General features: G+C 69.4%; 48 protein-coding genes, 1 rRNA gene and 1 pseudogene (1 of these 50 only partly in view). 38 read left to right on the top strand and 12 right to left on the bottom strand.

From position 1 onward, the window contains the following. The 8 genes and pseudogenes from rrf to recN form a co-directional block, all read left to right on the top strand. Positions 1–114, top strand: a 5S ribosomal RNA gene (rrf, locus tag U3653_RS22910); the annotation flags it as partial. Positions 115–1,013: 899 nt separating this feature from the next. Further along, positions 1,014–1,976, top strand: a pseudogene (locus U3653_RS22905) (tetratricopeptide repeat protein); the annotation flags it as partial. A 681-nt stretch (positions 1,977–2,657) separates the two neighbouring features. Then, complete coding sequence (locus tag U3653_RS22900; protein WP_195081446.1) at positions 2,658–2,828, top strand: hypothetical protein; 171 nt, start codon at positions 2,658–2,660, stop codon at positions 2,826–2,828. Between the two features lie 446 nt (positions 2,829–3,274). After that, on the top strand, positions 3,275–4,165 hold the full coding sequence (locus tag U3653_RS22895) for an HAD-IIA family hydrolase (protein ID WP_195081447.1): 891 nt from the start codon (positions 3,275–3,277) through the stop codon (positions 4,163–4,165). Between the two features lie 13 nt (positions 4,166–4,178). Then, the gene (locus U3653_RS22890; protein WP_195081448.1) at positions 4,179–4,481 is read left to right on the top strand and encodes a hypothetical protein; all 303 of its coding nucleotides are present in this window, start codon (positions 4,179–4,181) and stop codon (positions 4,479–4,481) included. Between the two features lies 1 nt (position 4,482). Next, positions 4,483–5,304, top strand: a complete 822-nt coding sequence (locus U3653_RS22885) for a TlyA family RNA methyltransferase (RefSeq protein WP_195081449.1) — start codon at positions 4,483–4,485, stop codon at positions 5,302–5,304. Further along, positions 5,301–6,260 (top strand): NAD kinase, encoded by a 960-nt coding sequence (locus tag U3653_RS22880; protein WP_195081450.1) that lies wholly within the window; start codon positions 5,301–5,303, stop codon positions 6,258–6,260. The genes U3653_RS22885 and U3653_RS22880 overlap by 4 nt, the downstream gene beginning before the upstream one ends. Further along, positions 6,238–8,022 (top strand): DNA repair protein RecN, encoded by a 1,785-nt coding sequence (recN, locus tag U3653_RS22875; protein ID WP_195081451.1) that lies wholly within the window; start codon positions 6,238–6,240, stop codon positions 8,020–8,022. Before U3653_RS22880 ends, recN begins: the two co-directional genes overlap by 23 nt. A gap of 9 nt (positions 8,023–8,031) precedes the next feature. On the opposite strand, the gene U3653_RS22870 is transcribed toward recN, so the two are convergent. Further along, a complete protein-coding gene (locus U3653_RS22870) occupies positions 8,032–8,451 on the bottom strand; it encodes an SRPBCC family protein (protein ID WP_195081452.1) in 420 nt (139 codons plus the stop codon). Positions 8,452–8,862: 411 nt separating this feature from the next. Between U3653_RS22870 and U3653_RS22865 the strand changes: the two genes are divergently transcribed. From U3653_RS22865 to U3653_RS22800, 14 genes are all read left to right on the top strand, one after another. Beyond that, positions 8,863–9,300 (top strand): hypothetical protein, encoded by a 438-nt coding sequence (locus tag U3653_RS22865; protein WP_195081453.1) that lies wholly within the window; start codon positions 8,863–8,865, stop codon positions 9,298–9,300. Between the two features lie 370 nt (positions 9,301–9,670). Next, the gene (gene steA, locus U3653_RS22860; protein WP_195081454.1) at positions 9,671–10,885 is read left to right on the top strand and encodes a putative cytokinetic ring protein SteA; all 1,215 of its coding nucleotides are present in this window, start codon (positions 9,671–9,673) and stop codon (positions 10,883–10,885) included. Positions 10,886–10,894: 9 nt separating this feature from the next. Beyond that, positions 10,895–11,839, top strand: coding sequence for a copper transporter (locus tag U3653_RS22855; RefSeq protein WP_195081455.1), 945 nt, complete (start codon positions 10,895–10,897; stop codon positions 11,837–11,839). 222 nt (positions 11,840–12,061) lie between these two features. After that, positions 12,062–13,783, top strand: coding sequence for a CTP synthase (pyrG, locus tag U3653_RS22850; RefSeq protein ID WP_195081456.1), 1,722 nt, complete (start codon positions 12,062–12,064; stop codon positions 13,781–13,783). A 4-nt stretch (positions 13,784–13,787) separates the two neighbouring features. After that, positions 13,788–14,447 (top strand): NUDIX domain-containing protein, encoded by a 660-nt coding sequence (locus tag U3653_RS22845; RefSeq protein WP_195081457.1) that lies wholly within the window; start codon positions 13,788–13,790, stop codon positions 14,445–14,447. Between the two features lie 6 nt (positions 14,448–14,453). Then, a complete protein-coding gene (gene xerD, locus U3653_RS22840) occupies positions 14,454–15,398 on the top strand; it encodes a site-specific tyrosine recombinase XerD (RefSeq protein ID WP_195081458.1) in 945 nt (314 codons plus the stop codon). Between the two features lie 135 nt (positions 15,399–15,533). Continuing rightward, complete coding sequence (locus tag U3653_RS22835; protein ID WP_195081459.1) at positions 15,534–15,998, top strand: cupin domain-containing protein; 465 nt, start codon at positions 15,534–15,536, stop codon at positions 15,996–15,998. Between the two features lie 191 nt (positions 15,999–16,189). Further along, a complete protein-coding gene (locus U3653_RS22830) occupies positions 16,190–17,134 on the top strand; it encodes a ParA family protein (RefSeq protein ID WP_195081774.1) in 945 nt (314 codons plus the stop codon). A 377-nt stretch (positions 17,135–17,511) separates the two neighbouring features. Then, the gene (locus U3653_RS22825; RefSeq protein WP_397071057.1) at positions 17,512–18,453 is read left to right on the top strand and encodes a segregation and condensation protein A; all 942 of its coding nucleotides are present in this window, start codon (positions 17,512–17,514) and stop codon (positions 18,451–18,453) included. A 33-nt stretch (positions 18,454–18,486) separates the two neighbouring features. Next, positions 18,487–19,143, top strand: a complete 657-nt coding sequence (gene scpB / locus U3653_RS22820; RefSeq protein ID WP_195081460.1) for an SMC-Scp complex subunit ScpB — start codon at positions 18,487–18,489, stop codon at positions 19,141–19,143. Positions 19,144–19,152: 9 nt separating this feature from the next. Next, entirely contained in the window at positions 19,153–20,229 is a 1,077-nt protein-coding gene (locus U3653_RS22815) for a pseudouridine synthase (protein ID WP_195081461.1), read from the top strand. A gap of 35 nt (positions 20,230–20,264) precedes the next feature. Then, positions 20,265–20,972: a (d)CMP kinase gene (cmk, locus tag U3653_RS22810; protein ID WP_195081776.1), complete on the top strand. Its 708-nt coding sequence runs from the start codon at positions 20,265–20,267 to the stop codon at positions 20,970–20,972. Further along, positions 20,969–22,387: a ribosome biogenesis GTPase Der gene (gene der, locus U3653_RS22805; RefSeq protein ID WP_195081462.1), complete on the top strand. Its 1,419-nt coding sequence runs from the start codon at positions 20,969–20,971 to the stop codon at positions 22,385–22,387. Before cmk ends, der begins: the two co-directional genes overlap by 4 nt. 187 nt (positions 22,388–22,574) lie before the next feature. Further along, positions 22,575–23,333: an acyl-[acyl-carrier-protein] thioesterase gene (locus tag U3653_RS22800; protein WP_195081463.1), complete on the top strand. Its 759-nt coding sequence runs from the start codon at positions 22,575–22,577 to the stop codon at positions 23,331–23,333. Here U3653_RS22800 and U3653_RS22795 read toward each other — a convergent pair. Beyond that, entirely contained in the window at positions 23,330–24,817 is a 1,488-nt protein-coding gene (locus tag U3653_RS22795) for a mannitol dehydrogenase family protein (RefSeq protein ID WP_435406582.1), read from the bottom strand. The two genes, U3653_RS22800 and U3653_RS22795, sit on opposite strands and share 4 nt — an antisense overlap. 200 nt (positions 24,818–25,017) lie before the next feature. Between U3653_RS22795 and U3653_RS22790 the strand changes: the two genes are divergently transcribed. From U3653_RS22790 to U3653_RS22780, 3 genes are read left to right on the top strand one after another with little or no spacing between them, the layout of a single operon-like run. Beyond that, entirely contained in the window at positions 25,018–25,497 is a 480-nt protein-coding gene (locus U3653_RS22790) for a Dps family protein (protein WP_195081464.1), read from the top strand. Continuing rightward, complete coding sequence (locus U3653_RS22785) at positions 25,470–25,934, top strand: anti-sigma factor (protein ID WP_195081465.1); 465 nt, start codon at positions 25,470–25,472, stop codon at positions 25,932–25,934. The genes U3653_RS22790 and U3653_RS22785 overlap by 28 nt, the downstream gene beginning before the upstream one ends. Then, positions 25,924–26,766 carry an RNA polymerase sigma factor SigF gene (locus U3653_RS22780; RefSeq protein WP_195081466.1) on the top strand — a complete coding sequence of 281 codons (843 nt, stop codon included), beginning with the start codon at positions 25,924–25,926 and terminating at the stop codon, positions 26,764–26,766. Before U3653_RS22785 ends, U3653_RS22780 begins: the two co-directional genes overlap by 11 nt. 4 nt (positions 26,767–26,770) lie before the next feature. Here the strand turns inward: U3653_RS22780 and U3653_RS22775 are convergent, their stop codons facing one another. Next, positions 26,771–27,004: a hypothetical protein gene (locus U3653_RS22775; protein ID WP_195081467.1), complete on the bottom strand. Its 234-nt coding sequence runs from the start codon at positions 27,002–27,004 to the stop codon at positions 26,771–26,773. Positions 27,005–27,297: 293 nt separating this feature from the next. Here U3653_RS22775 and U3653_RS22770 point away from each other — a divergent pair, with 293 nt between their 5' ends. Next, a complete protein-coding gene (locus U3653_RS22770) occupies positions 27,298–29,409 on the top strand; it encodes an AMP-binding protein (RefSeq protein ID WP_397071049.1) in 2,112 nt (703 codons plus the stop codon). 40 nt (positions 29,410–29,449) lie between these two features. Here the strand turns inward: U3653_RS22770 and U3653_RS22765 are convergent, their stop codons facing one another. Next, a complete protein-coding gene (locus tag U3653_RS22765; protein ID WP_195081468.1) occupies positions 29,450–30,817 on the bottom strand; it encodes a WS/DGAT/MGAT family O-acyltransferase in 1,368 nt (455 codons plus the stop codon). Positions 30,818–31,013: 196 nt separating this feature from the next. Then, positions 31,014–31,580, bottom strand: a complete 567-nt coding sequence (locus U3653_RS22760; protein ID WP_195081469.1) for a DUF6968 family protein — start codon at positions 31,578–31,580, stop codon at positions 31,014–31,016. 283 nt (positions 31,581–31,863) lie between these two features. Here U3653_RS22760 and U3653_RS22755 point away from each other — a divergent pair, with 283 nt between their 5' ends. Then, positions 31,864–32,358: a hypothetical protein gene (locus U3653_RS22755; RefSeq protein ID WP_195081470.1), complete on the top strand. Its 495-nt coding sequence runs from the start codon at positions 31,864–31,866 to the stop codon at positions 32,356–32,358. Positions 32,359–32,415: 57 nt separating this feature from the next. On the opposite strand, the gene U3653_RS22750 is transcribed toward U3653_RS22755, so the two are convergent. The 3 genes from U3653_RS22750 to U3653_RS22740 form a co-directional block, all read right to left on the bottom strand. Next, positions 32,416–33,183: a DUF8020 domain-containing protein gene (locus U3653_RS22750; protein WP_195081471.1), complete on the bottom strand. Its 768-nt coding sequence runs from the start codon at positions 33,181–33,183 to the stop codon at positions 32,416–32,418. 194 nt (positions 33,184–33,377) lie between these two features. Then, complete coding sequence (locus U3653_RS22745) at positions 33,378–33,746, bottom strand: helix-turn-helix domain-containing protein (RefSeq protein ID WP_195081472.1); 369 nt, start codon at positions 33,744–33,746, stop codon at positions 33,378–33,380. A 139-nt stretch (positions 33,747–33,885) separates the two neighbouring features. Further along, on the bottom strand, positions 33,886–34,371 hold the full coding sequence (locus U3653_RS22740; protein WP_195081473.1) for a nitroreductase family deazaflavin-dependent oxidoreductase: 486 nt from the start codon (positions 34,369–34,371) through the stop codon (positions 33,886–33,888). A gap of 176 nt (positions 34,372–34,547) precedes the next feature. Here U3653_RS22740 and U3653_RS22735 point away from each other — a divergent pair, with 176 nt between their 5' ends. Further along, complete coding sequence (locus tag U3653_RS22735) at positions 34,548–35,414, top strand: mycofactocin-coupled SDR family oxidoreductase (protein ID WP_195081474.1); 867 nt, start codon at positions 34,548–34,550, stop codon at positions 35,412–35,414. A gap of 14 nt (positions 35,415–35,428) precedes the next feature. Here the strand turns inward: U3653_RS22735 and U3653_RS22730 are convergent, their stop codons facing one another. Together U3653_RS22730 and U3653_RS22725 are read right to left on the bottom strand one after the other, a co-directional pair. Then, positions 35,429–36,007 (bottom strand): TetR/AcrR family transcriptional regulator, encoded by a 579-nt coding sequence (locus U3653_RS22730; protein WP_195081475.1) that lies wholly within the window; start codon positions 36,005–36,007, stop codon positions 35,429–35,431. Positions 36,008–36,087: 80 nt separating this feature from the next. Continuing rightward, positions 36,088–36,963, bottom strand: a complete 876-nt coding sequence (locus U3653_RS22725) for an LLM class F420-dependent oxidoreductase (protein WP_195081476.1) — start codon at positions 36,961–36,963, stop codon at positions 36,088–36,090. Positions 36,964–37,472: 509 nt separating this feature from the next. Here U3653_RS22725 and U3653_RS22720 point away from each other — a divergent pair. The 6 genes from U3653_RS22720 to U3653_RS22695 are packed head-to-tail and all read left to right on the top strand — an operon-like array spanning position 37,473 to position 43,525. Further along, the gene (locus U3653_RS22720) at positions 37,473–37,700 is read left to right on the top strand and encodes a ferredoxin (RefSeq protein WP_195081477.1); all 228 of its coding nucleotides are present in this window, start codon (positions 37,473–37,475) and stop codon (positions 37,698–37,700) included. Beyond that, positions 37,700–38,251, top strand: coding sequence for a Cif family virulence factor (locus U3653_RS22715; RefSeq protein WP_195081478.1), 552 nt, complete (start codon positions 37,700–37,702; stop codon positions 38,249–38,251). The genes U3653_RS22720 and U3653_RS22715 overlap by 1 nt, the downstream gene beginning before the upstream one ends. Before the next feature lie 5 nt (positions 38,252–38,256). Next, the gene (locus tag U3653_RS22710) at positions 38,257–39,507 is read left to right on the top strand and encodes a hypothetical protein (protein WP_195081479.1); all 1,251 of its coding nucleotides are present in this window, start codon (positions 38,257–38,259) and stop codon (positions 39,505–39,507) included. Positions 39,508–39,529: 22 nt separating this feature from the next. Beyond that, positions 39,530–41,140, top strand: coding sequence for an acyl-CoA synthetase (locus tag U3653_RS22705; protein ID WP_195081480.1), 1,611 nt, complete (start codon positions 39,530–39,532; stop codon positions 41,138–41,140). Between the two features lies 1 nt (position 41,141). Further along, the gene (locus tag U3653_RS22700) at positions 41,142–42,266 is read left to right on the top strand and encodes an NAD(P)H-dependent amine dehydrogenase family protein (protein WP_195081481.1); all 1,125 of its coding nucleotides are present in this window, start codon (positions 41,142–41,144) and stop codon (positions 42,264–42,266) included. Between the two features lie 32 nt (positions 42,267–42,298). Further along, the gene (locus U3653_RS22695; protein ID WP_195081482.1) at positions 42,299–43,525 is read left to right on the top strand and encodes a cytochrome P450; all 1,227 of its coding nucleotides are present in this window, start codon (positions 42,299–42,301) and stop codon (positions 43,523–43,525) included. A 55-nt stretch (positions 43,526–43,580) separates the two neighbouring features. Here U3653_RS22695 and U3653_RS22690 read toward each other — a convergent pair whose 3' ends face one another. Continuing rightward, a complete protein-coding gene (locus U3653_RS22690) occupies positions 43,581–44,945 on the bottom strand; it encodes a cytochrome P450 (RefSeq protein WP_195081483.1) in 1,365 nt (454 codons plus the stop codon). Positions 44,946–45,116: 171 nt separating this feature from the next. Between U3653_RS22690 and U3653_RS22685 the strand changes: the two genes are divergently transcribed. Continuing rightward, a complete protein-coding gene (locus U3653_RS22685) occupies positions 45,117–46,316 on the top strand; it encodes an MCE family protein (protein WP_323124293.1) in 1,200 nt (399 codons plus the stop codon). Here U3653_RS22685 and aztA read toward each other — a convergent pair. Continuing rightward, positions 46,313–47,008, bottom strand: coding sequence for a zinc ABC transporter ATP-binding protein AztA (gene aztA / locus U3653_RS22680; RefSeq protein WP_323124294.1), 696 nt, complete (start codon positions 47,006–47,008; stop codon positions 46,313–46,315). The two genes, U3653_RS22685 and aztA, sit on opposite strands and share 4 nt — an antisense overlap. A gap of 55 nt (positions 47,009–47,063) precedes the next feature. On the opposite strand from aztA, the gene aztB reads away from it, so the two are divergent. The 3 genes in view from aztB to aztD are tightly spaced (at most 35 nt apart) and all read left to right on the top strand, a layout consistent with a single transcriptional unit that may run on beyond the window. Further along, positions 47,064–49,070 carry a zinc ABC transporter permease AztB gene (gene aztB, locus U3653_RS22675; protein WP_195081485.1) on the top strand — a complete coding sequence of 669 codons (2,007 nt, stop codon included), beginning with the start codon at positions 47,064–47,066 and terminating at the stop codon, positions 49,068–49,070. After that, positions 49,067–49,981: a zinc ABC transporter substrate-binding protein AztC gene (gene aztC / locus U3653_RS22670; protein ID WP_195081486.1), complete on the top strand. Its 915-nt coding sequence runs from the start codon at positions 49,067–49,069 to the stop codon at positions 49,979–49,981. The genes aztB and aztC overlap by 4 nt, the downstream gene beginning before the upstream one ends. 35 nt (positions 49,982–50,016) lie before the next feature. Continuing rightward, positions 50,017–50,419, top strand: the start of a protein-coding gene (gene aztD / locus U3653_RS22665) for a zinc metallochaperone AztD (RefSeq protein WP_195081487.1). Its footprint extends 752 nt past the window's final position; the window shows 403 of its 1,155 coding nt (coding positions 1–403); its start codon is at positions 50,017–50,019; the stop codon falls past the right edge of the window.

Raw genomic sequence — 50,419 nt, 5'->3', positions numbered from 1 at the left:
GGCGGTCATAGCGGTGGGGAAACGCCCGGTCCCATTCCGAACCCGGAAGCTAAGCCTGCCAGCGCCGATGGTACTGCACTCGACAGGGTGTGGGAGAGTAGGACACCGCCGGAACATCCTTTCACGATAGGGGACCCAGAATCTGGGTCCCCTATCGTCGTTTGAGCACCTGGTGGAGCTCCGGCGAACCGCCGTGACCGCGCCCCACCGCAGGTGCGTGATTCAATTTGTGGCGAATACCGACTTTTCGCGGAACAAAGAAAGGGAGCACCGTGCCGGAACAAAACGACGATCGGAAGCCCTTCCGGCGCGGCGCTCCCGATCCCGGGTCCGGCCGGCGAGGCGACAACCAGGGCGCGGACCGCCGCGGTGGGGGATTCAACCGTCGCGGTGAGTCCGGGGAACGCGGCGGCTACAACCGCCGCGGCGAATCGGGCGGTTACGGCGCGCGGGAAGGCTCGTCCGACCGGGGGAATTTCCAGCGCCGCGACAATTCCGGTGGTTTCGATCGTCGCGGAGACAGCGGCGGCGCCGACAAGCGCGGTGGATTCGGACGCCGGGACTCCGGCGACCGGACCAGCGACACCGGTGGCTTCCGCCGGGGAGGCGACGCACCCAAGCGCGGTGGTTTCCAGCGTCGGGACGAGTCGGCAGGCCGTGGTGGGCCGGGCGAGCGCGGCGGCTTCAGACGGTACGACGATTCCGGCGACCGTGGTGGCTTCAACCGCCGCGGCGATTCCGAAGAGCGGCGCGATGAGTCACGCGGTGGTTTCCGTTCGGGCGGTGATTCCGGCGCTCGCGGTGGTTTCCGCTCGGGCGGTGACTCCGGCACACGCGGTGGTTTCCGCTCAGGCGGTGACTCGGGTTCTCGCAGCGGATTCCGCTCGGGCGGTGACTCCGGCACTCGTGGCGGTTCCCGCTCCGGCGATGCCTCCGGCACTCGTGGCGGGTTCCGTCGTGGTGACTCCCCCCGTGGTGAGTCCCCCCGGGGCGGGTTCGACCGCCGCCGTGACGATTCCGGTGACCGGGGTGAAGCACGCCGCGGTGAGGCGGGCGAGCGCGGTGGATTCAAGCGTCGTGGCGACTTCGATGATCGCGGTGACGCCGGGCGGCGCGGTGAGTCCGGCTTCCAGCGCCGCGATGACGATCGCCGTCGCCAGGGATCGGAGCGTGAGGGTCGGCGCGACGCGGACCGTGAGAGTTCGGCACCGCGTGGCGAGACGCCGCAGGATCGGCGCAGGGGCGGTGAAGGAGCCCGTGTGGGCGCCGGCCGTTCCCTCGACCGCCGCCCGCCGCGGCCGGAGGAACCCGATCTGCCGGACGAGGTGCAGGCGGCCGATCTCGACTCCGCCGTGCGGCGCGATCTGCTCAGCTTGGACAAAGGCAACGCGGAGACGGTCGCCAGGCACCTGGTGATGGCGGTGCGCCTGCTCGACGACGATCCCGGGCTCGCTCTCGCGCATGCCAGAGCCGCACGGCAGCGTGCCGGGCGGATCGCGGTCGTGCGTGAGACTGCCGGAGTCGTCGCCTACCACGCCGGTGAATGGGCGGAGGCCTTGTCGGAGCTGCGGACCGCGCGCCGGATGTCCGGTGGTTCCGGATTGCTGGCCGTCATGGCCGACTGCGAGCGCGGCCTCGGGCGTCCCGAACGCGCGATCGAGCTCGGCCGCAGTGACGAGGCGCGCGCCTTGCGCGGCGATGAAGCCGCCGAACTGCGCATCGTCGTGGCGGGCGCGCGCATGGACCTCGGTCAGTACGACCAAGCCGTCGTCACTCTGCAGACCTCGGATCTCGACCCGTCCCGCACCGGATCGGCCGCGGCTCGCCTCTTCTACGCCTACGCCGATGCCCTCGTGGCGGCGGGGCGCACCGACGAAGGCCTCACCTGGTTCCTCAACGCCGCCTCCGCCGACCTGGACGGAGAGACGGACGCCGAGGAACGCGCCGCCGAACTCACCGGCGACAGCGACATCTGATCGGTCCGTGACCCCCGACGCGGTCGCCGATGCCACTTATGGCGTCGGCGGCCTCGACCGAAAGGGTCTTCCATGGCTGGAAGGTCCGCACCATACGCCGATGCCCTCCTGGAGGCGGAACTGTGCCGACGAGGGCCTCACATGGTTCCTCAACACTGCCTCCGCCGACTTGGACGGAGACGGACGTTGAGGAACCGGGCGCCCATCTGACGGGGATATGGCGGCGTCTAATTTTCCGTCGACGGCCGAGGTCCGCCCGCCGCGGCGACGATGGTCATAGAGGCCAGGTGACGCACGTGGTGTGCGCGTGCTGTCGAAGGTGAGTGCCGACCCCCAGAGGGCGGAACAGCGAACGTCGGGGATGGCACTTGTCCAGGTGCTTCTGTTCGGAGCACGACGGCCGGACACGGGTTGGTCGACGGGCTAGGCCCTGATGGCATCTTTCGCTACGAGCGTCTTCGGTGGCGTTGAAGGTGCGGCACCATACGCCGATGCCTCGTGGCGGCGGAACGTGCCGACGAAGGTCTTACCTGGTTCCGCGACGCTGCCTCCGCCGACTTGGACGCAGAGGCGGACGCTGAGGAGCGGGCAGCGAACTCACGGGCGTACGGCGGCGTTTGATTCTTCCGCCGACGTGGCCGAGTTCCCGCCTGCGGCCGTGACGGCGGTTGCCGGAGCCAGGTGAGCGGTGCGCGTGCAGCGAGCGGCCGGAGGTCTGGATGTGGTACTCCAGCTTCTGCGCCGAAGGCCATCAACGCGCTCAACCACTCGATTGCGCTGACCATGACCGAGCGCGAGTTCGCCGAGGACGACCCGGTGCGCACCGTCGTGGTCACCGACGCCGGGCGGTGACAGCAGGGGTAGCTGGTTCAAGTCCTGTAGAACATGTTCGACATCCTGTGCAGGGGTTGCCGCCCCGGTGGCGCAACAGCGAATGCCGGGCGGACTATGTGGCCCTTGCCCCCAGGTGCTCCTGGTCCGAGCACGACGGCCGGACGCGGGTTCGTCGGCGCGCCATGCCTCGATGACAACCTGTGCGGCGAGCGTTCGGAGGCGGTCGATTTCCGCGCTGATGTGTGCGGAGGTACCCGAGGCCGGACCTCTCGGCAGAGCGGGCGCGACATGCCATCGGGTGATCTCAGGAACGCCGTGCGGCGCTTGTACTCCGCTGCCACAGGAGTGGCTGACGCCACGTCTTTTCGGTCCGCTCGCCGGCGTAGTGTCGATGTCCCGGACTCGGCGGGTCCGGTGGTGATGAGTCGGCACGGCGCCGATCGGTGACACGGAGTGAGAGTGGTGTGACGCGACTACGAGATCGCTACCGAGCCCTGCTGCTGGATCTGGACGGAACGCTGTATCGCGGTCACGAGGTGATCGAGGGGGCGCCGGAAGCGCTGGTCGCGGACGGGCAGGCGGGCCAGCGGCTGGTGTATGTCACCAACAACGCCAGCCGCGGGCCGCAGGTGGTGTCCGCCCATCTGTCCGAGCTCGGCTTTCCCGCGTCCGGCGACGACGTGGTGACCAGTGCGCAGGCGGCGGCGCGGCTGCTGGCCGAGCGGCTCGACCCGGGCGCGCCGGTGCTGGTGGTCGGCACCGACGACCTGGCCGCCGAGGTGGAAGGTGTCGGGCTGCGGCCGATCCGGCGCTTCGACGGTGCCGCGCCCGCCGCTGTGGTGCAAGGACATTCGCCGCACACCGCTTGGCCGGACCTCGCCGAAGCCGCCTACGCTCTGCGTGCGGACGCGCTGTGGGTCGCGGCGAACACCGACCGGACACTGCCGAACGAACGCGGCCTCGCGCCGGGCAACGGTGCGATGGTCGCCGCGCTGCGCGCCGCCTCCGATCGGGAGCCGATCGTGGCGGGCAAACCCTATGCCCCGCTGCTGGAGGACGCGCTCGTGCGGGCCGGTTCCCGCGCCGCGTTGGTGGTGGGCGACCGTCTCGACACCGATATCGAGGGCGCCAACCGCGTCGGTCTCGACTCGTTGCTCGTGCTCACCGGTGTCAGCACGCTGGACGAATTGCGCAAGGCCCCGGACGGGCAACTCCCGACGTTCGTCGCCGACTCCCTCGACGCTCTCAATCACGCCGCCGTAGCCGCCGAGCCGGAAGCCGATCTCGGCGAATCGCTGCAGCGCCATCCGGGACGAGCTGTGACGGTGCGCGCGTCCGATTCGGAAATCCGATAGCGTTGACGCCACGATGACTACTGCTACGCCTCGTCCGAACGGCCCCGGTACGGCCGCCGGTGCGCCGGGCCCCCGTCCTGGGGTCCCACTGCCCGGCCGGCACCTGCCGGGTGCGCAAGGACACCAGGAGCCTGCCGACCCGGATCGCGTCCGCGGTGAGGTCGACAGCCTGCTCGCCGAACTCGACTTTCCCGGCCGAACCGGGGTGGCGACCGACAGCGCCGAGGCCGGAGTCGACATCACCCGTCGCGCTCGCATCCTGGAGCAGGCACATGACGTGCTGGTACAGGCCTTGGCCACGGTGGACAAGATCTGAGGTGGCCAGACGCGCGCGGGTGGACGCGGAACTGGTTCGCCGCGGGTTGGCGAGATCGCGGGAACACGCGGTCGAGCTGATCGGCGCGGGCCGCGTCCTGATAGCTGGAACGGTAGCGGTGAAGCCGGCGACCGCGGTCGAGGCGGGCACGCCGCTGGTGGTCCGGGAGGAGCCGGACGAGGTGTCGTGGGCCTCGCGCGGTGCGCACAAACTGCTCGGAGCGCTGGAGCGGTTCGAGCCGGAAGGGCTGTCCGTAGCGGGTCAGCGCTGCCTGGACGCGGGGGCATCGACCGGAGGTTTCACCGACGTGCTGCTGGCACGCGAAGCGCGGGAGGTCGTCGCGGTCGACGTCGGCTACGGCCAGCTCGTCTGGCGTCTGCGCAACGACGAGCGGGTCCGGGTGTTCGACCGGACCAACGTGCGCAACCTGACGCCCGAGATCATCGGCGGCACGGTCGAGGTGGTGGTTGGTGATCTGTCGTTCATTTCGCTGAGCCTGGTGCTGCCCGCGCTGGCCGCGTGCGCCGCGCCGGGCGCCGACCTGCTGCCCATGGTGAAACCGCAGTTCGAGGTCGGTAAGGAGCGGGTCGGCTCGGGCGGTGTCGTGCGGGATCCGGCGTTGCGCGCCGAAGCGGTGCGCGCGGTGGCGGCGGCGGCCGCACAGCTGGGCCTGCGCACCGCCGGTGTCGTGGCGAGCCCGCTGCCGGGCCCGTCGGGCAACGTCGAATACTTCTTGTGGCTGCGCAATGATGGGCCGTTCGAGTACGACGGCGAGCAGGTCGCCGCGTTGGTGGAGCGGGCGGTCGAGGAGGGTCCACAGTGAACGCGCTGGCCCAGCCCTGCGGCCGGGAGATCCTGCTGGTGTCGCATCCGGGTCGCGCGGAGATCATCGAGACCGCGCACCGGGTGGCGAAGATCTTCGCGGAGGCGGGGATCTGCTTGCGCGTGCTCGCCGATGAAGCGGACAGCACGCGGTTCGAGGAGCAGCCGGGCGGTTTTCCGGTGCGCGTGGTCGAGCACAGCCCGCAGGCCGCCGTCGGCTGCGAGATGGTGCTGGTGCTCGGTGGCGACGGGACGTTCCTGCGTGCCGCCGAGCTGGCGCGCCCGGCCGGAGTGCCGGTGCTCGGCATCAACCTCGGTCGCATCGGATTCCTCACCGAGGCCGAGGCGGAGCACTTGGACGAGGCGCTCGCCCAGGTGGTGCGGCGCGACTACACGATCGAGCACCGGATGACCATCGACGTCACGGTGCGGGTCGAGGACGAGGTCGTCGAGAGCGGATGGGCGCTGAACGAGGCGAGCATCGAGAACGCTTCCCGCATGGGCGTTCTGGAAGTGGTGCTCGAGGTCGACGGCCGCCCGGTGTCCTCGTTCGGCTGCGACGGCATCCTCATCTCCACACCGACCGGGTCGACCGCCTACGCCTTCTCCGCGGGCGGGCCGGTGGTGTGGCCGGAACTCGAAGCGTTGCTGGTGATTCCGAGCAATGCCCATGCCCTGTTCGCGCGACCGCTGGTGACCAGCCCGGATTCGCGGATCGCGGTCGAGTCGGTGGCGACCGGACACGATGCGATAGTTTTCCTGGACGGCAGGCGCACGCTCGCACTGCCCAGCGGTGGACGGGTCGAGGCGGTTCGCGGCGCTCGACCGGTGCGCTGGGTGCGGCTGGACTCCGCACCGTTCGCCGACCGGATGGTGCGCAAGTTCCAGTTGCCCGTGACAGGCTGGCGTGGCCGACGGCGAACGGAGAGCACAAGTGCTGACAGAGATCAGGATTGACGGGCTTGGCGTCATTTCCACGGCGACCGCGCAGTTCCACGCGGGCCTGACCTGCCTGACCGGCGAGACCGGCGCGGGCAAGACCATGGTGGTGACCAGCCTGCATCTGCTCAGCGGTGCGCGCGCGGACGCGGGCCGGGTCCGTCTCGGCGCCTCCCGTGCCGTGGTCGAGGGCCGGTTCACCATCGACGATGTCAACGATGCCGCGCGCGCCGAGGTCGCGCAGGTGCTGGAGGCGGCCGCGGCCGAGCAGGACGACGACGGCAGCGTCATCGCGATCCGCACGGTCGGCAGCGACGGACGCTCGCGTGCGCATCTGGGCGGGCGCGGCGTGCCCGCCTCGGTGCTGGCCGATTTCACCGCACCCTTGCTGACCGTGCACGGTCAGAACGATCAGCTGCGTTTGCAGCGCCCCGACCAGCAGCTGTCGGCACTGGACCGGTTCGCCGGCGACACGGTGGGCGCGCTGCTGCGGAAATACCAGGTGCTGCGCCGATCGTGGCTCGACGCCCGTACCGAATTACTCGAACGGACCGCGCGCAGCCGGGAATTGGCGCTCGAGGCCGAACGGCTCGAGCACTCGTTGCGCGAAATCGACGCCATCGCGCCGGAACCCGGCGAGGACGTGCGCATCGTCGACGAGGTGCGCAGGCTCAGCGATCTGGACTCGCTGCGGGAAGCGGCGGCCACCGCGCACGACGCGCTGGCCGGGCCCGCCGACGCGCCGGAAGACGGTTCCGGCGCGCTGGAAGCGCTCGGCGCCGCGCGCGCCCGCATCGAAGCCGCCGACGATCCGGCGCTGGTCGCGCTCGCGCCGCGCCTGGCCGACGCCATCGCCGTTGTGGTCGACGTGACCACCGAGCTGAGCGGGTATCTGTCGGATCTGCCTTCGGATCCGGGTGCGCTGGACTCGCTGCTCACCCGCCAGGCCGAACTGAAGACGCTGACCCGCAAATACGCACCCGACATCGACGGCGTACTGGTCTGGGCGCAGGAGGCCCGCGCTCGGCTCGGCTCGCTGGACGTCTCGGAGGAGGCGCTGGCGAAGCTGGCCGCCGAGGTGGACACCGCCGCCGAGCGGGTGCGGGAGGCGGCGAAGAAGCTGAGCGCCGCGCGGGCCAAGGCGGCGGGCAAGCTGGCGGCCGCGGTGAGCGCCGAACTCGGTGGTCTGGCGATGGGCAAGGCGCGTCTGGAGGTGGAGGTGCGGCCGGTGCCCGCGGGCGCGCAGGACTCGGCGCCGCTCACCGTCGACGGCACGGAACTGCACGCCGGGCCCACGGGTATCGATGAGGTCGAGTTCCGGCTGGCGGCGCATTCGGGCGCGCAGTCGTTGCCGTTGAGCAAAAGCGCCTCCGGCGGTGAGCTGTCCCGAGTGATGCTGGCGCTGGAGGTGGTGCTCGCCGGGTCCGAGCACGGCGCGACCATGGTGTTCGACGAGGTCGACGCGGGCGTCGGCGGGCGAGCCGCGGTGGAGATCGGTCGCAGGCTGGCGCGGCTGGCGCGCACGCATCAGGTGATCGTGGTGACCCATCTGCCGCAGGTGGCGGCGTTCGCCGACACTCACCTGGTGGTCGACAAATCCGACGACGGCAAGGGCACTGTCAACAGCGGCGTCCGCGCGCTCACCAACGACGAGCGGGTGGTCGAGCTGGCGCGGATGCTGGCCGGTCTCGACGACACCGAGACCGGCCGGGCGCACGCGGAGGAACTGCTGGCGACGGCACGCGCGGAGAAAGCGGGCGCCGAGGTGGCCGCGCGCTGAGCGCGCCGGTCAGCGCACCGCCTTCTGCGCGCCCTTGATGAACACGCCGATCAGGTTCTTCAAACCGAACTCGAGCACCTTGGCGGGCACCGGAAGCGACGGGTCGGACTCCATCGTGTAGGAGACCCGGGTGCCGTTGTCGGCGTCGGCGAAGGTGACGATGCCGACGTGCCGCTTCACCGGCGCTCCCTTGACGATCTTGTACTCCATCCGCTCACCGGGCACCAGCTTGGTGATCTCTTCCGTCACACCGACCGGGCCGAGGCCGATCAGGTGCTGCGCGCCGACGCCCTCCCGCTCGGTCAGGCCGGGCTTGACCAGCTTGACCTGGGCGGGAATGTACGGGCTGATGCTCTCGCGGTCGGCGAAGAGCCGGTAGACGACCTCGCGCGGGGCGGCGATGACGGCGTCGACGGTGGTGCTGGCCATGAATTCTCCTCTTCCAGTTACGTGTGACCGGCAGCATATAGGTACACCGGTCGCGGCTCGGTGATCGTGTCGTTCGCATCACACTCGAAGGTGAGCCGTCCGGGTTGCCCGGCTACCGCGCGGGCACGCAGTGTCGTAGTCCGCCGGGTGTGAGGCGCACGATCGGACGATCTACTGAGGATACTCGTGGAAAAGCCCGTTTCGGGCACTGCTGGCCGTCGCAGGCCAGGGCTCTCATGGGCAGTTCGCTGTGACAAAGCTCAGAGCGATCAACGGCTTTCGTACTCGATGCTCAACTCTTGGCCAACTTGTGCCCGTAATGTCCGATTCATCATCTACTATTGAACTCAGTAGATGAACGGCGGGTGAATTCCGCCGGACAGCGGGAAGCGCCGAGGCGAAGGGGCCATCATGCGCAGTGTTCTTCCGATGACGATCGAGGCGGGCGGAGCGCGCTTTCGCGGCTCGGCGACGGGAGGGAGCGGGGGACGGTCGAAGAAGGGCGCGTTCGCGCTGTTCATCGCCGGTCTCGCCGCGGGAACGGTTGCCGCGGCGGGTGGTGCCGCGGCGGAGTCGCTGTCTCGTGGCGACCACTCGGGACGCTCGGGTTCGCACGGCGACTCGACGGGGTGGCACAAGATCGATCCGTTCGGATATCAGCACTCCGATCCGAATCCGCTGCGGCAGAACGAGCATCAGCATGCGCTGCGGGAATACCACCGGCAGAGCAAGCCGCGGCCGGATGAGAGTGGTGCGGGCAACGAGGCGGGGGAGTCGGCATGGACGCGCACCGAACGTCCGGACGGCAGTGGCTGGACCGTGTGCCGTCCGCAGGCGAAGTGGTGCTGAGGATCCGATTCGATCGAACCGTACGGCGAGTGCTCGAGCCGCTTCACCTGGCGGATCGGTTCTCGTACATGTAGCTGGCAATTCGCCGTCGGCTTGGGGGTGGGTGCGGACCTGGCATTGCTGGAACTCGAAGCGGGATTCGCGACTTGATTGCTGGTGGCGAAGCATGTGCTCGTTGCGTCGAGCTGGCCCTCGGTCGAAGCGGTCGGAATCGCCGCACGAGGACGCAAGAGCTGGAGCTGGAGCGTGGATCGAGGGCGGTGATCGTAGCTGAGGTGAGATTGCCGCCTTATAGCGAGAGGTCGGATCGAGCCAGGAGATAACGGCGCGCCTCCACCAATGGTTGAGAGTTAGCGGTCATCATCGCTTCATGAGGATGCCGGCGCTGTTGTCGCGAAACACCGAAACGCTTCCTGGTCTGATCGGGACGGCCCGGGTGGATCGCAACACCCGGCGGCTGCTCGGACGGATCGGGCCGGGGGACATCGTCGTCCTCGACGAGATGGACCTCGACCGGATGACCGCCGACCGGCTGGTCGAGGCGCGCGTCGGCGCGGTGATCAACACCTCGCCGTCCATCTCCGGCCGCTACCCGAACCTGGGGCCCGAGGCGCTGGTGTCCCACGGCATCCTGCTGCTGGACACGGTGAGTTCGGATGCGTTCAAGAAGATCAAGGACGGCGTCAAGGTCCGTGTCGACGGCGGCGTGGTCTACGCCGACCGGCTGATCAAGAAGGACCCCGAGGTGCTCGTCGAAGGCATCGAACTAACCGAGGCCGCCATCGCGGAGCGGATGATCGAAGCGCGCAACGGCCTCGCCGATCACCTCGAGGCCTTCGCGGGCAACACCATCGAGTTCATCCGGACCGAGAGCGCGCTGCTCATCGACGGGTTCGGCGTCCCGGAACTGGATCTGGTGATGCGGCAACGGCATGTGGTGGTCGTCGCCGACGGCCCGGAGCACGCCGAGGACCTGCAGCGGCTCAAGCCGTTCATCAAGGAGTACGCCCCCATCCTGATCGGCGTCGGCCGAGGCGCGGACACCCTGCGCAGGCGTGGGTACCGGCCCGACGTCATCGTGGGCGACCCGGAGGAGATCACCACCGCGACGATGAAGTGCGGCGCCGAGGTGATCCTGCCCGCCGACACCGACGGCCACGCCAAGGGGCTCGAACGCATCCAGGACCTCGGCATCGGCGCGACGACCTTCCCTTCTTCCGGCTCGCCCGCCGATCTGGCGCTGCTGCTGGCCGACCATCACGGCGCCGCGCTGATCGTCACCGCCGGAGCGCCCGCCTCGCTCGACGACTTCTTCGACCGGGGACGCCGCGACAGCAACCCGGCCACCTTCCTGACCCGGCTCAAGGTGGGCACGAAGCTGATGGACGCCAAGGCGGTGGCCACCCTGTACCGCACCCGCGTGTCCGGGGTCGCCGTCGCGCTGGTGGTGCTCGCCGCGCTGGTGGCGGTGATCGTCGTGCTGCTGGCCTCCAACAGCGGCGGTGACGCCCTGGACTGGGGTGTGGACACCTGGAACCGCCTCGCGCGGTGGGCGCAGGGGCAAGTCGCCGCTCGTCAACTCTGAAGGAGAACGATGATTTCGATGCGCCAGCACGCCATCTCGATCGTCGCGATCTTTCTCGCGCTCGCGATCGGTGTGGTGCTCGGATCCCAGACACTCGCGGCCGATCTGCTGTCGGGATTGCGCGCGGACAAGGCCGATCTGCGCCAACAGGTGGACGCTCTGACCGAGCGGAACCGGCTGCTCGACGACCAGACCGCGGCCGCCGACCGTTTCATCGCCGGTTCGTCGGGCCGCATTCTCGGCGGTACGCTCGCCGACCGCGGTGTCGTCGTGTTCACGACCCCCGACGCCGACCCGGGAGACGTCGACGCGGTGAGCGCAGCGCTCGCGGCGGCGGGCGCGACAGTCACCGGCCGGATCGCGCTCACCGAGGCGTTCGCCGACGGCAGCGAGGGCGATCGGATGCGCACGGCCCTGACGAACGTCATCCCGGCCGGTGCGCAGCTGCGGACCGGCGCGGTGGATCAGGGCAGTATGGCCGGCGATCTGCTCGGCCTGGTGCTGCTGCTCGATCCGGCCAGCGGGCAAACTCGGAGCACCCCGGAAGAACTCGGGCTGGTCCTGGAGACCATGCGCGGCGGCGGTTTCCTCGCCTACGGTGACACGCCGGTGCGGCCCGCGCAGCTCGCGGTCGTGATCACCGGCGACGGCGCCGCCGCGGCCGAGGACGGCGCAGGCCCGAACATCGCGCGCTTCGCGGGCGCCCTGCGCGGCCGCGGCGCGGGCGTGGTGCTCGCCGGTCGCGCTGGCGCCGCCGACGGGCAGGGGCCGATCGCCGTGGTCCGCGCCGACGCCGCGCTCGCGGCCCAGGTGAGCACCGTCGACAACGTCGAGCGCGAACTCGGCCGGGTCACGACCGCGCTGGCGCTGGGCGAACAGCTCAACGGGGGCGCCGGGCGCTACGGCACCGGCGCGAAAGCGGCCTCGCTCACCCTGGCCGTCGTGCCGGGCTGACCGGTCGCCGACAGCATCGCGGCCGCCGGTCGACCAAGGGGTTGTCAGCTCCGGGCCTCGATCGAACGCTGTCACGGCACCGACTCCCGCCGGACACCGGCGGCCCGGGAGAGACCCGCCCCACACTCCGGACGCGCGGGCTCTCATCGACCTCCCGCGATCGGCGGGCAAACGCGCGTGGCAGTCGAACGGACGGGCGGATCCGTGTTACCGTGAAGACCCGTGGGTCAAACACGGATTCAGGCGCGAACGGACACGAAGCACATCTTCGTCAGCGGTGGTGTCGCCTCCTCATTGGGTAAAGGTCTTACCGCCTCCAGCCTCGGTCAGCTGCTGACGGCGCGTGGGCTGCGCGTCACGATGCAGAAACTCGACCCGTACTTGAACGTCGATCCCGGCACGATGAACCCCTTCCAGCACGGCGAGGTGTTCGTGACGGAGGACGGCGCGGAGACCGACCTCGACGTCGGCCACTACGAGCGTTTCCTCGACCGGGACCTGTCCCGCGACGCGAACGTGACCACCGGGCAGATCTATTCGTCGGTCATCGCCAAGGAGCGCCGCGGCGAGTATCTCGGCGACACGGTGCAGGTGATCCCGCACATCACCGACGAGATCAAGCACCGGATCCTCGCGATGCGCGGCCCCGATCTGCAGGGCCAGACCCCGGACGTGGTGATCACCGAGATCGGCGGCACCGTCGGCGACATCGAGTCGCAGCCGTTCCTGGAGGCCGCCCGCCAGATCCGCCACGACGTCGGCCGCGACAACGTCTTCTTCCTGCACGTCTCGCTGGTGCCCTACCTGGCGCCCTCCGGTGAGTTGAAGACCAAGCCGACCCAGCACTCGGTGGCGGCGCTGCGCAATATCGGCATCCAGCCCGACGCGCTGATCCTGCGCTGCGACCGCGAGGTCCCGCAGTCGCTGAAGAGCAAGATCGCGCTGATGTGCGACGTCGAGGTCGACGCCTGCATCTCCACCCCCGACGCGCGGTCGATCTACGACATCCCGCGCGTGCTGCACCGGGAGGGCCTGGACGCCTACGTGGTGCGCAGGCTGGGCCTGCCGTTCCGCGACGTGGACTGGACGGTGTGGGGCGACCTGCTCGACCGGGTGCACTCGCCGCGCGAGACCGTCGAGGTCGCGCTGGTCGGCAAGTACGTCGATCTGCCCGACGCCTACCTCTCGGTCACCGAAGCGCTGCGCGCGGGCGGGTTCGCCTCGCGGGCCAAGGTGAACATCCGGTGGGTGCCCTCCGACGAGTGCGAGACGCCCGCGGGCGCGCAGCACGCGCTGCGCGACGTGGACGCGGTGCTGATCCCCGGCGGCTTCGGCATCCGCGGCATCGAGGGCAAGGTCGGCGCGATCGGCTACGCGCGCACCCGCGGCATTCCGCTGCTCGGCCTGTGCCTCGGTTTGCAGTGCGTGGTGATCGAGGCGGCGCGCAGGGTGGGGCTGGTGGAGGCCAACTCGGCCGAATTCGAACCGGACACCCCGCACCCGGTCATCTCCACCATGGCCGACCAGGAGCAGGCCGTGGCCGGGGAGGCCGATCTCGGCGGCACCATGCGGCTCGGCGCCTACCCGGCGACCCTGGAGAAGGGCTCGGTCGTCGCCCAGGCCTACGGCAGCGAGCACGTCTCCGAGCGTCATCGCCACCGGTACGAGGTGAACAACGCCTACCGCGACAAGATCGCCGAGAGCGGCCTGAGGTTCAGCGGCACCTCGCCGGACGGCCACTTGGTCGAGTTCGTCGAGCTGCCCGCCGACGTGCACCCGTTCTTCGTCGCCACCCAGGCGCACCCGGAGTTGAAGAGCAGGCCGACCCGCCCGCATCCGCTGTTCGCGGCGCTCATCTCGGCGGCGCTGAAATACAAAGCGGCCGAACGGCTTCCGGTGGACATTCCCGGCGAAGAACTGGCGGGTGCGGCGGAACAGGCGTAGCGGCATGAGCAACGGGGGCGCTGCCGAGCCGGGCAGCCACGATTTCGAGATCGCATCCAGCAAGACGGTCTACACCGGCGCGATTCTCGCGTTGCGGCTCGACCAGGTGCGCATGCCGGGCGGCAAGGTCGTGGAACGCGAGGTGATCGAGCACCACGGCGCGGTCGCCGTCGCCGCGATCGACGACGACGGCAATGTGGTGCTGATCAACCAGTACCGCCACCCGATCGGCAGACGGCTGCTCGAACTGCCCGCCGGGTTGCTCGACGTGCCCGGCGAGGACCCGCTGGTCGCCGCGCGCCGTGAGCTGGCCGAGGAGACCGGGCTGGCCGCCAGGGACTGGGCGGTGCTGGTGGACGTGGCGCTCTCGCCGGGGTTCACCGACGAAGCGCTGCGGGTCTACCTGGCCCGCGGGCTGTACGAAACCGAGCGCCCCGACCCGGAATTCGAGGAGGCGGACCTGGAAGTGGTCCGCATGCCGGTCGACGCGGCGGTCCGCGCGGCGCTGAGCGGGGAGATCGTCAACGCGACCGCGGTCGCCGGCGTGCTCGCCTTGGCGGCGGCGCGGGCGGCGGGCATCGAACCGCGGCCGCCGGACGCGCCGTGGGACGGGCAGCCGACGACCTTCCTCCGCCGCAAGGCGGCAGAGAAGTCCGAAGACTGACCGCAGGTGCTCGGTCGCGAGCTCGACACCTATCTCGACCACCTCGCCGTCGAGCGCGGCGTCGCGCCCAACACCCTGGGCGCCTACCGACGTGACCTCGGCCGGTATCTGGACTTCCTGACCGGCCGCGGCATCGAATCGCTCGACCGGGTCGACGAGTCCGACGTCGCGGAGTTCACCATGGCGCTGTGCTCGGGCGGTCCGGGACGCCCGCCGCTGGCGGCGAGTTCGGTGGCCCGCGCGCTGATCGCGGTGCGCGGGTGGCATCGCTTCGCCGCCGCGGAGGGACTCACCGACACCGATGTGGCGCACGCGGTGAAACCGCCGGCGTCGGGGCGCAGGTTGCCCAAGGCGCTGCCCTATGACCAGGTGCTGAAACTGCTGGAGGCGGCCGGAGGTGGTCAGGGCGACCCCGCCGCGGGCGTGGACGGCGGGCCGCGCGGCCTGCGCGACCGAGCGCTGCTGGAATTGCTGTACTCCACCGGCGCGCGGATCTCGGAAACGGTCGGGCTGGACATCGACGATCTCGACATCGACCAGCGGGCGGTCGTCCTGCGCGGCAAGGGCGGCAAACAGCGTCTGGTACCGATCGGGCGGCCCGCGCTCGCCGCCGTGGACGCCTACCTGGTGCGCGGGCGGCCCGTGCTCGCCGCGCGCGGAAAAGGCAACGCCGGAGCCCTGTTCCTGAATGTCCGCGGCGCGCGGCTGTCCCGGCAGAGCGCCTGGCAGGTCCTGCACACCGCCGCCGAACGCGCGGGCATCGCGGCGGCGGTGTCGCCGCACACGCTGCGCCATTCCTTCGCCACCCATCTGCTCGACGGGGGCGCCGACGTCCGGGTGGTACAGGAACTACTCGGCCACGCCTCGGTGACCACGACGCAGATCTACACCCTGGTCACGGTCAACACCCTGCGCGAGGTGTGGGCCACCGCGCATCCCCGCGCGCGGTAACCGTTGCCCCGCCGCGAGCTTCACGCATGGGTAAGGCGCGGAACAAAGTGGACTGCAGTCCGGTTGTGCTGGTCTGCCGGGTGCGCGGCGTGCCGCCGACGGTCCGGTTCCCGACCACAACGCGAGGTGAAGTGCATGGCAAAGTCTTTCATCGTCCACGAGGCCGATGTCGAAACGATTCCGCTGCCCGGCGGCGGTTCCTTCCGGCTACTGGAGGACAGCGAGAACTCCGAAGGGCTCTTCGGCGCCAACCGGCTGACCCTGGCCGCGGGTGCGGACGGCACCCGGCCACACCACCACACGAAGTCGACCGAGATCTTCCATGTGCTCGGCGGCACAATGGATTTCCTCGTGGACGGCACCCGCAGCGCCGTCCGCGCAGGTGGCCTGGTGGTGGTCGCGCCGGGCACGGTGCACGCCTTCGGAGCCGCCGCCGACGGCCCCGCCGAGTTTCTGGCTGTGCTCACACCCGGTATCGTCCGCTTCGAATACTTCCGGCAACTCGGCCGGATCGCGCGCGGGGAGGCGGACTGGGACAGTATGAACGAGTTGCACGACCGGTTCGACGTTCATTTCGATGGCGGACCGCAATGGCGCTGACCAGCGCGGCACGAACACGCCGCGCCGAGGCGCGGCACTCGAGTGCCGTCAAGCGGTAGCGTCTATCGAGAGCTGGACCGCACGAAAGCGAGGTCGGCCCATGATCGGCCTCGCTACGCTCGGCGAGGCAACGGGCAGGAACGTATAAGGAGCAGCGGATCGTGACGACAGCCGGCGCGGCAGAGCCGCCGATGGGTGCTGGGGCGGAGCCGCTTACGGGCTCGCGACCGGGTCCGTACTCGGACGCCGCGGCGGAAACGCTGTGGGGCCACGGAGTGGAGCCGGTCCCGGAGGACGCGACGCTCGGCCCGACCGGACGGCCGTTGCGGCTGGTGCCGGACCCGCCGCCGGTCGGCCAGCACGGGGACGCGCTCATCGTGGCCATGTGCAACCAGAAGGGCGGCGTCGGCAAGACCACCTCCACCATCAATCTCGGTGCGGCACTGGCCGAATACGGCCGTCGCGTCCTGCTCGTCGATCTGGACCCGCAGGGCGCGCTGTCGGCCGGGCTCGGCGTCGCCCACCACGATCTCGACTCGACCGTGCACGACCTGCTCATCGGTTCCAAGGTGTCGATCGACGACGTGCTGATGCAGACCCGGGTACCGAACATGGATCTGCTGCCCAGCAACATCGACCTCTCCGCCGCCGAGATCCAGCTGGTCAACGAGGTGGGCCGGGAACAGTCGCTCGGCCGCGCGCTGGAGCCGATCCGCAACCGCTACGACTACATCCTCATCGACTGCCAGCCGTCGCTCGGCCTGCTCACGGTCAACGCCTTGGCCTGCTCGGACGGCGTGATCATCCCGATGGAATGCGAGTATTTCTCGCTGCGCGGGCTGGCGCTGCTCAACGACACGGTGGAGAAGGTGCGGGACCGGCTGAACCCGCGGCTGAGCCTGTACGGAATAGTGGTCACCATGTTCGACTCGCGACTGCTGCATTCCCGCCAGGTGATGGCGCGCGTGGTCGAGGTGTTCGGTGATCTGGTCTACGACACCGCCATCGCGCGCACCGTCCGTTTCCCGGACGCCAGCGTCGCGGGCGAGCCGATCACCACGTGGGCGCCGAAATCCAGTGGCGCCGAGGCGTATCGGTCGATGGCTCGGGAAGTCATCCACCGATCCGGCCGGTGACCGGCCGCTCCGACCCCTCGTCTGCGTCCCACCACGACCCGTCCGGCCAGGGGTCTTCCGCGGCCGGACCGACTCCAACGCGGGACGATCAGGCACCCGAGGCCGGTGAGCGGCCCGAATCCAGGCAGGCCGCGCCCGCGCTCGGAAACGCGGCGGCGGCGTTCATCGCCGCGGGCCGCGACGCCGCCCCCCGTCGCCCGAGCCCGGCCATCGCCGGAGGTTCCACCGGACGAACCGCGCCGGAGACGGCGGCGGACGCCCCGCTCGCGTGGGACCGTAGGGACGAAACCGTCCCGAAACCACCCCCGCGGCCTGGCGGGACGATCGTCCCGGAGAGACCGGACGATCAGTCCGTCGACGCACCTGATGTCCCTGTCGTGGGTCACGATGCGCCGGAGGAGCCCGGCTCCTCGCCCGACCCGCTAAAAGCACCGGCCCTCTCGCAGGACGCGCCCGGCGCACCGGAGGCCGGAGCGGCAACGTCGCCCGAGCCGCAGGCGACCGGGTTCCGTCTGCGCCTGAGCAACTTCGAGGGACCGTTCGATCTGCTGCTCACCCTGATCAGCTCGCGCAAGCTGGACGTCACCGAGGTGGCGCTGCACAAGGTCACCGACGAGTTCATCGCCTACACCAAGGCGCTGACGGCGAACATGGCGCGGCAGAACACCTTGCGCGCGGACAAGATCTTGGACCAGACCACGGAATTCCTGGTCGTCGCCGCCACGTTGCTGGATCTGAAGGCGGCGCGGCTGCTGCCGTCCGGCGAGATGACCGACGCCGAGGACCTGGAGTTGCTCGAGGCCCGCGACCTGCTGTTCGCGCGGTTGCTGCAGTACCGCGCGTTCAAGCAGGTCGCCGAACTGCTCGGCGAGCTGGAGGCGGCCGCGCTGCGCCGCTATCCGCGCGCGGTCGGCCTGGAGGAGCGTTACGCCGGACTGCTGCCCGAGGTTAGGCTGGGTGTCGGGGCGGCCGAGTTCGCCGCGATCGCCGCGGCGGCCTTCCGGCCCCGTCCGGTGCCCAAGGTCGGGCTCGACCACTTGCACACGCACGCGATCTCGGTGGCCGAGCAGGCGGCGCTGGTGCTGGAGCGGCTCAAACAGCGTGGTGCGGGCGCGTGGACCTCCTTCGGCGAGCTGGTCGCCGATTGCGAGGTTCCGGTCCAGATCGTCGCCCGCTTCCTCGCGCTGCTCGAGCTGTATCGCGGCAAGACGATCGAGTTCGACCAGCCCGATCCGCTCGGTCCCTTGTCGGTGAGCTGGATCGGCGACGACGCCGCGCAACAGGTGGAGACCGTGACGATCGAGGAGGACTACGGGTGAGCGAGCACAGCGCGAGGGCGCGGAGGCGCGATCGTGAGTGAGGCAGTGGTGGAACTCACCCCCGAACCGCTCGCCGACGCCGATCTCCGTTCGGCGCTCGAGGCCATGCTGCTGGTCGTCGACTCGCCCGCACCGGTTGACCAGCTCGCGGCCGCTCTCGGCGAGAGCGCCGAGCGGGTCGAGCGGACCCTGCGCGAGATGTCGGCCGAACTGTCGGCGCGGTCCAGCGGGATAGATCTGCGTTTCGTCGGTGACGGCTGGCGCTTCTATACTCGCAGCGAGTACGCGCCGTATGTGGAGCGGATGCTGCTCGACGGCTCCCGATCGAAATTGACCCGGGCGGCCTTGGAGACGCTGGCGGTGGTGGCATACCGTCAGCCGGTGACCAGGACCAGGGTCAGCGCCGTGCGCGGCGTGAACGTCGACGGGGTGATGCGCACGCTGCTGGCCAGGGGCCTGATCGCCGAGGCAGGCGTCGACCCGGAGACCAACGGAACGCTGTACTGCACGACCGAGCTGTTCCTGGAACGGATCGGACTGGCTTCGCTGAGCGATCTGCCGCCGCTGGCGCCCCTGCTTCCGGGCGTCGACCTGATCGATGAGATCAACGAGAGCCTGGAGACGGACCCCCGCTACACCAGGTCGAGGAAACCCGCCGAGGCCGATTTGGACCTCGGCACCGAAGAGTGACAGGACAACATGAATACGCCCGCTCGCCGAGATGGCACACCGGATCGTAGGAAACGCGGCGCACAGCCCGAACGCGGCGGCGCGAGCCGCGGCTCGAGTTCACGCGACGCCCGTTCGGCCCAACGGGGGATCACCGCCCGTGGCGCCCAGCAAGGCGGCGCAGGCCGGACGGCACAGCGCGGATCCGCCGCCGCTCCCAGCCCGCAGCGGCACACCGCCGCGGCGAGCAAGAAGAAGCCCAAACCGCAGCGGCAGGTCGCACCGCCGCCGCTGCTGAGCAACGCCAAGCCCGCGCGCCACCAGAACGTGGAGCCCGCCCCGTCCGGCGGCCACACCAAGCTCCCGTGGGGCGAGGGCGAGCGGTTGCAGAAGGTGCTCGCCAAGGCGGGCGTGGCCTCGCGCAGGGCCGCCGAGGAGATGATCGCGCAGGGCCGCGTCGAGGTCGACGGCATGATCGTGCGCGAGCAAGGCCTGCGCATCGACCCGCAGCACGCGGTGGTGCGCGTCGACGGCACCCGCGTGGTGGTGCGCGAGGAACTGGTGCACGTCGCGCTGAACAAGCCCAAGGGCTGGCAGTCGACCATGTCCGACGATCTGGGACGCCCGTGCGTCGGCGACATCGTGGCCGAGCGGATCGCCGCGGGCCAGCGGCTGTTCCATGTCGGAAGGCTTGATGCCGACACCGAGGGCCTGCTGCTGCTCACCAACGACGGCGATCTGGCCCACCGGCTGATGCACCCGTCCTACGAGGTCTCCAAGACCTATCTGGCGACGGTGCAAGGCGAGGTCAACAATCGCGCGGTCGGCAAGCGGCTCAGAGAAGGCGTCGAGCTGGAGGACGGTCCCGCCAAGGTCGACCGTTTCCAGGTGCTGGAACTGGGGGAGGGACGTTCCCTGGTGAAGGTGGTGTTGCACGAAGGGCGCAAGCACATCGTGCGCCGCCTGCTGGACGCGGTGGGCCATCCGGTCGTCCGGCTGGTCCGCACCCATATCGGTCCGGTCGCGCTGGGCGACCAACGGCCCGGCACGCTGCGTGTGCTCGGCCGCGATGAAATCGGCAAACTCTACGAGGCGGTGTCGTTGTGAACGGTGTGGAGATCCCGGTGCAGGCGCCGGCGCGGATGGCCGGTACGAGCCCACTGGTGGTCGCCATGGACGGGCCTTCTGGTACCGGGAAGTCGAGCGTGTCACGGCGCCTGGCCACCCGGCTCGGCGCCCGCTACCTCGACACCGGCGCGATGTACCGGGTGGCGACGCTGCGCGTGCTGCGCGCAGGCATCGAACTGACCGACACCGCGGCCATCGCCGCCGCGGTCAAGGAGCTGCCGCTGTCCATCGGCACCGATCCCAGCCGCGAGGTGATCGAGCTGGACGGCGAGGACGTGCGATCGGAGATTCGCGGCGACGCCGTCACCAAGGCGGTCTCCGCGGTCTCCGCGGTGCCGGAGGTGCGTGAACTGCTGGTCGCCATGCAACGCGAGATCACGGCGGCGGCGGGCCGCATCGTGGTCGAGGGCCGCGACATCGGCACCGTCGTGCTGCCGGCCGCGGACGCCAAGATCTACCTGACCGCTTCCGCCGAGGCGCGGGCGCACCGGCGCAATCAGCAGAACATCGCCGAGGGCCGGGGCGACGACTACGCGGGCGTGCTCGCCGACGTGCAGCGCCGCGACACGCTCGACTCGACCCGCAAGGTGTCCCCGCTGCGTCCCGCCGAGGACGCGGTACCGGTCGACACCAGCGAACTGTCCATGGACGAGGTGATCGACGAGCTGTACGGCGTGGTCGCGCAGCAGGTCGCCGCATACGGAGCCGGAGGGGACCGATGAACGGGGACGTGCTGGCCGGCGACGGCGTCTGGAGCGACGAAGCCGACTGGGAACTGACCGATCTCGAGGGTGAGTTCGAGGACTCCGCGCATGTCGCGATGCCGACGCTGGCCGTGGTCGGACGCCCGAACGTGGGCAAGTCGACCCTGGTCAACCGCATCCTCGGCCGCAGGGAAGCGGTCGTGGAGGACATCCCGGGAGTAACCCGCGACCGCGTGTCCTACGAGGCGAACTGGGCCGGTCGCCGGTTCCTGGTGCAGGACACCGGCGGCTGGGAGCCCGACGCGAAGGGATTGCAGCAATCGGTGGCCCGCCAGGCCGAGCTGGCCATGCAGACCGCCGACGCGATCCTGCTCGTGGTCGACGCCGTGGTCGGCGCCACCGCCACCGACGAGGCGGCGGTGAAGAAGCTGCGCCGCTCCTCGGTGCCGGTGATCCTGGTCGCCAACAAGGTCGACGACCAGCGGGTGGAAGCGGAAGCGGCGGCGCTGTGGTCGCTGGGACTCGGCGAGCCACGCATGGTCAGCGCCGCGCACGGCCGCGGCACCGGTGACCTGCTCGACGACGTGCTCGCGGTGCTCCCGGAGACCCCGCGCGAGGGGACCGGGGGTGCCGGTCCGCGTCGGGTGGCGCTGGTCGGCAAGCCGAACGTCGGCAAGTCCAGCCTGCTCAACAAGCTGGCCAACGACGAGCGTTCCGTGGTGCACGATGTCGCGGGCACCACGGTCGACCCGGTCGACTCCCTCGTCGAACTGGGCGGCAAGGTGTGGAAGTTCATCGACACCGCCGGGCTGCGCCGCAAGGTGGCCAATGCCAGCGGCACCGAGTTCTACGCCTCGCTGCGCACCAAGTCCGCGCTGGAGGCATCGGAGGTGGCGATCATGCTGATCGACGCCTCCCAGCCGATCACCGAACAGGACCTGCGGGTGATCAGCATGGTCGCCGATTCCGGGCGGGCGCTGGTGCTGGCGTTCAACAAGTGGGACCTGGTCGACGAGGACCGCCGCCTGCAACTGGAACGCGAGGTCGACCGCGAACTGGTTCGGGTGCCGTGGGCGCAGCGGGTGAACATCTCCGCCCACACCGGCCGCGCGGTGCAGAAGCTGGTGCCCGCGATGGAGACCGCGCTGGAATCGTGGGACAAGCGCATCCCGACGGGCAGGCTCAACACGTGGCTGAAGGACGTGATCGCCGCGACGCCGCCGCCGATGCGCGGCGGCAGGCTGCCCCGCGTGCTGTTCGCCACCCAGGCGACCACGCGGCCGCCCACGTTCGTGCTGTTCACCACCGGCTTCCTCGAGGCGGGCTACCGGCGTTTCCTGGAGCGCAGGTTGCGCGAGGAATTCGGTTTCGACGGCTCGCCGGTCCGTATCTCGGTGCGGGTGCGCGAGAAGCGGGATCGCTCGAAGAAGTAGGCGACGACGGCGAGGCCTCTGGCATGTCCCGGCCTCGCCGCCCGCAGTCTGGCTACCTATTGGCGAGTCGCTTTTCTCCGCTGATGATTCGGGCAAAATGCCTAATGGGAGCCGATATTCTCTCGTATACGTGACGATATGGCCAGTACGCTTCGCGATGGCGGCAAACACCTGGCATCATCCGGGCATGGTCATTCCCAGCGTCCTGCCGGAACCACCGGCCGTCCTGACTCCGTTCGAGACGGGATGGCCCGTGCGCCTCGCCGACACCGATCGCGAGCAGCGCCTGCGCTTGGACGGTGTCGCGCGCTACCTGCAGGATGTCGGCTACGACCACCTCGACGTCCTGGAGGACGGCGATATCCATCGCCTGTGGGTGATCCGCAGGACGGTGATCGACGCGCTCAAGCCGCTCGGCTTCGGCGAGCGGGCGACGTTGCGGCGGTGGCCTTCGGCGACGTCCACCCGGTGGTGCGCGATGCGGGTCCAGATCGGCGGCAGCGCGGGCGGGCTGGTGGAGACCGAGAGTTTCCTGATCCATTTCGGCACCGAATCCGGCGTGCCGACTCGGATGAGCGACCGGTTCCTCGCGCCCATGCTGGCCTGCACGACCGAGCACCGGCTGCGCTGGAAGGCCGAACTCACCGATCCCATGCCCGCGGCGGACGAGCCCGGCGTGCAGATCCGGCCCTTCCCTCTCCGGGTCACCGACATCGACCTGCTCGACCATATGAACAACGCGGTCTACCTCACCGCGCTGGAAGAAGTGCTCGCTGATCACGCCGAACTGAAATCGGGCCCGCACCGCGTGGTGGTCGAGTACGGGAAACCGGTGCGGTCCGGCGAGGACGTCGAACTGGTCGCCCGCCGCACCGACTCGAGCTTGGACGTGTGGTTCGCCGTCGGCACGGACTGCCGGGCGGTCGCCCGGGTCACCTCGCGCTAACCGGCCAACTGTTCGACGGTGGCGCGCGCTCCTCGGGTGCGCAGGCTCTCCAGAGCCGCCAGATACGCGGCCACGAACCGGGGATGATCGCCCAGGTCGCCGAACAGCGAGCGCTCGCCCAGGAAAGCGGTCGGCTGCTGCCGTTGCCGCCGGGCCAGGGGAACCAGCCGATCGCGGAGCTGGTCGACGACCTCGATCGGCTGACCCTGCTCGTCCACGCCCTCGGCATAGCGGGCCCAGCTCGCGACGACCGCCGCCGCACAGTCGATCGGGCCGCCGGCGGCCAGCTGTGCCCGCACCACCGGCAGCAGCCACTTCGGGATCCGGTCGGAGGATTCCGCGCACAACCGGGCGATGGTGTCGCCGATCGCGGGGTTCGCGAACCGGTCGAGCAGCGTCCGCTTGTAGTCGCCCAGGTCTACGCCGGGTACCGCGCGCAGCGTCGGCGTCGCCTCGGCGTCCATGTAGCGCGTCAGGAACCGCCGGAAGGCCGGATCCTGGGCGGCTTCGTGCACCAGCCGGTATCCGCTGAGGTACCCGAAGTAGCACAGCGCCTGGTGGCTCGCGTTCAGCAACCGCAGTTTCATCAGTTCGTACGGGGTGACGTCGGCGACGACCTGCACGCCGACCTCCTCGAGGGCCGGGAGGCCGAGAGCGAAGGAATCCTCCAGCACCCACTGGGCGAACGGCTCGGTCACCACCGGCCAGCGGTCGGTGAGCCCGTAGCGCCGCTCGATCTCGCCGGTCGCCCCCGGCGGGGTCACCGGGGTTATCCGGTCCACCATCGAATTGGGGAAGCGCACCTGCTCGGCCACGAAGGCTCCGAGCCCGGGATCGCGCAGCCCGGCGAACGCGCCGAACATCCGGCGCGCGACGTTCCCGTTACCCTCGATGTTGTCGCAGGACAGCACGGTGAACGGCGCGACACCGCGGGATCGGCGGCGGGCCAGCGCTTCGGTGACGAGGCCGAAGACGGTACACGGCGGCGCGTTCCCGGCCAGGTCGGCGCGGATTCCGGGGTCGTCCGGGTCGAATTCCCTGGTAGCGGCGTCGATGTGGTAGCCGCCTTCGGTGATGGTCAGCGAGACGATGCGGGTGGCCGGATCGGTGAGCTTCGTCACCACGGCCTCGGGATCGTCCGGAGCGTAGCGGTATTCGACCAGCGAGCCGATCGTACGCGTGGTCCACGTGCCGTCCGGCGCGACCGTCGACAGCGTGTACAAGCCGTCCTGCGCCCGCAGCACGTCGCGCATGCGCCGATCGCCGGGGAGCACGCCGACTCCGCAGATGCCCCACTCGTCGCCGAGGCCGCGTTCGAGCAAGCGGTCGACGTACATCGCCTGGTGAGCCCGATGAAATCCGCCGACACCGAAATGCACTATGCCCGTGCTGATCCGAGATCGGTCGTAGCCCGGTGTCGAGACACGATCGGCGAAGCCGGTCATCGTCGCCGCCCGCAAGGGCGTGGCCGTGGGTTCCGGCATCCCGCACCTCCCGTGTCGTGTGGATCACACCATAGTGCAGCGGCGGCCCGTAAACCCTCGTCACGCGGCCCGCATGGGCGGTTGATCGGGCCGGGGCGATTACCCCGTTTCGCCCGGTGGGGTCGGCCACCGGGAGGTTTATCGCCGTGGAGCTGGGTAGACCGTCCGTGACCCGATCGACGGCAGAAAGGCTGAATGCGATGTCTCAACCCATCACCAGCACGCTGGACCCGGAGCAGCAGCGCATCGCGGGCGAAACGCTCCAGGCAACCGTGGTCGACCTGATCGACCTGTCGCTGATCGCGAAGCAGGCGCACTGGAACGTGGTCGGCTCCAACTTCCGCTCGGTGCACTTGGCGCTGGACGAATTGGTGACCGTGGCACGGGAGTTCACCGACTCCGCCGCGGAACGCGCCACCGCCGTCGGCGTGAGCCCGGACGGGCGCGCGGCGAGCGTGGCCAAGAGTTCCGGCGCGATCGGCATCGGCGAGGGTTGGCAACAGGACACCGACGTCATCGACGCGATCGTCGGCAACCTCGCCGCCGTCATCAAGCGGCTGCGTGAGCGCATCGCGGCGACCGAGAAGGCCGATCCGGTGACCCAGGATCTGTTCCTGGCGATCGCGGCGCGGCTGGAACAGTTGCACTGGATGTGGCAAGCGCAGCTCGCCACGGCCTGATGCGGGTGATCACGTGCGCGTTCGGCGCGCCTGCCACCGAGACCGCGGTCGCGGTGCGGATCCCCGCCGAAGCGCGACAGCTCGCCCTGATCCGCGCGATGACCGACACCGTGTGCCTGGTGGCCGAACTGCCCCTCGACGCGGCGTCGGACATCCGCTTGGCGATCAACGAGGCGGCCACGATGCTGCTGGGGGACGCCATGCCCGGCTCGATGCTCGGCTGCGCGTTCACCTACGGCGCGGGCCGGATGAGCGTGCGCGTCGACGCCGTGGCCGCGTTCGATGACGACGTGCACGGCGATCCGCTGAGCTGGGAATTGGTCCGCATGCTCACCCGTTCCCTCTCGATTTCTCGTGACCCTTTTGATTCCGAACTCGGCGGGTACCCGACCGTTATCGAATTCAGTTGGGAACGAGGACCATTTGATGACACGTGAGTTCACGACCGACGGAAATGACGCGGCAGGCCGCGCCCGTGGCGGCGACAGCTACGACAACATCGAGCCGTGGTTCGAGAAGCTGGCCGCGATGGACGAGGGTGATCCGCATCGCGCGGCGCTGCGCGAGGAGGTGACCCGGCGGTGTCTTCCGCTGGCCGAGCACATCGCCAGGAAGTTCTCCGGCCGCGGTGAGTCCTATGAGGATCTGCTGCAGATCGCCCGGGTCGGGCTGGTGCTCGCGGTGGACCGGTTCGACGTCTCGCGCGGCAGTTCCTTCCTGGGATTCGCGGTCCCCACCATCATGGGCGAGGTACGCAGGCACTTCCGCGACCACACGTGGTCGCTGCGAGTGCCGCGCCGCCTCAAGGAGATTCAGCTGCGCATCGGCCCGGCCACGGAGACGTTGTCGCACCGCCTCGGGCGGATGCCGACGGCGAGGGAGATCGCCGAGGAACTGGACGTCGACCTCGGTGAGGTCACTCAAGCGCTCATCGCGGGCAACGCCTACCAGGCCAACTCGCTGGACGCGGCCGGGCGGGAGGACGGCGACGGCGCGCCGCAGTCGCTGGCCGACACGCTGGGCGCCGAGGAACCCTGCTACGACCTGCTGGAGCAGGCGATGGCCGTGCGTCCGCTGATCGCGGAGTTGCCGCCGCGCGATCGGCAGGTGCTGATCATGCGTTTCTACGAGTCGCGGACCCAGAGTCAGATCGCCGAAGAACTGGGCGTTTCGCAGATGCAGGTCTCGCGCATCCTGGCCAGGATTCTCAAGGACCTGCGCGAACGAGCGCTCGGCCCGGAAGAACAACTCGTGTCGAGCGCGGCGTGATCCATCACGTGCTCGGACGGACGACCGAGCCGGTCATCGGCGTCGCGGACACCTCACCGGTCCAGCCGCAGGGTAAGGCGCAGCTGGCGATGACTTTGGTCTCCAGGTCGCCGTTGTCGTAGCGCACCGTGGTGGTCTCCGCGTAAGCGGGATATCCGCACGCTCGGCATTTGCCGAAGAAGTCGAGGATCTCCTCGGCGCGGGAGTGCGCGATTCGTCGTGCGGGCTTGTCGTCCATAACCTCTCCAGCCAGCGTGCGGTCCTGCCGAGCAGGCGTCTGCGACGTTAGGATCGGCGCCCGGCGCCCGGCGGGAGTTTCGGTGATCATTGGGCTGATTCACAGGTGCCGCGCGGGTGATTTGGGCCGGTTCCCAGGCGCAGGTGAATGCTGGGCAATCGCAGCGTATTCCCTGCGTATCGCTGGTAGTGGGGACGGCGCCCCGGCTACTTGACCTCGCCTGTGACTGACGTTACAAAGGAGCTACCCGCCGACCCGAAGTTCTTCGAACCGGCCGACGAGAAGTGCACAAGTTGGTTACCGATGTCATCGACGTAGTCGCCGAATTCGCGATCGCCCGCAAGACCATCTGGGATCTGCTGCTCGAACCGCAGACGTATCCGCGTATGTTCACCGGTATCGGCGCGTGCGAGCAGATCCAGTCCGCCGACGGCAATGTGGTCTGGCAGATGCGCGTCGGCACCTACGCGTCGGGCATTCGCACCCACCAGATCCGGGTGAGCGTGGGCCGGTGGTACGAGAGCTTCGAGATGCAGTACGCCGCTTTAGGCAGTTTCGCGTCGGTGCGGCTGCACGGCGACGAGGAGCGCACCAAGATCACGGTCACCTATTTCGCGCCGAGCCGGGTGCACCCGCGGGTGGCCGAGCTGTCCAACGTGGCGATCGCGGAGTGGACCAAGAGCGGACTGAAGCGGGTGGCCGACGTCGCCAAGGGCGCGCGGACCTCCCTGGTCGTCAACGGCGAGGATTCGCCGATCCGGCGCAACGCGGGCGTGGCGCGGCAGATGGTGGCCACCGGCGTCGTGCTGCCGGTTCGCCTGGATCGGAGTCTCAAACAGCTTCGCTCCCTGGCGAAGTGGGGTTTCAACCTGGCGGGCGGGTACGCGGCGGGCGCGGCGTACGCCCCGGATCGGACCGCGATCATCGACGACCGCGGCACCCGGTCCTTCGCCGACATGCACGAGCGCACCAACGCGCTGGCCGGCGCGATGGCCGCGCACGGCCTCGGTCCTGGCGACGCCGTCGGACTGCTGGCGCGCAACCACGCGGCCATGGTCGAATGCATGGTCGCCGCAGGTAAATTGGGCGTGGACGTGGCCCTGCTGAACGCCGGGCTGGCCGGGCGAACCATCGAGGAGATCGTCCAGCGCGATCGCCTCTCGGCGCTGTTCGTCGATGGCGACCTGGAGGAATTGGTGCGCTATCTGCACGCCGACATCCCGCGGTACAACACCGACGAGCGTCCTCCCGCGCCGGACCGGACGACCGTGAACCAGCTCGTGGCCGAGGGGCACACGACGTTCCGCACGCCTGCCCAGCCGGGACGGCTGATCGTGCTCACCTCCGGGACCAGCGGGACGCCGAAGGGCGCGCGCAGGCCGCATCCGAAGGGCTTCGGGTCCATCGCGGCACTGCTGTCGCGCATCCCGATGCAGATGAACGAGACCATGCTGATCCCCGCGCCGCTGTTCCACACCTGGGGGCTGGCCGGCCTGCAACTGAGCACCGCGCTGCGCGCGACCGTGGTGCTGGCCGAGCGGTTCGACGCGGAGGACTGCCTGCGCCGCATCGCCGAGCACCGGGTCAACACGGTGATCGTGGTGCCGACCATGGTGCAGCGCATCCTCGACCTGCCCGCGCACGTGCGCGCTCGCTACGACACCTCCAGCCTGCGGCACATGATCAGCTGCGGTGCGCCGCTGGCCGGTGCGACCGTCGAGCGATTCATGGAGACCTACGGCGACGTCCTCTACAACGTCTACGGCTCCACCGAGGTCTCCTGGGCGACGATCGCCACGCCCGAGGACCTGCACACCTCGCCGACCACGGCGGGGCGGCCGCCGCTCGGCACGAAGGTCGCCGTGCTCGGACCCGACCACCGCAGGCTGCCGATCGGCGCGACCGGGCACATCTTCGTCGGCAACCACATGCTGTTCGACGGCTACGTCAACTCGGCGCCGCCGGACGAGGCGCACGGCATGCTCGACACCGGCGACCTCGGCTACCTCGACGCCGCGGGCCGGCTGTTCATCGCCGGACGGGACGACGAGATGATCATCTCCGGCGGCGAGAACGTCTTCCCCCGCCCGGTCGAGGAGGCGCTCGCGCACCTGCCGCAGGTCAGCGACGTCGCCGTAGTGGGTGTGCCGGACCGCGAATTCGGTCAGCGACTGGCGGCGTTCGTGGTGAAACGCGAAGGCTCCGGCCTCGATTCGGATATGGTGCGCACCTACATCCGCAACCGCTTGAGCCGCTTCTCGGTGCCGCGCGATGTCACCTTCCTCTCGGCGCTGCCGCGTGGCGACACCGGCAAGATCCTCAAGCGCTTGCTCGCCGGTCCCGGCGCGACCGAGCCGGAGCTGCCGCCGTCGATCAACGGTCTCGGCACCGCCGGATCGCCCTGACCTGTCCGGCGGCGCTCCCGCCTGCCGGGCCCGGCAGGTCTCAGTAGACGGTGTCCTCCAAGTCGGTCAGCGCGGTCTCCAGGTGATCGAGCAGCCTGGCCACGTCCGGCACGCCGCGACGGCAGGCGACGATGCCGATGTCCAGGCTGTCGGCATTGCTGGTGAGGGTGATGTTCACCGCCTGCCCGTCGAGCGGGATCGACAGCGGATAGCTGGCCGCGACGCGCGCGCCGTTCCAGTACTGCGGTTCGCGCGGCCCGGGGATGTTGGAGATGACGATGTTGAACGGCGGGCTGGTCAGCGCGGCCGTGGCGGGAAGCAGCAGCGACAGGGCGAGCGGACTGAGCGTCAGCGCCGACAGCGAGACGGCCTGGACGGGGGACAGCGCGCGGTAGATCTCTTTGCTGCGATGCATCGAGGAGCTGATCGCCGCCAGCCGCGCGGCCGGATCGGGCAGGTCGGTGGCCAGATTGCACAGCAGCGCGGCCACCGCGTTGCCCCCGCCGTCACCGTCGTCGGATTCGGGACGCAGCGAGACCGGCACCATGGCGATCAGCGGCTTGTCCGGCAGGGCGAGGTGTTCGAGCAGATAGGCGCGCAGCGCGCCGGCCGACATGGCCAGTACCACGTCGTTGAGCGTGGTGCCGGTCATCTTCTTGACCTGCCGGATCCGGTCCAGCGGCCAGGAGCGGGCTGCGCAGCGGCGGGCCCCGCCGATCGGGACGTTGAACATGGTGCGCGGTGCGGCGAAGGGCAGCGTCAACTGCTGCTCCAGCAGCGCGGTACGGGCCAGGCGCAAAGCCGATGGCGCCGAGCCCGCGGCGGCGAGCAGTGCGCGCGCCCGGCCGGTGAGGGTCTGCCGCTCCCGCGGTGCGTGCGCGCTGCGGCCGGTCGAGGGCGGAAGATGCCAGGGCACCAGCGCTTCGCCGGATTCCGGGTCGGTGGTGAGCGTTCGCTGCAACAGCCGTTGGGCGCCGACGCCGTCGATGAGTGCGTGGTGCATCTTCGCGTACAAGCCGACCCGGTCGCCGGCGAGCCCTTCGATCAGATGCGCCTCCCACAGCGGCCGGTGCCGGTCGAGCAGCCTGCTGTGCAGTCCCGCGGCCACCTCGGTCACGGCGTCCAGGCCACCCGGTTCCGGCAGCGCCCATCGCTGCACGTGGTAGTCGAGTTCGACGGCGCTGTCCACGGTCCAGGCCAGCTGCGGGGTGCCGAACAGGCGAGCCGGGCGCTTGCGGAACGTGGGGTGGAAGTTCTGGTCGGCCGCCAGTGTGGCGTACGCGCGCCTGGCGAATTCGGGTCCGGTGCCATCGACCGGGTCGAAGATCGACAGCGAACCGACGTGCATCGGATGCTCGCGTGATTCCGCGATGAGGAACAGGGCGTCCACCGGCGAGATGAATTCCATGGGCAGTTCCCTCCTGGCGACGCCGCGGCTGCGCCACGGTTCGGTTGCGCCACGGTTCGGTTGCGGACGTGGAAGGTCGCCGGACTGCCCACGGCGCGGGAGAGCTGTGCCGGTCGGCCGACGATCCATCACCGATTGATTCGGTGCCGAATCCGGACCGGCTGGGCGGTTCGTCGCGGAATTGTGCGGGCCTGCCTCAGGACAGGCGGCTGACCGGCCAGTCCTGCGGCAGTTCGAGACGTTCGCTGATCATGCTGATCGCGGTGTGCAGCGCCTGGATCTCGTCGACGCCGCTGGCCAGCGACGCGCCCTGCCTGCTGATGTGGAATCGGCACAGGTGCTCGCGCCGGTCGGCCGCCAGATACGGCCTGCCGATGATGATCGACAACGAGCTGTCGGCATCGTGCAGGGTGCGCGCGGCGATGAGCGCCTGCGGCTCGCTGGTCACCGTCGTGGCGGCGCGCGAGGGCCGGGTGGGGGCGGCGGGGAAGCCGGGATCGGAGGGATCGGTCACCGGGAAATGCGCGCCGTGGCTGTTCGCTTGCCGCAGCTCGTGCGCGATCTCCTGGAACGCGCGGTAGAGCGCGGCGATGGAATCGACGCCGTGCGCCCATCGTTCGCCGATGCCCTGGATGCGGAAACCGCACACCACACCGGTGTCACCCGGCGCCATCTGCGGTTTGCCCACCTCGATGGAGACTTCTCGCGTGGCATCGGAGACGGTGCGGGTGGCGATCACCTCTCTGATCCGCCGCCACTTCATGCTCGCGATCGCACCGCTGTGCTCGGATTCGCGCACTGCGGACGTGGTCGTGTCACCAGTGACCCGCGCCGATATCGCTCTCATGCAATGTGGAGTACCCAAGTTCGCCCCGGGTTTATCCTGCGGTTGCAGGTGACCTTGACCGCAGCGCGGAGACACGCCGTATCGGCAAAAGGGCTACCGAACGGTTAACACGCCCCGCGTTTGGCAGGCTGTCGCCGAGGGTGTGTTGGTGGGGCCGCGACGATGAGGAGGGGCGGACGAAGTGGTAACGATTGCGCAGTTGCGAGCGGTTCTGTCGATCTTGCGCGTCGACCCGGACGAGGTCGGCGCACGCGTGGGCGACACGGGTCTGCACGGTCCTGACGCCGAACGTGTCCTACTGATCGGTTTGCTACACCGGATCGCGAGCAGCGAACTGCGCCACGTGGTCACCACGACGATGGACGAGGAGGAGGCGGCACGGGCCGCCGCGGTCAGCACCCTGCCGGTGAACGGCGAGAACCCCACGGAGCAGGTGCGTTTCGACGCGCACTGGCTGCACGACCGCATCGGCGCGCTGGCGGCGGGCACCACCGTGGATCCGGTGCCGGTCCTGCTGGACGCCGCCGCGCGGTCGACGGACGCGGCCGAGGCGCTGCTGCTGCTGAGCCGCAATCCGCGCGGCCGGGACGCGGACACCAGATGGGAGCGTGCGCTCGACGATCTGGGGCGCGCCTATCACCTGATCAACGACGAGCGGGTGGGCCGCTCGAACACGACGACCGCGCCGCTGTAGCGGCGCGGTCGGTCGGAGGTCTCGCCCGGCGGCATGCGGCGCGCCGCCGGGATCGAGCTACTTGGCGGGTTGGGCCGGAGCGGACTGGACCGGCTTGTCGGCGAAGCGAGTGGTGCCGTCGGCCGCCTGCAGCGTGGTGAGCAGATCGACGCCGGCCACGACGAGCGTGGGTCCGCCGACCGCGATGGTTCCCAGGATGCCGCCGAGGCTCGCGCCGGTCAGCAGACCGGCCACGCAACCGACGGCGATGGTCACCAGGCAGCCGATCGTGGCGCCGATGGCGGTGCCGACGAAACCGCCGATGGCGGTGGCGAGTCCGAACTGGCTGGCGAATTCGTCCCTCGCGCGCTGGTTCTCGGTCATGGAGGCGACCGGCTTGGCCACCAGCGGCTCGGTGATCGCGATGCCGTCGGGCCTGGTCGGCTTCAGCTCGAGCACCGTGCTGTCCTTCTTCAGCTCCGGGCGGACCGGGATGACGGTGCCCGCGATCCGGAAGTCGAGCGGCAGCGTCATCGCGACGTGGCCGTCGCGGTCGCGGACGTCGACCACGTCGATCACTTGCGCGATGTCGGCCGGGGCGCCGGTGTGATCGACGAGCACCCCGTCGCGCTCGGTTAGTCGAGCGTTCTCGTCGCCCGCGGGCTGATCGCGCAGCGCCTTGGACAATTCGAAGGTTCCGCCCCTGAGCGCGGCGACCACCGTCTGATCGATGAGCTTGGCCGAGTAGGTGATGTCGGGGGCGGGCTCGGCGTGCGCGACGCCCGCGCCGACGGTCAGCGAGCCGATGGCGAGTATCGCTGCCGCAGTGATGCCGCGGAGTTGCATGTTTCGTCCATTCCTTCATCGGGTTCACACCTGCGTCCAGCACGGCCGGACCCGCGCACTCCGGCGGCGCAAGAGCAGTCGTCTAGGGTCGCTGAGCAGCCTAGCAGCGCCCACAGCAACCTATGAGCGTTCCGGCTCGACCGGTCGGAGATAGCGAAAAATTCTCCGACCGGCCGTGATTCGGATCCTCCGGCTCAGCGGGCAGCGGCGAGTTCGCTTGCCCGCTCGGCGCGCAGGATCGTCGCGCTGGTGCCGGGCGGCCATTCGAGTCCCGTGTCGAGCCGGTCGAGGACATCGGCATCCGGCCGTGGATTGCGGGACCGCTCGATCTCGCTGATCACCTTGGCCGGCGGGCCGCCGTTGCCCGCCACGTCCGCCTGGGTCCATTTCATCTCTCGCCGCCGCGCACGCACGCGCGTGGCCAGCGCGTCGAGATCGAACGCGACGGCCGTCTCGGCTGCCTCATCCCGCGCCGGCCGCGCCGGTGCGACCGTCTCCTCCTCGCGGTGCTTCTCCCGCAGCATTCCGCTGGTGATCAGCCTGGACCGCTTCCGCCTACCCATTTTCGCCACACGCTCTCCCATCCTCGGTCGAGTCGATCGATTGCGTCGCACTGCTCCGGCGGGCGGGCGGCGCCCACCGCGCCGGGAACGCTGAACATCATGGGGGAGCGCGGGTGCGGACCTCGCTCGACGCGCCGGGTCAGTCCGAGCTGTCCTCCGGTTGCAGAATCAGCACCGGTATCTCGCGCTCGGTCCAGGATTGGTAGGTGTCGAAGTCCGCGTAGAGGTCTACGAGCAAGGGCCACAAGCGATTCTTTTCCTCCGGGCTCGCCACCCTGGCGCGGACGCGACGGTGCTCGGCACCGATCTGCACCCGGGTCGTGGGGTGTGCCAGGAGGTTGAAGTACCACTGCGGATGATCGGGCAACCCGCCTTGGGAGGCGACCACCACCAGGTCGGGGCCGTCGACGAGGTACAGCAGCGGGGCGGTGAACAGCTTGCCCGATTTGCGGCCCCGATGCTCGAGCAACAAGGTCGGTACCGGCTTACGGAAACCGGCGCCGATCCGCCATCGACCGCCGACGCGCCCTCCGGTCCGGCGGTATGCCCAGGTCTGCGCCCTGGACATGTATTTGATGACGGTCGTGACCAGCGGCGAATCGAGGTTGCGCGGTCGGTTCGGCATCAGCGCTCACCCCCTTCGGGCCGGAGTGCGGCGGTGGCATCGGGGGCGGTGTCGAATGATTGATCCATACCTTTGTCCGTAGTATCGTCCAGACAGTTGTCCGGTTACTATTCCATAGACGTGCCGGGCGCGTCGCAGGGGTCACGGCAACCGGCGGAGAGCACGGTGGAGGAAACATGGATCGGGTCAGTGGCAAAGTCGTCCTGGTGACCGGTGCCGGACGCGGGCAGGGCCGCAGCCACGCGCTGGCCCTGGCCGAAGAGGGCGCCGACATCATCGCCTTCGACATCTGCGCCGATATCGCCAGCAACGAATACCCGCTGGCGACCGAAGCGGATCTCGCCGAGACCGAGGATCTGGTCGCCGAGACCGGTCGTAGGGTGGTGGCCAGGAAGGTGGACGTGCGGGATCGGACCGCGGTGCAGGAGGCGATCGCGCAGGCGGTGGCCGAACTCGGGCGCTTGGACGTGGTCGTGGCGAACGCCGGGATCTGCCCGCTGGGGCACCACGTGCCGTTGCAAGGCTTCGTCGACGTCTTCGACGTCAACTTCGTCGGCGTGGTGAACACCGTGCACGCCGCGCTGCCACATCTGGGCGCGGGCGCGTCGATCATCGTGACCGGCTCGGTCGCGGGCCTGGTGCCGCAGACCGGATTCAACGGCCAGCAGGCGCTGCAAGGTCCCGGCGGCGACGGCTACGGCTTGTCGAAGAAGATGATCCGTTCCTACACGCAGACTTTGGCATTGACGCTCGGCCCGAGTTCGATCCGCATCAACGCGGTGCACCCGACGAACGTCGACACCGACATGCTGCACAACCCCGGGATGTACCAGATCTTCCGTCCGGACGTGCGGAATCCGACGCGGGAGGACGCCGAGGTGACCTTTCCGTTCATGCAGGCCATGCCGATTCCCTTCGTCGAATCCTCGGACATCTCGCATGCGGTCACGTTCCTGGCTTCCGACGAATCGCGCTATGTGACGGGCTTGCAGATGTTCGTCGACGGCGGGGCGTCGCTGAAACTGGGTCTCGCCGGGCAGTGACGCGAAAAGCGCTGTCACTTCAGAATGAGCATCGCGGACCGCTCGAGGCGGTCCGCGATGTCGGCATAGGATTCATAACCCATACCGGCGTGTACCAGCGCCCCCGCATAGAGTAATTCGAGCGATTTCACGATGTCCGGGTCCGGATTTCCGGACAACGCGTGCGCGATCCGCTCGCGAATTTCCAGGCCGATGCGGGCCCGCAAATGTTCCACGTCGGGATCGCGGCCGAGCAGCGCGCTGGTGACCGCGCCGGACAATGCGGGTTCGTCGGCGACGAGCAGCGCGATGCCGCGGAGTTCGGCGATCACGCGCACGGTGGCGTCCCGGTCCTCGCTCACCGGCGACGGCGCCGCGCGCAGCCTGCGCCAGAAGATCTCCGCGACCAAATGCTCCTTGGAGGAGAAATAGGTGTAGGCGGTGGCGGTGCCGACTTTGGCGTTGGCGGCCACCATTCGGATGGTCATGCCCGCGAAGCCCTCGCGGGAAAGCACTTCCATCGCCGATCTGGTGAGCTTCTCGACGGTGTCGGCCTGCTTTCCGGACAGGCGCCGCCGCGTTGCCTCCACGGTTCTGGAATACTTTTCGGACATGTGTCTAGATGGTAGTGTCGCGATGTCGTTCCAGCAACTTCCACGCTGCGGAAATCGATCGCCGTCTGGGACTGTCGGCGCTACGCCTGATGTGCCGCGCCGAGCGGCAGGCCGAGGCCGGTGAGTTTGCCGGACAACCGCTCGAGGTAGGCGAGCACCGCGGGCTCGTCCTTGTCCGGCAGTCCGTACACGACGTCGGTGACGCCGGCGCGGTCCCACTCGGCCAGGCGTCGCGCGTCCGGCTTGTAATCGAGGGCCACCACGCGCGGACGTCCCGGCCGCCCGGCCTGCCGCCAGATCTCGTGCAATGACGCGAGACGATCGGAGATCTGTGTTTCCCCCGGCGTGGTGATCCAGCCGTCGGCGGACTCGGCTATCCAGCGGAACGTGCGTTCGGTGCCGGCCGCGCCGATCAGCACCGGAACCGAACGCCGCACCGGTTTCGGCCATGCCCAGCTCGGGCCGAAGCTGACGTACTCGCCGTCGAAACCGGCCTCGTCCCGGCTCCACAGCGCCCGCATCGCCGCCAGATATTCGCGCAGCACCGTGCGCCGCTTGTGCGCGGGCACGCCGTGGTCGGCGAGTTCGTCGGTGTTCCAGCCGAATCCGGCCCCGAGCACGACCCGGCCGCCGGAGAGGTGGTCCAGGGAGGCGATCGTCTTGGCCAGGGTGATCGGGTCGTGCTCCACCGGGAGCGCGACGGCGGTGGCCAGTTCGATGCGCTCGGTGACGGCCGCCGCCATGGACAGCGCGACCCATGGGTCGAGCGTGCGCAGGTAGCGGTCGTCCGGGAGCGAAGCGTCACCGGTCTGCGGGTGCGCCGCGTTGCGCGCCACCGGGATGTGGGTGTGTTCGGGGACGTAGAAGGAGGCGAAGCCCGCTTCCTCGGCGGCTCCGGCCGCCGCGGCGGGGGTGATGCCGCGATCGCTGGTGAACAGGACGATGCCGAAGCGCATGGGGATCCTCGCCTTGTCTGGTCGTTCGACGAACTGTCGTGGCGGTGAGGCGCACGGCGACACGCCGTGTCTGGACACCTGTGTGGAATATAGTCCGAATGGCGATACGCCTACAAGAACGTGTTCTTGATTTTCCTGCGAGTCGGCCTGGTGGCGCCGCGGCGACTTTCTTCTCGCGAGTTCCCGCTTTCGGGATTGTCCTGAAAAACTGTCAGTGGTACCGTCCAGACACATGTCCAGCTATGTGTCTCTTCGGCGGGTCGTGCGGACGATCATCGTTGAGAACTTGTTATCGAATTCGGAGGGTGGGCGATGACGGCTGAGGTGGACCCGCTGGTGTTCGGCCCGTACGACGACTCGCATCCGGCGTATCGGCGGCCGCCGGAAGAAGCTGCGCGGTATGCCGACCCTGACCTCGGACTCCGGGCGTTGTCGCGGCACGGACACCCGACGCGCCGCCCACCCGGGCGGCTCCGCGAATCACTGTGCGAACCCGTGCGGAGCCGGTCGTGAGAATCCGCGCCGACCTGGATCTGTGCCAAGGGCACGCGGTCTGCCAAGCCGAGGCTCCCGAGGTGTTCACGGTGCCCAGACGCGGCCAGGTCGAAATCCTGCGCGACGTGCCGGACGCCGGACTGCGGGCCGCCGTGGCGGACGCGATCCGCTACTGCCCGACCCAAGCCCTGTCGATCGCCGACGAAGACGCGACCGACTCCTCTCCGAAAGGTACCGACTGATGCCAGGTTTCGACCGCGCCGAGCTCGACGAGATGATCCAGCGCTGGATCACGGAGAACCAGCGCTGCGAGGAAAAGGGCGACTGGAAGCCCCTCGCGCAGATGTACACCGAGGACGCCACCTACGGCTGGAACTACGGCCCGACGCAGGAGTTCATGGCCGTCGGACGCGACGAGATCCGCGACCTCGCCCTCGGCCAGGAGATGGCCGGGCTGGAGGGCTGGACCTACCCGTACCAGGAATTCGTCGTCGACGACCGCACCGGCACCGTCATCGGGTTCTGGAAGCAGATCAGCGAGGCCAAGCGGCCCGATGGGCGCAACTATTCGCCCGAGGGCATCGGCGGCAGCTGGTTCCGCTACGGCGGCGACTTCCAATGGTCCTGGCAGCGCGACTTCTTCGACTTCGGCAACGTCTCGGCGCTGTTTCTGGAGATGATCACGAACAAGGCCATCACCCCTGGCATGCAGAAGCGCATCGAGCGCTCGGTGTCGGGGCAGCCGCTGCCGGGCTGGTATCGCATCGGCGAATCGCCCGTCGCGCTGTGGTGACCGACATGACCGGATCACCGAGCCGATTCGCCTGCCTCGACCGCGCGACGCTGGCCGCGCTGCTGCCCGAACTGCTCCTGTGCGGGCACCTCATCGATCGCTCCGGCATGGCGCACTCGATCGCCGCGTTCGGCCGCGAAGGCATGACCGCGATCGCCATCGAGGAGTGGCAGGTGGCCAGCCCGGTCTACACCCGGCGCATGCAGCGCGCGCTCGGCTTCACCGGCGACGGCGTGGAGACCATCTTCAAGGGACTGCAATTGGACATCGGCGCGCCACCGCAGTTCATGGACTTCCGTTTCCGGGTCGACGACCACCACCACGGCGAGTTCTGGCTCGACCACTGCGGTGCGCTCGCCGACGTGGAACCGATGGGCGAGGACTTCGTCGTGTCGATGTGTCACGACATCGAGGATCCGACCTTCGACGCGACCGCGCTGGCCACCAATCCGCACGCCCAGGTCCGGCCGATCCACCGCCCGCCCCGCCGTCCCGCCGATCGGAAACCGGTGTGCGCGTGGACGGTCGTCATCGACCCGGCCCACGTGCCGCCGCCGGTGCCGCCCAACGCCGAGTTGGTCGCCGGGTCGGTGGCGGCCGGACTGGAGCTGGCCGCCATCGACCCCGCCGACGAAGGGCGGCCGGACTACTCGGGACCGTTGCTCAGCGATGTGCGCTTCGCGGACTTCTCCCGCTCCGCGCTGGTCCGCCTCGCCGACGAGGTCTGCCTGCAACATCACCTGCTCACCCTCGGTTTCCTGATCGCGGTGCGCGCCCGGGCCGACGCCGATGCCGCGCTGGAGATCGGGCGCAAGCAGTTCGCTGGTATCGCCGGCCTCACCAGTGAACGCCTGCGCGATTGCCTCGGCCTCGGCGACGACGCCGCCGCGCTGGCGACGGTGCTGCGGTTGCATCCGGCGCTGAATCCATTGCCCTACACCGGAATCGAGATCGCGCACACCGGCGACACGGTCACGGTGACGTTCCCGGCCGCCAGCGGCGCGCACACCGACGGCACGTGGGCGTCGATGCTCGACCCCGAGCACGTGCAGCCGCTGAATGCCCTGGTCCGCGGCGTGAATCCGCGTTTCTCCGCCGAGGTCGTCGCCGCGGGCGAGGACGGCTGGCGCGCCGCCGTCACGCTCGGTGACACACCGTTCCGGGAGGCGACGGAGGTCGCGCTGACCCGGTTCAGCACCGGCGCCGCCTTCACCTTCACCGACCGGGGGATACCCCTTCCGCTCACCGTCGTCTGACCGCACCCAGAGATGGAACGACATGGCCAACAACTTCGCCGACCTCTTCGAGCACTCCGTGGACGCCATGCCCGAGCGGGTGGCTCTCGTCCGGTCCGGCCGCCGCGTGACCTACCGTGAGCTCGACGTCCGCGCCAATCGGCTCGCGCACCATCTGGCGAGTATCGGCGTCGGCGCCGGGACGCACGTGGGTTTCCAGATGCACAACAGCGTCGAGACGATGGAGACGCTGATCGCGTGCTTCAAACTCGCCGCCGTGCCGATCAACATCAATTACCGGTACGGCGTCGCGGAACTGGCCTACGTCTACGACAACGCCGACCTCGAGGTGCTCGTGCACCACTGCTGTTACAGCGAAGCCGTCCAGGAGGCCCGGCAGCGCACGCCGGGGTTGCGGCACACGATCCGCGTCGCCGACGAGTTCACGCCGGAAGCGGACGATGCCGCGGCGACGCAGTACGAGTCGGCCCTCGCCGCCGCGGCGACAGACCGTCCGATCGTCGAACGCAGCGCCGACGACCTGTTCATGATGTACACCGGCGGGACGACCGGCATGCCGAAAGGCGTCATGTGGCGGCAAGAGGACATGTGGCGCGTGCTCGGTGGCGGCATCGACTTCTACACCGGCGAGCCGGTCGCCGACGAGTTCCAGCAGTCCCGCACCGGCGCTCAGGCGGATCCGAGCGCCTGGCTGGTGCTGCCGCCGCTGATCCACGCCGCCGCCATGATGCCGACCTTCACCGCGCTGTGGTCGGGCAACACGGTGATCTTCGAATCCCGCTTCGACGCCGCCCGCGTCTGGCGGACCGTCGCCGAGCAACGCCCGCAGGTCATGGTGATCACCGGCGACGCCATGGCCAGACCCTTGATCGAGGCGTACCGCAGCGAGCCGGTGGACGCCTCCTCGCTGCTGGCGATCGCCTCCGGCGCCGCGCTGCTGTCGCAGCCGGTGAAGAACACGCTGCTGGAGATGTTCTCGTGGGCGGTCGTCTCGGACTCCATCGGATCGTCGGAAACCGGGTTCGGCGGCATCGGTTTCGCCCAGAAGGACGATGATCCGGCACGCGGCCCCCGCGTGCAGACCGGTCGCGGCGCGGTCGTGGTGGACGACGACGGCCGCCCCGTCGCGCCCGGCTCGGAAGGCTGGCTGGCCAAGACCGGCAACGTGCCGATCGGCTACTACAAGGACCCCGGCAAGACCGAGCGGCTGTTCAAGACCGTCGACGGCGTGCGCATGGTCGTCACCGACGACCGGGCCCGCGCCGAGGCCGACGGGTCGATCACGCTGATCGGCCGCGGCAACATGGTGATCAACACCGGCGGCGAGAAGGTGTTCGTCGAAGAGGTCGAAAGCGTGGTGAAGGCGCACGACGCGATCTTCGACGCGGTGGTGATCGGCGTGCCGCACGAACGCTGGGGGCATCAGGTCGCGGCGGTGGTGTCGTTGTCCGGCCCCGGGCCGGTGGAGTTCACGGAACTGCAGGCGCACGTGCGCCGCTTCCTGGCCGGATACAAAGTGCCCAAACAGATCTGGGTCGCCGACGCCATCGTGCGGGCGCCCAGCGGCAAACCCGACTACCGGTGGGCCAAGCAGTACGTCGCCGCGCGCGGGCCCGACCACAAGGCGGACTGACATGATCCGGGTGATCCAATGGGCCACCGGCGGAGTCGGGCGGGCCGCCATCGAGGGCATTCTCGACCATCCGGAGCTGGAACTGGCCGGAGCCTGGGTGCACAGCGCGGACAAGGACGGCATGGACCTGGGCGAACTCGTCGGCCGCGCGCCGATCGGGGTGCGCGCGAGCACCGACGCCGACCGCTTGCTCGCCACGCAGGCCGACTGCGTGCTCTACAGCCCCTTCACGGCCGCCCCGGAGACGATGCGCGCGATTCTGCGGTCCGGCAAGAACGTCGTCACACCGCTGGGCTGGTTCCATCCGCGCCGCGCGGAGCGGCAACGCTACGACGAGCTGTGCCGTGCGGCCGGAGTCACCTTGCACGGTACCGGGATACATCCGGGCGGCATCACCGAGAAGATCCCGCTGGTGGTATCGGCGCTGTCGGGCTCGATCACCGCGGTGCGCGCCGAAGAGTTCTCCGATATCCGCACCTACGGCGCGCCAGAGGTGGTCCGGGACTGGATGCTGTTCGGCGCCACGCCGGAACAGGCCGCGACCAGCGTCATGGCGAACGTGCTCGCAGGCGGCTACAGCCAGTCGGTGTGGATGATCGCCGAAGCGCTCGGCATCGCGCTCGACGAGCGGTTGCGGGTGACGCACGACATGGCGGTGGCCACCGCGCCGATCGATTCGCCCATCGGACCGATCGCGCCGGGGCGTGTCGCCGCGCAGCGCTTCCGCTGGGAAGGGACCGTTCGCGGCGCTCCGGTGATCACGGCCGCGGTGAATTGGTTCATGGGCACCGAGCACCTCGATCCACCGTGGACCTTCGGGCCGGCGGGGGAGCGATACGAGGTCGAGGTCGTGGGTGATCCCGGCGCGACGGTGACGTTCACCGGCATGCACGCGCACAGCGCCGCCGCCGGTCTGGTGCGCAACCTCGGCATCGTGGCCACGGCCATGCACTGCGTGAACTCGATCCCCTACGTGGTCGCCGCCGAGCCCGGCGTGCGGACCTATCTCGACCTGCCGCTCGTCGCCGGTCGCGCCGCCGCATGGCTGCGCGGAACCGGCGGCGACGCGGCCTGCGCTTCGCCCGCCGCGGCGGATACCGGCGTCGCGCGTCGTCCTTCGCGCTGACCGGCTCGCACGTTTTCATCCAGGAGGTAGCAATGGCAGCACCGGCATTACCCGTCGGATTCGATTTCACCGACCCGGCGCTGTGGGAGAACCGAAGTCCGGTACAGGAATTCGCGCAGCTGCGCCGCACCGCCCCGGTGTGGTGGAACGCGCAATCCGACGAGACCTCCGGTGGTTTCCGCGACGGCGGCTACTGGGTGGTCAGCAAGCTCGCCGACATCAAGGAGATCTCCAGACATCCCGAGCTGTTCTCCTCCGAGCGGAAAGGGGCCATCATCCGCCTGCCCGGCGACATCACCCCGGAGCAGATGGCGCTCACCGGCGCTCTGCTGGTGAACATGGACCCGCCCAAGCACTCCAAGATCCGGCGGATCATCGCCAAGGGGTTCACCCCGCGTGCGGTGGAGAGCCTGCGGGCGGCGCTGACCGAACGCGCCGCGCGGATCGTGCACGAGGCCAAGAAGTCCGGCGGCGGCGACTTCGTCGAGCAGGTCGCGTGCGAGCTGCCGTTGCAGGCCATCGCCGAGCTGATCGGGGTGCCGCAGGAGGATCGGCGCAAGTTGTTCGACTGGTCCAACCAGATGCTCAACTACGACGATCCCGAGTACGGCGATCCCGCGATGGCATCGGCCGAGATCCTCGGTTACGCCTGGAACATGGCCGAGCAGCGCCGCGCGTGCCCGGTGGGCGACATCGTCAGCGAGCTGGTGCACGCCGACGTCGACGGTGAGGCGCTCGGCTCCGACGAATTCGGCTTCTTCGTCATCCTGCTCGCCGTGGCGGGCAACGAGACCACTCGCAATGCCATCACCCACGGCATGAAGGCGTTCGTCGACCGGCCCGAGCAGTGGGAGCTCTACCGGCAGCAGCGTCCGCGCACCGCGCCCGACGAGATCGTGCGGTGGGCGACCCCGGTGACCGCCTTTCAGCGCACCGCGACGGAAGACCTGGAACTGGGCGGGCAGCGGATCCGCCAGGGAGAGCGGCTCGGATTGTTCTACAGCTCGGCCAACTTCGACGAGGACGGGTTCGCGGATCCGTTCACCTTCGACGTGCTGCGCGACCCGAACCCGCACGTGGGTTTCGGCGGCACCGGCACGCATTATTGCGTCGGCGCGAACCTCGCCCGGCTGGAGATCGATCTGATGTTCAACGCCATCGCCGACGCGATGCCCGGCCTGCGCCAGGAATCCGAGCCGGTGCGGCTGCGGTCGGGGTGGATCAACGGCATCAAGAGCTGGCGGGTGCGCTACGAATAGCGCCGGGCGCGGGCTCCCCGTCACCCGACGGGGAGCCCGCCGCGTGTCCGGCCGGTCAGCTGTCGCCGTCCTTGCGGCGCCTGCGGTAACGGACGGTGCATGGCTGCGCGAGCTGCACGACCATCTTGGAGTGGTCGTTGCGGTAGCTGTCCGGCTGCTGGGTCATCTCGAATTCCCAGTCCCGCAGCAGCAGCGAGAAGATCGCCTTCAGCTGCATCAGCGCGAACGCCGCGCCGACGCAGCGGTGGCGGCCCGCGCCGAACGGAATCCAGGTCCAGCGGTTGACGAGGTCGGCCTGGTTGGGATCGATGTAGCGGCCGGGATCGAACGTGTCCGGATCGGGGAAGTCCTCCGGGATGCGGTTGGAGATGGCGGGAGTGGCAGCGACGTGATCGCCGGGTTCGATGCGATGACCGCAGACGTCGAATTCGCCGCGGGCCACCCGCATCAGGATGATCAGCGGCGGGTGCAGGCGCAGCGTCTCCTTGAGCACGGATTCCAGTACCGGGATCTGGCGCAGCGCGCCGAAGCTGATGTCCGAGCCGTCGGCGTAGAGTTCGTCGAGTTCGGCGACGACCCGGTCGAGCACCTCGGGGTGGCGCAGCAGTTCGATGATCGTCCAGGCCGCCGTGCCGGAGGTGGTGTGATGGCCGGCGAACATCATGGAGATGAAGATGCCGGTGATCTCGCTGGCGCTGAAGCGCGGTGCGCCGTCCTCGCCGGGGATCGAGATGAGCACGTCAAGCATGTCCCGGTCGTCCTTGCCGGTCGGCGGGTCGGCGGCCCGCCGATCCATGATCGCCTGCACCAGTTCGACGAGCTCGGCCCGCGCCTGGTCGCGGCGGCGGAAACTCTCGATGGGCGCGTAGGGGTCGACGTAGGCCAGCGCGTCGGTGCCGCGTTCCAGGTCGTGGTAGAGGTGGGCGAAGCGGTCGTCGAGGTCGTTGCGGAACTTCACGCCGATCAGGCACGCCGAGGAGGTGTAGATGGTCAGTTCGGCGAAGAAGTCGAGCAGGTCGATCTCGCCCTCCTCGCCCCAGCGCGCCAGCATCCGTTCCACCTCGCGGGCGATGGTGGCGGCGTGCCCGCGCATGTGCTCGGCGCGCAGCGCCTGGTTGTGCAGCATCTCCTTGCGGCGTTCCGGACTGGCGTCGAAGACGACGCCCTCGCCGAAGATCGGCTTCATGAAGGGGTAGGCGGCGGCCTGGTCCAGATCGTCGTCGCCTGCGCGGAAGAAGAATTCGTTGGCCTCCGCGCCCGACAGCAGGATGACCTGGCGCCCGGCCAGATCGAACGAGCCGACGTCACCGCATTCCGCGCGGACCCGGCGCATCAGCCCGATCGGATCGACGCGGAACTCCTCCAGATGACCGTGCTCGTGGTCGCCTCCGGATACCCGGCGTGGTTTCACCAGAGTCATTGGAAATCCTTCCCCAGATAAGTGTCCGAGTTTTATGATGGACACGTGTCTGGACAGTACTACGGTTAGCGAGCCTCCGGCAAGACGCCGACCGTGACCGTCGCCTGTGCGGCCACAGGTGTGCCGCCGTCTGCGCACAGCCCGCGACGAGAAGTGATCGGTGGTTTCGAGATGAGGTTCGGCAGCCGAGCCATGCTGGTGACATGGCGGTTACTGCGGTTGAAAATCGCCGGAGCGGCGTTGATCCTGCTCGTCGTCGCGGTGGTCGCGGTCGCCGCGGCGATGTACGCCGGGCGCTTCCGCTCGACGGTGGCCGTCACCGTGGAGACGCCCCGCTCCGGCCTGGTGCTCGACACCGATGCCAAGGTGCGGATGCGCGGCGTGGAACTCGGCACGGTGAGCGCCGTCGAGTTCCGCGGCGACCGGGCGCGTCTGCGCCTCGCGCTCGATCCCGAGCTGCTGCGGCTGGTGCCCGCCAACGCCACGGTGGATATCCGTTCGACCACCGTATTCGGCGCCAAATACGTGAATTTCGTGGTGCCGAGCGCTCCGTCGCCGACGCCGCTGCGCCCGGGCGCGACGATCCGGGCCGAATCCGTCACCGTCGAATACAACACGCTGTTCCAGCGTCTGAGCGAGGTGCTGGCGAAGGTCGAACCGGGTGAACTCAACGCCACGCTGGCCGCGTTGGACACCGCGCTGCGGGGACGTGGCGAGCGGTTGGGCGATCTGCTCGCTCGCGCCGACGACTACCTGCGGCAGATCAACCCGAGCCTGCCCGCGCTGCGGCGCGATCTGTCGTCCGCAGGGCGGGTCACCGGACTCTACGCCGACACCGCCCCCGACCTGCTGCGCACGGCCGCCGACGCCACCGCGACCAGTGGGACGCTCGCCCGCGGCGCGGACGATCTGGATGCCGTGCTGCTCAATCTCATCGGTTTGGCCGACACCACCCGGTCGGCGCTGACGGACAACGAGCAAGGACTCACCGCCGCGCTGGAGACCCTGCGACCAACGGGCTCGCTGCTCGATACCTATTCGCCCGTGCTGTTTTGCGTGGTCACCGGCATCGCGAAGGCTCTTCCCGCGGCGGAAGCCATTATCGGCGGGAACAAACCCGGGGCCATCTTCAACGCGAGTTTCATGTATGGCGCGCAGCCCTATGAATATCCCGGCGACCTGCCGAAGGTGAACGCGACCGGCGGGCCGCGCTGCGACGGGATTCTCGACCGGGTTCCCGATAGTCACGCCGATTATGTGGTCACCGACACCAACGAAGGCGCGCCGTTCACTCCGTCCATGACGGTCGTGCCCAACGCCCCCAAGGTGTTTCAAATCCTTTTCGCCGGCATGCCGGGAGTGCCGCGCTAGTCGACGGCCGCTGCTTCCGGTTCGGAAGTGTGCTCACGTAGGACGGTGTGCGGAGTGCCGTGATCGGCGACCCGGCCGTCTCGCAGCAGCAGGCAGTGGTCGGCGCGCAGGGCGTCTTCGCGCCGGTGTGTCGCGTGCACGACCGTCACCCCGTGGGCTCCGACCAGGCGGATGGCGTCGGAGATCTCCCGCTGCGCGGCCGCGTCCAAGCCGGTGGTGGGTTCGTCGAGCAGGAGCAGGTCGGACTCCTGGGCCAGTGCCTGGGCGAGCAGCGCGCGTTGGCGCTGGCCGCCGGAGAGGCTGTCGAGCCGGCGCTCCGCTAGGTCGGCGATGGCCATGCGGTCCAGGCACGCGCGCACGATGGCGCGATCCTGGCGGGTGAGACGCCGCCATGCGCCGCGCCGCGCCCAGCGCCCCATGGCGACCGTTTCGCCGACGGTGATCGGCAGGGTGGCGGGAACGGCGCTGTGCTGCACCACGAATGCCGGTCGCCGCAGATGTTCCCTGCGCACGGTTCCCGCGGTGGGTGCGATGACACCCGCCAAGACGCCGAGCAGGGTGGATTTGCCGGAGCCGTTGGGCCCGACGAGGGCGGTCACCTGGCCGCCCGGGATCGTGGCGGTGACCTCGCGCAGCACCGGATGTCCCCGGTAACCGGCCGTCACCGCGGCGACATGGACAGCTGACGGCATGAGACTCCGATCACTCATTGAAATGAAAACCGTTATCATTGTAGAGTGCTGCGTCATGGAGTGGTTGGCCCCGTTCGAGGTGTCGTTCGTGCAGCGGGCGCTGTGGGGCGGATTGCTCGTGTCGTGCCTGTGCGCGCTGGCGGGGACCTGGGTGGTGGTGCGCGGCATGGCGTTTCTCAGCGAGGCGATGGCGCACGGCATGCTGCCCGGCATCGCGATCGCCGCGCTGCTGGGCGGGAATCCGCTGCTCGGCGCGGCATTCAGCGCGGCGGCGATGGCCGTCGGCGTATCGGTGCTCGGCCGCAGCACGCGCTTCGCCGCGGACATCGGCATCGGGTTGCTGTTCGTCGGAATGCTGTCGGCGGGCGTGATCATCGTGTCGCGCTCGCCCTCGTTCGCGGTCGACCTCACCGGCTTCCTCTTCGGTGACGTGCTCGCCGTCGGCGAGCGTGACCTGTGGTATCTGGTCGCGGCCACGGTGCTCGCGGCGGTGCTCGCCGTGCTGGGCCACCGGGCGTTCGTGGCACTCACCTTCGATCCGCGCAAGGCGCACACCCTGGGTTTGCGGCCACGTCTGGCGAACGTGGCGCTGGTGGCTCTGGTGACTCTGGCGATCGTCGCGTCCTTCCATATCGTCGGAACCCTGCTGGTTTTCGGTCTGCTGATCGCGCCGCCCGCGGCGGCCGTCTACTGGACGCATCGCATTCCGTCGATCATGCTCACCGCCGCGGCGCTCGGCGCGGTGGCCACCTTCGCCGGGCTGCTGATCTCCTGGCACGCGCGCACCGCCGCTGGGGCGACCATCGCGGCGACGGCCGTCGCGCTGTTCTTCGTCTCGGCGTTGTCGTCCCGGTTGCGTGATCGGATTCGAGGCCGGCGCGTGCCGCCGCAACCGCTGGCCGTCCTGCTGGCCCTGTCCGCGATCACACCCCTGATCGGTTGCACGACAGAGGATTCCATCGATCCTGTGGAGACGACGCCGCACGGATACGTGGCCGGCGCGCAAGAGGCCGATGAGGCCCAGCCACGGCTGGTCGTGGCAGACGCGGCGACCGGCGCCGTGCGGGTGGTCGACCTCATCACCGAGGAGGTCGTCGACCTCGGGCGGGCGGAAGGCGCGGGCCGCCTGACCGCCGACGGGCGCTTCGCCTTCTTGCCCGCCCGCGACGGCGTGCGGATCGTGGACGCGGGCACGTGGACGGTCGACCACGGCGACCACGTGCACTACTACCGCGCACCGGTGCGCGATCTGGGCGCCGTCGCCGGCGGTCCGCTGTCGGCCGCGCACGCCGAGGGCGCGGTGACGGCACTGATCGCCGAAGCCGGTGGCACCACGCTGCTCAACCGGTCCGCGCTGGGCAGCGGCTCGCGGCAGGTGCACGGCGTGATCGCGGACGCGGCCGCGGTGCCGTACGCCGAGCGCCTGCTGGTGGCCGCGCCCACCGGTGACCGGATCGAAGTGCGCACCCGAGACAACGCGCCCGCAGGGGTTCTCGCGCAGCCGTGTCCACGCCCGCGCGGCTCCGCGGTGACCAGGCGCGGTGTCGTCTTCGGTTGCGCCGACGGCGCTTTGGTGGTGAGGGCCCGCGACGCGGTCTTCACCGGCGAGAAGATCCCCTATCCGCCCGGCAGCTCCGAAGACGATCGCGCGATCGAGTTCTTCCATCGTCCGGGCAGCGCGACGCTGGTGGCCGAGGCGGGCCGGCGCGGCGTGTGGGTGCTCGACGTGCGGCGCAAGACCTGGACCGCCGTGGACACCGGTCCGGTGGTGGCGGCGAACACGGCGGGGGAGGACGCGGCACTGCTGGTCCTCACCGCGGACGGTCTTCTGCACAGTTACGACGTCGGGTCCGGCCGGGAGTCCGCCGCGGCGCGACAGCTCACCGCGCCGGTGCGCGACGGCGCACCCGCGCCGGTGATCCTCGTCGACGAGCATCGCGCCTACGTCAACGATCCCGCGGCGCGGGTCATCCACGAGATCGACTACACCGACAACCTGCGCACCGCGCGCACCTTCCGCCTCGACATCGCGCCCACGACGATGGTGGAGACCGGCCGATGAGACGAGTCGCCCGGTGGTGCGCGCTGGTCGCCGTCGCCCTGCTCAGCCTGACCGCATGCTCGAATGCCGACGCCGATCGCGGCGGAATCGTGGTCACCACCAACATCCTCGGCGATCTCACCCGCGCCGTCGCGGGCGACGCGGTCGAGGTCACCGTGCTCATGCAGCCCAACGCGGACCCGCACTTGTTCGCCCTCTCCGCCCAGCAGGCGGCCCGGCTCGAACGCGCGAACCTGATCGTCTACAACGGTCTCGGCCTCGAGGAAAGCGTGCTGCGCAACGTCGAGGCGGCCGAGAAATCCGGGGTGGCGGCGGTGGCCGTCGGCGCGGCGATCGATCCGATCGACTACTCCGCGGACGAAGCGGACGGCGGGCCGGATCCACACTTCTGGACCGACCCGCGCCGGGTGCGCAAGGCGGTGGAAGTCATCCGGGACCGGATCGTCGAGCGGGTCGACGGCGTCGACGCCGCGGCCGTACGCGCCGGAGCCGACCGCTACCTGACCGAACTCGACGGGCTCGACCGTTGGATGACCGAGCGGTTCGCGACGATTCCCGTCGAGCGGAGGAAGCTGGTCACCAACCATCACGTCTTCGGTTATCTCGCAGAGCGATTCGGCTTCGAGGTGGTCGGCGCCGTGATCCCCGGCGGGACCACGCTCGCCTCACCGAGCCCGTCGGATCTGTCCGCCCTCGCCGGAGCCATCCGGGTCGCAGGAGTGAGCGCGATCTTCGCCGACTCCTCGCAACCCGACCGATTGGCCCGTGTGCTCGCCGAACAGGCGGGCGTGCACGTGCGGGTGATCTCCCTGTTTTCGGAATCGCTCACCGAACCCGGCGGCGGCGCGGGCACCTACCTGGAAATGATGCGGGCCAACACCGAGTCGATCGTGCGCGGCCTCGCCCCTTAGTACCCCGAACACCAGAACGAAAGACGGAGTAGCTCATGCCCGTTCGGTCAACCACGAAATCGACCGCCCTGATCGGTCTGCTGACCTTGGTGCTCGCCGGTTGCTGGGCCGGCACTACCGCCGAACGCGACGCCCCGCGAATCGCCGATCCCGTGGCGATCACCTACGACGGCGGCATCCACGTACTGGACGGCGCCACCCTCGAACTCGCGGGCACGGTCGAACTGGACGGCTTCAACCGGCTCAATCCCGCCGGCGACGACCGCCACCTGATCGTCTCGACGAACGCGGGTTTCCGCGTCTTCGACGCTCGCGCGGCGAAATTCACCGATGTGCAGTTCCCCGGCCCGCATCCAGGGCACGTGGTCCGGCACGCCGGACGGACCGTGCTGTTCAGCGACGGCACCGGCGAAGTCGTCGCGTTCGACTCGGCCGATC

This window comes from Nocardia implantans (assembly GCF_035544775.1).
Classification (GTDB): domain Bacteria; phylum Actinomycetota; class Actinomycetes; order Mycobacteriales; family Mycobacteriaceae; genus Nocardia; species Nocardia implantans.
The sequence above is the reverse complement of the archived record's forward strand: the minus strand, read 5'-3'. Positions and strand labels throughout refer to the sequence as shown.

Excerpts from the sequence above, each read along its gene's own strand:
- aztA (WP_323124294.1), bottom strand. The coding sequence starts at position 47,008 with ATGCCGTCAGCTGTCCATGTCGCCGCGGTGACGGCCGGTTACCGGGGA.
- U3653_RS22710 (WP_195081479.1), top strand. The coding sequence starts at position 38,257 with ATGACCGGATCACCGAGCCGATTCGCCTGCCTCGACCGCGCGACGCTG.
- U3653_RS22790 (WP_195081464.1), top strand. The coding sequence starts at position 25,018 with ATGTCTCAACCCATCACCAGCACGCTGGACCCGGAGCAGCAGCGCATC.
- U3653_RS22740 (WP_195081473.1), bottom strand. The coding sequence starts at position 34,371 with ATGCCGAACCGACCGCGCAACCTCGATTCGCCGCTGGTCACGACCGTC.
- U3653_RS22870 (WP_195081452.1), bottom strand. The coding sequence starts at position 8,451 with ATGGCCAGCACCACCGTCGACGCCGTCATCGCCGCCCCGCGCGAGGTC.
- U3653_RS22775 (WP_195081467.1), bottom strand. The coding sequence starts at position 27,004 with ATGGACGACAAGCCCGCACGACGAATCGCGCACTCCCGCGCCGAGGAG.
- der (WP_195081462.1), top strand. The coding sequence starts at position 20,969 with ATGAACGGGGACGTGCTGGCCGGCGACGGCGTCTGGAGCGACGAAGCC.
- U3653_RS22830 (WP_195081774.1), top strand. The coding sequence starts at position 16,190 with ATGGGTGCTGGGGCGGAGCCGCTTACGGGCTCGCGACCGGGTCCGTAC.
- U3653_RS22685 (WP_323124293.1), top strand. The coding sequence starts at position 45,117 with ATGAGGTTCGGCAGCCGAGCCATGCTGGTGACATGGCGGTTACTGCGG.
- U3653_RS22780 (WP_195081466.1), top strand. The coding sequence starts at position 25,924 with ATGACACGTGAGTTCACGACCGACGGAAATGACGCGGCAGGCCGCGCC.
- U3653_RS22715 (WP_195081478.1), top strand. The coding sequence starts at position 37,700 with ATGCCAGGTTTCGACCGCGCCGAGCTCGACGAGATGATCCAGCGCTGG.
- U3653_RS22760 (WP_195081469.1), bottom strand. The coding sequence starts at position 31,580 with ATGAAGTGGCGGCGGATCAGAGAGGTGATCGCCACCCGCACCGTCTCC.
- aztC (WP_195081486.1), top strand. The coding sequence starts at position 49,067 with ATGAGACGAGTCGCCCGGTGGTGCGCGCTGGTCGCCGTCGCCCTGCTC.
- U3653_RS22890 (WP_195081448.1), top strand. The coding sequence starts at position 4,179 with ATGACTACTGCTACGCCTCGTCCGAACGGCCCCGGTACGGCCGCCGGT.
- U3653_RS22725 (WP_195081476.1), bottom strand. The coding sequence starts at position 36,963 with ATGCGCTTCGGCATCGTCCTGTTCACCAGCGATCGCGGCATCACCCCC.
- aztB (WP_195081485.1), top strand. The coding sequence starts at position 47,064 with ATGGAGTGGTTGGCCCCGTTCGAGGTGTCGTTCGTGCAGCGGGCGCTG.
- U3653_RS22730 (WP_195081475.1), bottom strand. The coding sequence starts at position 36,007 with ATGTCCGAAAAGTATTCCAGAACCGTGGAGGCAACGCGGCGGCGCCTG.
- U3653_RS22700 (WP_195081481.1), top strand. The coding sequence starts at position 41,142 with ATGATCCGGGTGATCCAATGGGCCACCGGCGGAGTCGGGCGGGCCGCC.
- U3653_RS22750 (WP_195081471.1), bottom strand. The coding sequence starts at position 33,183 with ATGCAACTCCGCGGCATCACTGCGGCAGCGATACTCGCCATCGGCTCG.
- U3653_RS22845 (WP_195081457.1), top strand. The coding sequence starts at position 13,788 with ATGAGCAACGGGGGCGCTGCCGAGCCGGGCAGCCACGATTTCGAGATC.
- U3653_RS22735 (WP_195081474.1), top strand. The coding sequence starts at position 34,548 with ATGGATCGGGTCAGTGGCAAAGTCGTCCTGGTGACCGGTGCCGGACGC.
- U3653_RS22745 (WP_195081472.1), bottom strand. The coding sequence starts at position 33,746 with ATGGGTAGGCGGAAGCGGTCCAGGCTGATCACCAGCGGAATGCTGCGG.
- U3653_RS22765 (WP_195081468.1), bottom strand. The coding sequence starts at position 30,817 with ATGGAATTCATCTCGCCGGTGGACGCCCTGTTCCTCATCGCGGAATCA.
- U3653_RS22865 (WP_195081453.1), top strand. The coding sequence starts at position 8,863 with ATGCGCAGTGTTCTTCCGATGACGATCGAGGCGGGCGGAGCGCGCTTT.
- U3653_RS22815 (WP_195081461.1), top strand. The coding sequence starts at position 19,153 with ATGAATACGCCCGCTCGCCGAGATGGCACACCGGATCGTAGGAAACGC.
- U3653_RS22705 (WP_195081480.1), top strand. The coding sequence starts at position 39,530 with ATGGCCAACAACTTCGCCGACCTCTTCGAGCACTCCGTGGACGCCATG.
- U3653_RS22855 (WP_195081455.1), top strand. The coding sequence starts at position 10,895 with ATGATTTCGATGCGCCAGCACGCCATCTCGATCGTCGCGATCTTTCTC.
- U3653_RS22800 (WP_195081463.1), top strand. The coding sequence starts at position 22,575 with ATGGTCATTCCCAGCGTCCTGCCGGAACCACCGGCCGTCCTGACTCCG.
- U3653_RS22695 (WP_195081482.1), top strand. The coding sequence starts at position 42,299 with ATGGCAGCACCGGCATTACCCGTCGGATTCGATTTCACCGACCCGGCG.
- cmk (WP_195081776.1), top strand. The coding sequence starts at position 20,265 with ATGGCCGGTACGAGCCCACTGGTGGTCGCCATGGACGGGCCTTCTGGT.
- U3653_RS22690 (WP_195081483.1), bottom strand. The coding sequence starts at position 44,945 with ATGACTCTGGTGAAACCACGCCGGGTATCCGGAGGCGACCACGAGCAC.
- U3653_RS22835 (WP_195081459.1), top strand. The coding sequence starts at position 15,534 with ATGGCAAAGTCTTTCATCGTCCACGAGGCCGATGTCGAAACGATTCCG.
- steA (WP_195081454.1), top strand. The coding sequence starts at position 9,671 with ATGAGGATGCCGGCGCTGTTGTCGCGAAACACCGAAACGCTTCCTGGT.
- U3653_RS22795 (WP_435406582.1), bottom strand. The coding sequence starts at position 24,817 with ATGCCGGAACCCACGGCCACGCCCTTGCGGGCGGCGACGATGACCGGC.